At 68.5% G+C, this 56,735-nt stretch carries 52 protein-coding genes and 1 tRNA gene (2 of these 53 running past the window's edge); 31 read left to right on the top strand and 22 right to left on the bottom strand.

The window, feature by feature from the left end; genetic code table 11:
* The 8 genes from DBV35_RS21875 to DBV35_RS21840 form a co-directional block, all read right to left on the bottom strand.
* On the bottom strand, positions 1-605 hold the 5' portion of the coding sequence (locus DBV35_RS21875; protein WP_108662489.1) for an aspartate/glutamate racemase family protein. It extends 133 nt beyond the left edge of the window; only the first 605 of its 738 coding nucleotides appear in the window; its start codon is at positions 603-605; its stop codon lies beyond the left edge, outside the window.
* Positions 606-739: 134 nt separating this feature from the next.
* On the bottom strand, positions 740-1,654 hold the full coding sequence (locus tag DBV35_RS21870; protein WP_108662488.1) for an N-carbamoyl-D-amino-acid hydrolase: 915 nt from the start codon (positions 1,652-1,654) through the stop codon (positions 740-742).
* Positions 1,655-1,864: 210 nt separating this feature from the next.
* Positions 1,865-2,578, bottom strand: a complete 714-nt coding sequence (locus tag DBV35_RS21865) for an ABC transporter ATP-binding protein (protein WP_108662487.1) — start codon at positions 2,576-2,578, stop codon at positions 1,865-1,867.
* Positions 2,579-2,593: 15 nt separating this feature from the next.
* Entirely contained in the window at positions 2,594-3,370 is a 777-nt protein-coding gene (locus DBV35_RS21860) for an ABC transporter ATP-binding protein (RefSeq protein ID WP_108662486.1), read from the bottom strand.
* Positions 3,367-4,350 (bottom strand): branched-chain amino acid ABC transporter permease, encoded by a 984-nt coding sequence (locus tag DBV35_RS21855; protein WP_205648791.1) that lies wholly within the window; start codon positions 4,348-4,350, stop codon positions 3,367-3,369. Before DBV35_RS21855 ends, DBV35_RS21860 begins: the two co-directional genes overlap by 4 nt.
* 34 nt (positions 4,351-4,384) lie before the next feature.
* Positions 4,385-5,245 (bottom strand): branched-chain amino acid ABC transporter permease, encoded by an 861-nt coding sequence (locus DBV35_RS21850; RefSeq protein ID WP_108662485.1) that lies wholly within the window; start codon positions 5,243-5,245, stop codon positions 4,385-4,387.
* Positions 5,246-5,376: 131 nt separating this feature from the next.
* Positions 5,377-6,579, bottom strand: a complete 1,203-nt coding sequence (locus DBV35_RS21845; RefSeq protein WP_108662484.1) for an ABC transporter substrate-binding protein — start codon at positions 6,577-6,579, stop codon at positions 5,377-5,379.
* Positions 6,580-6,901: 322 nt separating this feature from the next.
* A complete protein-coding gene (locus DBV35_RS21840; RefSeq protein WP_108662483.1) occupies positions 6,902-7,819 on the bottom strand; it encodes an IclR family transcriptional regulator in 918 nt (305 codons plus the stop codon).
* A 269-nt stretch (positions 7,820-8,088) separates the two neighbouring features.
* Between DBV35_RS21840 and DBV35_RS21835 the strand changes: the two genes are divergently transcribed.
* Positions 8,089-9,333 carry a Zn-dependent hydrolase gene (locus DBV35_RS21835; protein WP_108662482.1) on the top strand — a complete coding sequence of 415 codons (1,245 nt, stop codon included), beginning with the start codon at positions 8,089-8,091 and terminating at the stop codon, positions 9,331-9,333.
* Positions 9,334-9,349: 16 nt separating this feature from the next.
* Positions 9,350-10,726, top strand: a complete 1,377-nt coding sequence (hydA, locus tag DBV35_RS21830) for a dihydropyrimidinase (RefSeq protein WP_108662481.1) — start codon at positions 9,350-9,352, stop codon at positions 10,724-10,726.
* Positions 10,727-10,761: 35 nt separating this feature from the next.
* On the opposite strand, the gene DBV35_RS21825 is transcribed toward hydA, so the two are convergent.
* The 3 genes from DBV35_RS21825 to DBV35_RS21815 all read right to left on the bottom strand — a co-directional run bounded on the left by DBV35_RS21825 (position 10,762) and on the right by DBV35_RS21815 (position 15,818).
* Complete coding sequence (locus DBV35_RS21825) at positions 10,762-13,770, bottom strand: transporter substrate-binding domain-containing diguanylate cyclase (RefSeq protein ID WP_108662480.1); 3,009 nt, start codon at positions 13,768-13,770, stop codon at positions 10,762-10,764.
* 286 nt (positions 13,771-14,056) lie between these two features.
* Positions 14,057-14,764, bottom strand: coding sequence for a GntR family transcriptional regulator (locus tag DBV35_RS21820; protein ID WP_108662479.1), 708 nt, complete (start codon positions 14,762-14,764; stop codon positions 14,057-14,059).
* A gap of 151 nt (positions 14,765-14,915) precedes the next feature.
* The gene (locus tag DBV35_RS21815; RefSeq protein WP_108662478.1) at positions 14,916-15,818 is read right to left on the bottom strand and encodes an allantoinase PuuE; all 903 of its coding nucleotides are present in this window, start codon (positions 15,816-15,818) and stop codon (positions 14,916-14,918) included.
* A gap of 308 nt (positions 15,819-16,126) precedes the next feature.
* Here DBV35_RS21815 and DBV35_RS21810 point away from each other — a divergent pair, with 308 nt between their 5' ends.
* The 9 genes from DBV35_RS21810 to DBV35_RS21770 all read left to right on the top strand — a co-directional run bounded on the left by DBV35_RS21810 (position 16,127) and on the right by DBV35_RS21770 (position 24,645).
* A complete protein-coding gene (locus tag DBV35_RS21810) occupies positions 16,127-17,317 on the top strand; it encodes an ABC transporter ATP-binding protein (protein WP_108662477.1) in 1,191 nt (396 codons plus the stop codon).
* Between the two features lie 70 nt (positions 17,318-17,387).
* Positions 17,388-18,425 (top strand): extracellular solute-binding protein, encoded by a 1,038-nt coding sequence (locus tag DBV35_RS21805; RefSeq protein WP_108662476.1) that lies wholly within the window; start codon positions 17,388-17,390, stop codon positions 18,423-18,425.
* Positions 18,422-19,294 carry an ABC transporter permease gene (locus DBV35_RS21800; RefSeq protein WP_211100024.1) on the top strand — a complete coding sequence of 291 codons (873 nt, stop codon included), beginning with the start codon at positions 18,422-18,424 and terminating at the stop codon, positions 19,292-19,294. Before DBV35_RS21805 ends, DBV35_RS21800 begins: the two co-directional genes overlap by 4 nt.
* 20 nt (positions 19,295-19,314) lie before the next feature.
* Entirely contained in the window at positions 19,315-20,130 is an 816-nt protein-coding gene (locus DBV35_RS21795; RefSeq protein WP_108662475.1) for an ABC transporter permease, read from the top strand.
* Between the two features lie 148 nt (positions 20,131-20,278).
* Positions 20,279-20,926, top strand: a complete 648-nt coding sequence (locus DBV35_RS21790) for an RraA family protein (protein WP_108662474.1) — start codon at positions 20,279-20,281, stop codon at positions 20,924-20,926.
* A complete protein-coding gene (locus DBV35_RS21785) occupies positions 20,926-21,660 on the top strand; it encodes a FadR/GntR family transcriptional regulator (protein ID WP_108662473.1) in 735 nt (244 codons plus the stop codon). The genes DBV35_RS21790 and DBV35_RS21785 overlap by 1 nt, the downstream gene beginning before the upstream one ends.
* A gap of 40 nt (positions 21,661-21,700) precedes the next feature.
* Entirely contained in the window at positions 21,701-22,675 is a 975-nt protein-coding gene (locus DBV35_RS21780; protein ID WP_108662472.1) for a tripartite tricarboxylate transporter substrate binding protein, read from the top strand.
* 3 nt (positions 22,676-22,678) lie between these two features.
* A complete protein-coding gene (locus tag DBV35_RS21775; RefSeq protein WP_108662471.1) occupies positions 22,679-23,155 on the top strand; it encodes a tripartite tricarboxylate transporter TctB family protein in 477 nt (158 codons plus the stop codon).
* A complete protein-coding gene (locus DBV35_RS21770) occupies positions 23,152-24,645 on the top strand; it encodes a tripartite tricarboxylate transporter permease (protein WP_245944026.1) in 1,494 nt (497 codons plus the stop codon). The genes DBV35_RS21775 and DBV35_RS21770 overlap by 4 nt, the downstream gene beginning before the upstream one ends.
* A 151-nt stretch (positions 24,646-24,796) precedes the next feature.
* Here DBV35_RS21770 and DBV35_RS21765 read toward each other — a convergent pair.
* Both DBV35_RS21765 and cpdR read right to left on the bottom strand, forming a co-directional pair.
* Positions 24,797-24,871: transfer RNA gene (locus tag DBV35_RS21765), tRNA-Val, on the bottom strand.
* A 67-nt stretch (positions 24,872-24,938) separates the two neighbouring features.
* A complete protein-coding gene (cpdR, locus tag DBV35_RS21760; RefSeq protein ID WP_108662470.1) occupies positions 24,939-25,298 on the bottom strand; it encodes a cell cycle two-component system response regulator CpdR in 360 nt (119 codons plus the stop codon).
* A 200-nt stretch (positions 25,299-25,498) separates the two neighbouring features.
* On the opposite strand from cpdR, the gene DBV35_RS21755 reads away from it, so the two are divergent.
* From DBV35_RS21755 to DBV35_RS21745, 3 genes are all read left to right on the top strand, one after another.
* Entirely contained in the window at positions 25,499-26,401 is a 903-nt protein-coding gene (locus DBV35_RS21755) for an N-formylglutamate amidohydrolase (protein WP_108662469.1), read from the top strand.
* Positions 26,402-26,696: 295 nt separating this feature from the next.
* A complete protein-coding gene (locus DBV35_RS21750) occupies positions 26,697-27,500 on the top strand; it encodes an inositol monophosphatase family protein (RefSeq protein ID WP_108662468.1) in 804 nt (267 codons plus the stop codon).
* A 71-nt stretch (positions 27,501-27,571) separates the two neighbouring features.
* A complete protein-coding gene (locus DBV35_RS21745) occupies positions 27,572-28,432 on the top strand; it encodes a DMT family transporter (protein ID WP_170135008.1) in 861 nt (286 codons plus the stop codon).
* Between the two features lie 18 nt (positions 28,433-28,450).
* Here the strand turns inward: DBV35_RS21745 and polA are convergent, their stop codons facing one another.
* Positions 28,451-31,399 carry a DNA polymerase I gene (gene polA, locus DBV35_RS21740; RefSeq protein ID WP_108662466.1) on the bottom strand — a complete coding sequence of 983 codons (2,949 nt, stop codon included), beginning with the start codon at positions 31,397-31,399 and terminating at the stop codon, positions 28,451-28,453.
* 239 nt (positions 31,400-31,638) lie between these two features.
* Here polA and DBV35_RS21735 point away from each other — a divergent pair, with 239 nt between their 5' ends.
* Positions 31,639-33,981: a transglycosylase domain-containing protein gene (locus DBV35_RS21735; protein ID WP_205648789.1), complete on the top strand. Its 2,343-nt coding sequence runs from the start codon at positions 31,639-31,641 to the stop codon at positions 33,979-33,981.
* Positions 33,982-33,995: 14 nt separating this feature from the next.
* Positions 33,996-34,466 (top strand): GNAT family acetyltransferase, encoded by a 471-nt coding sequence (locus DBV35_RS21730; RefSeq protein ID WP_108662465.1) that lies wholly within the window; start codon positions 33,996-33,998, stop codon positions 34,464-34,466.
* Positions 34,467-34,495: 29 nt separating this feature from the next.
* Here DBV35_RS21730 and DBV35_RS21725 read toward each other — a convergent pair whose 3' ends face one another.
* Complete coding sequence (locus DBV35_RS21725) at positions 34,496-35,530, bottom strand: Leu/Phe/Val dehydrogenase (protein WP_108662464.1); 1,035 nt, start codon at positions 35,528-35,530, stop codon at positions 34,496-34,498.
* A 193-nt stretch (positions 35,531-35,723) separates the two neighbouring features.
* Here DBV35_RS21725 and DBV35_RS21720 point away from each other — a divergent pair, with 193 nt between their 5' ends.
* From DBV35_RS21720 to DBV35_RS21685, 8 genes are all read left to right on the top strand, one after another.
* Complete coding sequence (locus DBV35_RS21720; RefSeq protein WP_245944025.1) at positions 35,724-36,335, top strand: TetR/AcrR family transcriptional regulator; 612 nt, start codon at positions 35,724-35,726, stop codon at positions 36,333-36,335.
* Positions 36,336-36,498: 163 nt separating this feature from the next.
* Positions 36,499-37,623, top strand: coding sequence for a Gfo/Idh/MocA family protein (locus DBV35_RS21715; RefSeq protein WP_108662462.1), 1,125 nt, complete (start codon positions 36,499-36,501; stop codon positions 37,621-37,623).
* Between the two features lie 73 nt (positions 37,624-37,696).
* Positions 37,697-38,869, top strand: a complete 1,173-nt coding sequence (locus DBV35_RS21710; RefSeq protein WP_108662461.1) for a dihydrodipicolinate synthase family protein — start codon at positions 37,697-37,699, stop codon at positions 38,867-38,869.
* 71 nt (positions 38,870-38,940) lie between these two features.
* Positions 38,941-39,951 (top strand): Bug family tripartite tricarboxylate transporter substrate binding protein, encoded by a 1,011-nt coding sequence (locus DBV35_RS21705; RefSeq protein WP_108662460.1) that lies wholly within the window; start codon positions 38,941-38,943, stop codon positions 39,949-39,951.
* Between the two features lie 70 nt (positions 39,952-40,021).
* Positions 40,022-40,555: a tripartite tricarboxylate transporter TctB family protein gene (locus DBV35_RS21700; RefSeq protein ID WP_108662459.1), complete on the top strand. Its 534-nt coding sequence runs from the start codon at positions 40,022-40,024 to the stop codon at positions 40,553-40,555.
* A gap of 7 nt (positions 40,556-40,562) precedes the next feature.
* On the top strand, positions 40,563-42,092 hold the full coding sequence (locus DBV35_RS21695; RefSeq protein WP_108662458.1) for a tripartite tricarboxylate transporter permease: 1,530 nt from the start codon (positions 40,563-40,565) through the stop codon (positions 42,090-42,092).
* Entirely contained in the window at positions 42,092-42,928 is an 837-nt protein-coding gene (locus tag DBV35_RS21690) for a sugar phosphate isomerase/epimerase family protein (protein ID WP_108662457.1), read from the top strand. Before DBV35_RS21695 ends, DBV35_RS21690 begins: the two co-directional genes overlap by 1 nt.
* A 46-nt stretch (positions 42,929-42,974) precedes the next feature.
* Entirely contained in the window at positions 42,975-43,802 is an 828-nt protein-coding gene (locus tag DBV35_RS21685) for a sugar phosphate isomerase/epimerase family protein (RefSeq protein WP_108662456.1), read from the top strand.
* Positions 43,803-43,835: 33 nt separating this feature from the next.
* Here the strand turns inward: DBV35_RS21685 and sorU are convergent, their stop codons facing one another.
* The 3 genes from sorU to DBV35_RS21670 all read right to left on the bottom strand — a co-directional run bounded on the left by sorU (position 43,836) and on the right by DBV35_RS21670 (position 45,876).
* Positions 43,836-44,153 carry a SorU family sulfite dehydrogenase c-type cytochrome subunit gene (gene sorU, locus DBV35_RS21680; protein ID WP_108662455.1) on the bottom strand — a complete coding sequence of 106 codons (318 nt, stop codon included), beginning with the start codon at positions 44,151-44,153 and terminating at the stop codon, positions 43,836-43,838.
* Positions 44,150-45,340, bottom strand: coding sequence for a SorT family sulfite dehydrogenase catalytic subunit (gene sorT, locus DBV35_RS21675; protein WP_108662454.1), 1,191 nt, complete (start codon positions 45,338-45,340; stop codon positions 44,150-44,152). Before sorT ends, sorU begins: the two co-directional genes overlap by 4 nt.
* A gap of 185 nt (positions 45,341-45,525) precedes the next feature.
* A complete protein-coding gene (locus DBV35_RS21670) occupies positions 45,526-45,876 on the bottom strand; it encodes a hypothetical protein (RefSeq protein ID WP_108662453.1) in 351 nt (116 codons plus the stop codon).
* 262 nt (positions 45,877-46,138) lie between these two features.
* On the opposite strand from DBV35_RS21670, the gene DBV35_RS21665 reads away from it, so the two are divergent.
* From DBV35_RS21665 to DBV35_RS21650, 4 genes are read left to right on the top strand one after another with little or no spacing between them, the layout of a single operon-like run.
* Positions 46,139-46,954, top strand: a complete 816-nt coding sequence (locus tag DBV35_RS21665; protein WP_108662452.1) for a putative hydro-lyase — start codon at positions 46,139-46,141, stop codon at positions 46,952-46,954.
* 27 nt (positions 46,955-46,981) lie between these two features.
* Positions 46,982-48,019 (top strand): TRAP transporter substrate-binding protein, encoded by a 1,038-nt coding sequence (locus DBV35_RS21660; RefSeq protein WP_108662451.1) that lies wholly within the window; start codon positions 46,982-46,984, stop codon positions 48,017-48,019.
* A 1-nt stretch (position 48,020) separates the two neighbouring features.
* Positions 48,021-48,557, top strand: a complete 537-nt coding sequence (locus tag DBV35_RS21655; RefSeq protein ID WP_108662450.1) for a TRAP transporter small permease subunit — start codon at positions 48,021-48,023, stop codon at positions 48,555-48,557.
* Positions 48,558-48,588: 31 nt separating this feature from the next.
* Entirely contained in the window at positions 48,589-49,869 is a 1,281-nt protein-coding gene (locus DBV35_RS21650) for a TRAP transporter large permease (protein WP_108662449.1), read from the top strand.
* Here DBV35_RS21650 and choV read toward each other — a convergent pair.
* Genes choV through DBV35_RS21635 form a run of 3 tightly spaced genes read right to left on the bottom strand, consistent with a single transcriptional unit; the run spans position 49,866 to position 52,695 of the window.
* Positions 49,866-50,909 (bottom strand): choline ABC transporter ATP-binding protein, encoded by a 1,044-nt coding sequence (gene choV / locus DBV35_RS21645; RefSeq protein ID WP_108662448.1) that lies wholly within the window; start codon positions 50,907-50,909, stop codon positions 49,866-49,868. The genes DBV35_RS21650 and choV overlap by 4 nt on opposite strands.
* The gene (gene choW, locus DBV35_RS21640) at positions 50,906-51,745 is read right to left on the bottom strand and encodes a choline ABC transporter permease subunit (RefSeq protein ID WP_108662447.1); all 840 of its coding nucleotides are present in this window, start codon (positions 51,743-51,745) and stop codon (positions 50,906-50,908) included. Before choW ends, choV begins: the two co-directional genes overlap by 4 nt.
* Before the next feature lie 23 nt (positions 51,746-51,768).
* Positions 51,769-52,695: a choline ABC transporter substrate-binding protein gene (locus DBV35_RS21635; protein ID WP_108662446.1), complete on the bottom strand. Its 927-nt coding sequence runs from the start codon at positions 52,693-52,695 to the stop codon at positions 51,769-51,771.
* A 135-nt stretch (positions 52,696-52,830) separates the two neighbouring features.
* Between DBV35_RS21635 and betI the strand changes: the two genes are divergently transcribed.
* Genes betI through betA form a run of 3 tightly spaced genes read left to right on the top strand, consistent with a single transcriptional unit; the run spans position 52,831 to position 56,599 of the window.
* Positions 52,831-53,445, top strand: a complete 615-nt coding sequence (gene betI / locus DBV35_RS21630) for a choline-binding transcriptional repressor BetI (RefSeq protein ID WP_157961898.1) — start codon at positions 52,831-52,833, stop codon at positions 53,443-53,445.
* A complete protein-coding gene (betB, locus tag DBV35_RS21625; protein WP_108662444.1) occupies positions 53,432-54,925 on the top strand; it encodes a betaine-aldehyde dehydrogenase in 1,494 nt (497 codons plus the stop codon). The genes betI and betB overlap by 14 nt, the downstream gene beginning before the upstream one ends.
* A gap of 60 nt (positions 54,926-54,985) precedes the next feature.
* Positions 54,986-56,599 carry a choline dehydrogenase gene (gene betA / locus DBV35_RS21620; protein WP_245944055.1) on the top strand — a complete coding sequence of 538 codons (1,614 nt, stop codon included), beginning with the start codon at positions 54,986-54,988 and terminating at the stop codon, positions 56,597-56,599.
* A 24-nt stretch (positions 56,600-56,623) separates the two neighbouring features.
* Here the strand turns inward: betA and DBV35_RS21615 are convergent, their stop codons facing one another.
* Positions 56,624-56,735, bottom strand: partial view of a xanthine dehydrogenase family protein molybdopterin-binding subunit gene (locus tag DBV35_RS21615; protein ID WP_108662442.1) — the end only. Its footprint extends 2,084 nt past the window's final position; only the last 112 of its 2,196 coding nucleotides appear in the window; the start codon falls outside the window, past its right edge; its stop codon occupies positions 56,624-56,626.

The following is a 56,735-nucleotide window of genomic DNA, read 5'->3' as shown; positions in this document are numbered from 1 at the left end:
CCGTCGATCGCCGGCGCGCCGATCTCCTTGCTGATGTGGGCCATGAGGTCCGACATGCCGCCGCAGCCGAGGAGCACGCAGTCCGCGCCGTCCTCCTCGATCGCGCGGCGGCACTCCTCCACGACGATCGCCTGGGCGTTGGACCCCTCCTCCTCGAGCTCCAGCACGGGCAGGTCCGTCATGCGGATCGAGCGGCACTGGTGGCGCATCCCGTAGGCGGTCACGAGGTGCTCCATCAGCGGGCGCGAACGGCCCAGCATCGACACGATGGAGAAGCCGCCGCCGATGAGGCTCGCCGTGTGCATCGCCGCCTCCGCGATGCCGACGACGGGGCCCTTTGCGATCTCGCGCGCGGCGCCGAGGCCGGGGTCGCCAAAGCAGGCGATGACGTAGCCGTCGCAGCCCTCAGCCTCCCCCTTCAGCACCTCGTCGATCACGCCGATGGCGGCGAACGCCTCGTCATAATGCCCCTCGATGGAGACCGGCCCCATCTGCGGGGAGACGGCGATGATCTCGGTGCCCGGCGCGGCGACCGCGCGCGCGGCGGCGCCGATCTTCTCGGTCATCGTGATCGTCGTGTTGGGATTGATCACCTTGATCTTCATGCCGTTCCTCTTCGGCCGGGTGCGGATGGCCCCGGAATGGTCGTGCGCGTCGCGAACGCGCGGGTCGTTCGGATCGGGTGCGCCCGGTCACGCGGCGGATGCAAGCCGGCGACCAGGCGCGGAGTGCGCGGGTCTCAGACCTCGGCGATCAGGCCGTAATTCTGCGGCTGGCGGTGGCGCTTGAAGTTGAAGATCTCGTTGCGGATGAAGGCGCACGCGTCGAGGTCGCAGGCGGCGGTGATCACCTCGTCCTCCAGCGTCACCGCCAGCGCGGCGATCTCGCCCGTCGGCGCGACGATGCAGGAATGGCCGAGCAGCATCGAGCCTTCCTCCATGCCCGCCTTCGCGGCCGCCGCCGCCCACGCGCCGTTCTGGTAGGCGCCCGCCTGCATCGACAGGAGGTGGTGAAAGGAGTTCAGGTGGTCGTGCTGCGGCACGGGCGGGTTGTGGGTCGGCGTGTTGAAGCCGCCGCAGATCAGCTCCGCGCCCTTCAGCCCCATGACGCGCCACGTCTCCGGCCAGCGCCGGTCGTTGCAGATGAACATCCCGATCTTCACCGCGTCGACGTCATAGACCGGGAAGCCGAGATTGCCGGGCTCGAAATAGCGCTTCTCGAGGTGCTGCCAGGGGCGATAGGCCTCGTACTCGGCATGGCCCGGCAGGTGCACCTTGCGGTACTTGCCGATGATGTTGCCCTTGGTGTCGACCACGATCGAGGTGTTGAAGCGGCGGACCCTGCCGTCCTCCTCGGTCAGCTCCGCGTAGCCGAGATTGAAGCCGACGCCGAGCGCCTTCGCCTTCTCGAAGAGGGGCATCGTCGCCGCGTTCGGCATCTCGGTCTCGAACCACGCATCGACCTCGGCCTGATCCTCCATGAACCAGCGCGGGAAGAAGGTGGTGAGGGCGATTTCGGGGAAGACGACGAAGGTCGCGCCGCGGCTCGCCGCCTCCTTCAGCATCTCGATGAGCCGCACGACCACCGCGTCGCGGCTTTCCGCGCGCGCGATCGGGCCGAGCTGGGCGACGGCGAGGTTCAGTTTTCTTGCCATTCTTCTGGTCCTTGGGAACAAGATCGAGGGGCGGCTCGCGCAGCCTCCGCACCGCCCGATCAGACAGGGCGGCCGGACGATGCGCAAGCCGTTCGGTGCGGCGCGCGCCCGGAGCCGGCCGCCACGGGCCGGCTTCGGCTCATATCGCCCGCCATCGTCGCGGGCGAGCCCTATCTGGCACGGCGCGCGGCGGGCGAGCGGGTGGCGACTCTAGCCGCCGAGATAGAGCGCCTTCACGTGGGCATCGTCGAGGAGCGCGGCGGACGGCCCTTCGAGGCCGACCTGTCCGGTCTCCAGCACATAGGCATACTGGCTGATGCGCAGCGCCATGCGCGAATTCTGCTCGACGAGGATGACGCTCACCCCCTCGTCGCGGTTGATCTCCAGAATGAGCCGGGCGATGTCGCGCACGATGAGCGGGGCGAGGCCGAGCGAGGGCTCGTCGAGGAGGAGGAGGCGCGGCTTCATCATCAGCGCGCGGCCGATCACGAGCATCTCCTGCTCGCCGCCCGACAGCGTTCCCGCATTCTGCCGCAGCCGCTCCTTGAGGCGCGGGAAGCGGGTGAGGATGCGGTCGAGATCGCGCGCGATCCCCGGCTTGTCGTGCCGCAGATAGGCGCCGATCATCAGGTTGTCGCGGATCGTCATGAAGGGGAAGACGCGCCGCCCCTCCGGCACCATGGCGATCCCCCGCTCGACCATCTGGGCCGGGCGCATCTGGTCGATCCGCTCATGGTCGAACCAGATCTCGCCGGCGGCGGGGCGCTTCAGCCCGGTGATCGCCTTCAGCGTGGTGCTCTTGCCCGCCCCGTTCGCCCCGATCAGCGAGATGATCTGGCCCTGGTCGAACGCGATCGAGACGTCGCGCAGCGCGCTCACCTTGTCGTAGGTGACGGTCAGGTTCTGGGCTTCGAAATAGCGCATGTGTCCCGTTTCCCGTCAGTGGCCGAGCGTCTCGTCGTCGTGGCCGAGATAGGCCTCGATCACCGCCTCGTCGGCGCGGATCTCGGCGGGCGTGCCCTCGGCGATCTTCTGGCCGAAGGAGATCACGACGATGCGGTCCGAGATGCGCATGACGGCGCGCATGTCGTGCTCGACGAGGAGGACCGTGATGCCGCGCCGGCGGATGCCCTCGACCATGTCGACGGCCCGGTCCGTCTCGTCGACATTCATGCCGGCGAACGGCTCGTCGAGGAGGAGGAGCTTCGGGCGCGCGGCCATCGCGATGGCGATGCCGAGGGCGCGCAGATAGCCGTGCGGCAGGTTGCGCGCCTCCTCGTGCATGACGTGGCCGAGGCCGAGATAGGTGAGGATCTCGGCCGCGCTCTCGCGGATACGGACCTCATCCTCGCGCGCCGTTCCGCTCGCGAGGAAGATCCCGAGCGGCCCCGCCTTCAGGCCGAGCTGGTGGGCGATCACCACGTTGTCGAACGCGGTCATCTCCTTGAAGACGGTCGTCTCCTGGAAGGTGCGCACGATGCCCATCTGCGCGACGCGGTGCGGGCTGAGGCCGCTGACGCGCTCGCCCTTGTAGAGGACGCGCCCCTTGGTCGGGGTGAGGAAGGAGGAGATCAGCTTGAAGAGGGTGGACTTGCCCGCCCCGTTCGGCCCGATCACCGAGAGGATCTGCCCCTCCTCCACCTCGAAGCTCACATCGTTGACGGCGGTGAGGCCGCCGAATTGCTTGGTGAGGTTCTGGATCTGGAGAAGGCTCACGACTTCCCTCCCGCGCGGCGGACGAAGATCGTCCCGAGGCTGAGGATGCCGTTCGGCAGGAACAGCATCACGATGATCATGAGGACGCCGTAGAGAAGCGCCTGATATTCCTGGATTTCCCGCAGCAGCTCGAAGGCGAGGACGAGGCCGAACGTGCCGACGATGGGGCCGAGCACGAATTCGAGGCCCCCGAGGAAGCAGTAGAGCATGAAGTTGATGGAATCGGAGACGGTGTAGCTCTGCGGGTAGATGTTCTGCTGGAGGCTGGCGAAGGCGCTCCCCGCCATCCCGCCCATGCCGCAGCACACCGCGAAGGCGAGCACGCGATAGCGCGCGATGTTGATGCCGATGGAGGAGGCGAGCTCCTCGTTCTGGCGCATGGAGCGGAAGACCCAGCCGAGCCGGCTGTTGCCGAGCCGCCAGACCACCGCGTAGCCGACGATGAGCATCGTCGCGCCGAAGAAATAGAAGGCGAGCGGGGTGTCGATGCCGGGCGGGTTCGGGATGTTGGTGACGCCGCCCGACCCCGCGACGTTGAGGAAGGCGAGGCGCACGGCTTCGGTGAGGCTCAGCGTCACCATCGCGAAATAGATGCCGCGCAGACGCAGCAGCGGCCAGCCGATCACGACCCCCACCGCCGCCGCGATGAGGCCCGAGAGCGGCAGGCAGATCCAGAAGGAGACGCCGAGATTGGTGGAGAGCAGTCCCGTCGTGTAGCCGCCGATCATCGCGAACGCGCCCTGGGCGATGTTCACCCGGCCGATCGAGAAGGTGAGCCACACGCCGAGCGAGGCGAAGGCGAGGAGGCTCGAATTGGTGAGCACGTTCAGCCAGTAGGCCTGGCCGCCGAAGACGAAGGGCAGGACACCGTAGAGGACCACCGCGAGCGGCACGAACGTCAAGAGGAAGCGACGCATGAGCGAGGTCTGCGCCGGAGCGGGGGCCGGCGCGTCGGCCGTCGCGTCGAGGGCTGCCGCCATCGTGGTGTCTCCGTTGTCGCGAGAGGGTCCCGGCTCAGCCCCAGGGCTTGCCCATGATCCCCTGGGGCCGGACCAGGAGGAACAGGATCAAGGCGATGAAGATGAGGAGGTAGGTGACGGAGCCGGGGAAGTAGACGTAGCCGAAGGCCTCGATGAAACCGAGGACGACGGCGCCGAGTAGCGCGCCCGACATGACCCCCGCCCCGCCGATCATGATCATGATGAAGGCCTTGGTGGAGATCGCCGTCCCGATGCCGGCATTGACGCCGGAGACGGAGATGAGGAGCCCGCCCGCGACGCCGGCGAGCGCCGCGCCGAGGCCGAAGCCCAGCGTCGAGATGCGCTGGGTGTCGATGCCCATGAGGAGGGTCGCGGTGCGGTCCTGCGCGAGCGCGCGCATCGCCCGGCCGGTACGGGTGTAGTTCACGAAGACGAGGACGGCGGCGATGAGGACCAGCGAGATCACGAGCACGAGCGCGCGGTTCGCCGGCAGGAAGGCGTCGCCGATCCGGTAGACGCCGGTGATGATGGGCGGCACGCCGCGCTGCTTCTCGCCGAAGAGGGAGAGGGCGATGTTCTCGAGGAGGAGCGCGGTGCCGACCGCGAGGAGCATCGAGTTCTCCTCGCGCGTCGCGATGCGGATGACGCGGCGGAAGAAGAAGACCTCCAGGATCATCCCGATCCCGCCGACGATCGCGGTCGCGACCACGAGGCCGAGCGCGTAGGGAAAGCCGAGCACGACGACGGCGTAGTAGACGAGCAGACCACCCAGCATGAAGAGCTGGCCGTGGGCGAAGTTCAAGACGCTCATGATCGAGAAGATGAGCGTGATGCCGAGGGCGATCAGAGCATAGTTCGCCGACAGGATGACGCCGTTGACGAGGATCTGTTCCATGCGCGGGTGAATGCCTCTCGTGTCGCCGCTTGCCCGGTCGCGCCGGGAGGGAGAGGCGGCCGGGGGCCGCCCCCGTGCCGCGCGTCAGGCCCGCGAGGGGGCGGCGCGCGGCGCTGAGCGCGAAGCGCCCGTCAGGCGACGGCGCCGACCGACAGCGTGGTGAGCTCGCCGTCCTTGGTCTCGGTGATGACCATCGGCACGCCGATCTGGCGCTTCTGGCCGAAATCGTCGGTGCCGACATAGGTCAGCTGCTGGTCGGCCTTGAGGAACGGGTTCTTGACCGAGAAATCGTCGATCGCCGCCTTGAAGAGGGAGATGTCGTCGATCGCCCCGGCGCCGGCCTTCTGCAGCGTCATGAGGATCATCTCGAGGGCGTAGGCCTTGGTGCCCGCCTCGTCGTTCCACTCGCCCGCCGCCTCGATATAGCGGTCGATGAATTCTTCCATGTACTCGCTGCGGATCTCCGGGGTGGAGGCGCCGCCGATCGAGATGAGGCCGTTGCCGTACTCGCCGGCGACCTCGTTGATGATCTTCATGTCCTGCGCCGCCTCGGAGGCGAAGAGGCCCTGGTAGCCCATCTCGCGCGCCGAGCGCATGATCTGCGGGCCGTGCGAGGGAGCGACCGCCGACATCACGATGAGGTCCGGCGCCTGGGAGACGATGTTGGCGACCACCGGGAAGAAGTCGGTGATCGACGCCTCGTAGGTGTTGTCGGAGGACAGGACCTCGAGGCCGAGCGCCTCGGCCACCTTCACGCCTTCATCGCGCTGGAGGAGGCCGTCGGAATCGTTGCGGGCGAGGAAGGCGACGGTCTTCACGTCGCGCTCGTCGCGCAGGATCTTGTACATGACCGGCGCCACCTGGTAGCTCGCGATCATGCCGAGGATCGCGTTCTCGGCCGGCGCGGAATAGAGCGAGCGGTCGAACGCGTAGGGGATGTACATCGCGTTGTTCTTCTCGGCGATCGGGCGGACCGACGTCGCGGTCGTGTCCATGTTCGGGCCGATGAAGTAGCGGATCCCCTCCTGCCCGGTGAGGCGCTCGGCGCCCGACACGGTGAGCTTCGGATCGTTGCGGTCGTCGACCGAGACGAGCTCGATCATGTACTTCTCGCCGTCGATCTCGACGCCGCCGCGCTCGTTGTACATCGCGGCGGTGGCCATCGCGGAGAACTTGTTGACGAGGCCCCACGAGGCCTCCGGGCCGCTCATGACGCCGAGCTGGCCGATCTTCAGCACCTTGCCCTGCGCGAATGCGCCCGTGGGGGCGGCTGCGGCGGCGAGGGCGAGGGCGCCGGTGCCCTTCAGCACGGTGCGGCGGGACGTTTTCATCATCGACAGTCTCCCATGAAGCGAGGTGCCCGACCCCCGGGACCGGGGCAATTCCATCGCACTGCAAAGCCCATCGTTCTCTTGAGAGAACAACGTACTCAGTACGGCACGGAATAGAGCGACCTCTTCAGGCGTCTGTCAACGGCCTTCGCGCACATTCGGCAGGCCCGCCTAAACTTTCTGCAACTGCCCTGAGACAACGCCCATCGCGTGTGCACGCACCCGCGGCGGCGTGAAGCGCCCGGAAATTGGGCACGTTTCAGCGCCCCGGCGCACGGCCAGGGTGTAGCGGATGAATGCCTGCCCGAATGCTCGGGCGGGCGGGTCAGGGCATGGTTGTGACGGCCATCGACATCGGGAAGTCGGGCGGCGTGCGCGCGAGGATGGCGCTGTTGATCGACACCGCGGTGCGGATGATCTCCCGCGCGAGCTTCTCCTCGCGCGGCGCCAGATTGCCGATATGGCCGGAGCAGGTGAAAACGTAGATCACCTCGCCGTTCCGGTCGAAGATCGGCATGCCGAGGGCCATCAGCCCGTCGGTCAATTCGCCGATGCTGCGGGCGTAGCCGCGGGCGCGGGTGGCGGCGAACTCGGCCCGCACCTCCTGCTCGGTGAGGAGGGTCGCGTTGGTGTAGCGCACCGGCTGCCAGTGGCGCATCCACTCGTCGATCCGCTCGGGCGGCTGCCAGGCGATGAAGGCGCGCGAGTTTGCCACCGAGTCGCGCGGCAGATGGTGGCCGATCGGGAAGGAGACCTCCATCGATTGCGGCCCGTTGAACTTGTCGACCACGATGAAGCTGTCGTCCGTCTGCGGCTGCGCAAGCACCGCCGGCACCTCGATCCGGTGGACGAGCTGCTCGAGCTCGGCGCGGATGCGGGCGAGCGTGTGCGAGCCGTGGAAGGACGACGCGGCGGCGATGATGCCGGAGCTCAGCTCATAGGTCTTGGCGCGGTTGTCGAACTTCAGCCAGCCGAAATGGACCAGCGTCTTCAGGATGTTGTGGCAGTGGCTCTTCGAGATGCCGAGCGTGCTCGAGATCTCGGCCAGCGAGGCGATGTGGGGCGGGGTGCGGTTGATGTAGTCGATCACCGCGATCGCGTTCTCGAGGGCGGGCACCAGGCCGGGCGCTTCCGCCTTCGGAAGCTCGCGATCCTGCGCCGTCAGCAGCCACCGATTGCCGTCCTGCCGCAATTGCGACGTGTACACACCCGGCTTCGCCGATGGTCCCGCCTCGTCCGCCATTCCGGCCCCTTCCCGCTCCCCTGGATCACCGATCGCGGCTCCATTCCCGAAACCGGCGCGGATATCCAGTCCTAAACATCAGACGCACACGACCACAGCGTCCTGTCCAGCCTGACCACACGCATAGATCACATCCGGCAGGCTTCCGCCTTTCGGCTTGACCGCGTCCACCAGCAGCGTCAATCTCTATGAGAGAACGATATTCTGCTAGTAGAATGATTGTTCATTCAGATATTTCCCCTCTCGCTGCAGCGCAATAGGAGCTCGCCTTGTCGTCTCCCCCACAGGTCGAAATCGATCCCGCCCTTGTCGAGCGGTACGTCATGGAGCTCGGCCGCTTCGGCGCCTATGCCGACACCGGCGTCTGGCGGACGGTCTACGATCCGACCTGGGTCGCCGCGACCGACCAGTACGAGACCTGGTGCAAGGAGGCCGGGCTCGCCGTCCATCGCGACGCGGTCGGCAATGTCTGGGGAACGCTGAAGGGCTCGCAGTCGGACAAGGCGATCGTCTCCGGCTCGCACATCGACAGCCAGCGGCCGGGCGGGCGCTATGACGGCGCGCTCGGCGCGCTCGCGGGCCTCATCGCGGTGCGGGCGCTGAAGGAGCAGTTCGGCCAGCCGAAGAAGACGCTCCAGGCCCTGTCCCTCTGCGAGGAGGAAGGGAGCCGCTTCCCGTCGACCAATTTCTGGGGATCGCGCGCCATCACCGGCCGCATCGCGCCCGGCGACGCGGAGGCGATGCAAGGCTACGCGGACGAGACGATGGCCGACGCGATGACGGCGATCGGCCTCGATCCGGGCCGGATTCCGGAAGCCCGGCGCGACGATATCGAGGCCTTCGTGGAACTCCATATCGAGCAGGGGCCGATCCTGGAGCACGCCGATCTCCCCGTCGCGGTCGTCGACGCGATCACGGGCATCCGCCACTACAACATCACCCTCACCGGCGAGCAGAACCACGCCGGCGCCTTCCCGATGGATCTGCGGCGCGACCCGATGGCGGGCTTCGCCGAGATCGCGAGCGGCGTCATCAACACCGCCCACCGCATGGGGCGGCCGGCGGTCACCACCGTCGGGCGCTGCGTGCCCTATCCGAACGGGCCCGCCGTCGTCCCCAAATCCATCAATTTCACCATCGATGCGCGCCACCCCGACCCCGCCCAGCGCAAGATCCTCTACGAGCGGCACGAGGGGCTGATGCGCGAGGTCGCCGCCCGCCGCGGCCTCGAGATCGAGTGGGACTATTACGTCAACCACGAGCCGTGCCTGTCGGACCCCGGCCTCGTGAAGACCTTTCAGGACGCCGCCCGCGCCCAGGGCATCCCCTTCATGACGATGCCGAGCGGCGCCGGCCATGACAGCCAGCAGATGGCCCTCATCACCAAGGTGGTGATGCTCTTCGTGCGCTCGAAGGACGGGCGCAGTCACACGCCGGAGGAGTTCTCCTCCGTCGAGGACATCGTCGCCGGCATCCGCACCCTCGCGGCCGGCCTTCACACACTCGCCTACTGATTTGACGGAGAGTTTCATGGATCTGATCGTCCGCAACGGCACGATCGTCACCGCGAGCGGCATCTCGAAGGCCGATCTCGGCATCAAGGACGGGGTCGTCGTCCAGATCGGCGGCGCGATGGAGGGGGCCCGCGAGATCGACGCGGCCGGCCGCTACGTGATGCCGGGCGGCGTCGACGTGCACACCCATCTCGACTCGGAGGATTTCTCGACGAAGTCGGCCGACGATTTCGGCTCCGGTTCGCGCGCCGCGGCCTGCGGCGGCACCACCACCGTGGTCGATTTCTGCGCCCAGAAGAGCGGCCAGACGCTCGCCGAGGCGATCGCCTTCTGGGACGAGAAGGCCGCCGGCAAGATGGCCATCGACTACGGCTATCACATGATCATCGTCGACATGAATGACGGCGTGTTCGAGGAACTGGCGACCCTCCCCGATCGCGGCATCACCTCGTTCAAGCTGTTCATGGCCTATCGCGGCATGAACATGATCGACGACGTGACGATGCTGAAGTCGCTGGAGCAGGCGAAGACATATGGCGCCCTCGTCATGGTCCACGCCGAGAATGGCGACGCGGCGGACTATCTGCGCGATAAGTTCGTCGCCGAGGGCAAGACCGAGCCCTACTATCACGCGCTGAGCCGGCCGCCGCGCATCGAGGCGGAGGCGACCGCGCGCGCGATCGCGCTCGCCGAGATCGTCGGCACCTCGATCTACATCGTCCACCTCACCTGCGGCGAGGCGCTCGACGAGCTGATCCGCGCCAAGCGCCGCGGCGTCGACGCGCTCGCCGAGACCTGCACGCAGTACCTGTATCTGACCAAGGAAGACCTCGCCCGGCCGGACTTCGAGGGGGCGAAGTTCGTCTTCACCCCGCCCGCCCGCACCGAGGCCGACCAGGAACTTCTCTGGGACGCGCTCCAGAACCGGATCCTGGAGACGGTCTCGTCCGACCATTGCTCCTGGCTCTTCAAGGGGCACAAGGACAAGGGGAAGGACGATTTCCGCAAGATCCCGAACGGCGCACCCGGCGTCGAGGAGCGCCTGATGATGGTCTATCAGGGCGTCAACGAGGGCCGCATCACGTTGACCGAGTTCGTGGATCTCGTCGCGACGCGCCCGGCCAAGACCTTCGGCATGTTCCCGAAGAAGGGCACCATCGCGGTCGGCTCCGACGCCGACATCGTGATCTGGGATCCGGAGACGTCGCTGACGATCACGCAATCCGAGATGCACAACAACATGGACTACTCGTCCTATGAGGGCCGCGCGGTGAAGGGCGTCCCGACGACGGTGCTCCTGCGTGGCAAGGTGATCGCGGAGGACCGGCAATATGTCGGCACGCCGGGCGAGGGCGAATTCCTCAAGCGCGACAAGTATGTGAAGCGCGCCTGACGAACCGATGCGCCGCCGCGCGGGCGGCGCATCCCTCAGGCCGGCAGGCCGAGCGTGCCGAGCGGGCCGCCCGGCTCCGGCGGCGGCGTCCCGGCGACGAGGCGGTTGCGGCCGCTCCGCTTCGCCTCGTAGAGGCGCTCGTCGGCGGCGCGGATGAAGTCGCGCAGCGTCTCGCCGACCTCCGGCACGGCGACATGGCAGCCGATGCTGACCGTGAGGTGGCGCGACCCGCCCGGCGCCTCGATCGGCATCCGCTCCACCGCGCGGCGCATCGCTTCGAGCCGCGCGACGAAATCGTCCCCCGACCCGCCCATGGTGAAGGCCACGAACTCCTCCCCGCCATAGCGGGCGAGCCCGTCCCCGGTCCGGCGGAAGTGCGCGCCGATGGTGGCGGTGATGAGCTGGAGGCAGCGGTCGCCGAAGACGTGGCCCATCTCGTCGTTCACCGGCTTGAAGTGATCGACGTCGATCATCGCGATCGAGAAGAGCCAGCCGTTGCGCTGGCACAGGCTGAACTCCTCCCCGGCCCGCGCATCGAAATGCATCCGGTTCGAGATGCCGGTGAGGCCGTCGGTGATGCTCACCTCCTGGAGCTTGCGGTTCGCCGCGTTCAGCGCCGCGTTGAGGCGCGAGAGCTTCCGGTTCCAGTAGATGACCATCAGGAGGACGAGGATCGCGACGAGGCCGAGCTGGATGAGGCGCGTGTAGTTCACCCGCTCCACGATCCGCATCGGCAGGTGCTGGATGATGATTTGGCGCAGCTCCCCCTCCTCCAGCACCGCCGCGAGCTTGGCGACGATGGAGCCGAGGAGCGCCTCGTCGTCGCGCGTCGCGATCACCACGCGCGCGCTTTCCGCGATCCGGCCCGAGATCTTCACCTCGGTCGCGCCCTCCGCTGCGAGGAGGTGGCCAAGGGTCGGCAGCATCCCGAGCACGGCGTCGACCGCCCCGTCCCGCAGCCGCCGCAAACCTTCCCGCTCGCTCGCGACCTCGATCAGCGTCACGTCGGGATAGCGCCGGGCGAGGATGTCGATGGGGCTGCGGTCGGGCACGATCGCGACGCGCATCCCGGCGAGCTCGGCCATCCCTTCAATGAAAGGCCGGTGGAGCGGCGTCGCGACGGCCATGACGAGGTCGAGATAAGGCGGCGTGACGGTCCACCCCGGCACCGGCGAGGACGGCTCCATCGTGAAGGGGACCATGTCGCAATCGCTGGTGCGGATGAAGGCGAGGTCGCCGCCGTGTGTCTTCACCGGCTTCACCTGCCAGTCGATCGCGCCGCGCTCCTCGAGGAGGGCGAGCACGTCGGCGACGACACCGTTGAGGCGGCCCTTCTCGTCGATGGTCGTGAAGGGCGGCGCCTTCGGGTCGACGCACACCTTGAGGACGCCCTTCTCGTCGAGATAGGCGCGCTCCTCGGTGGTGAGCGACACGCGATGGCGCGCGATGGCGGCGATCGCGGGGCCGAGCCAGCGCGTCTCGAGCTCGTTCCAGCGCGCGGGCGGCATCGCGTTCATCGCGCGGTCGATGACGCTCTTGACGTAAGGCAGGCGCGGGGAGACGCCGAAGCGCAAATCCTCCCGCTCGACCCCCTCCATCAGGAACTCGCCGCCGATCTCGATATTGATGAGGCCGAGGCGGCGGATGATCGCGTTGCCGTTGCTGAGGGCGAGGATCGCCGCGTCGACCTCCCCCTCGGCGAGCGCCTTCAGGATGTCGTCCTGCGTCGAGTAGGTGACGACGCCGTCGATCCGGTCCATCAGCGCGCGGGCATAGTAGATGCCCTCGCCGATGCCGACCGTCTTGCCCTCGAAGGATTCGAGGCCGCGATAGGGGCCGAAGCCGGAGCGTACGAACACCGCGTTCGGGATGCGGTGATATTCCTGCGAGAAATCGGTGTAGGCGGCGCGCTCGTCGGTGAAGGAGATGTTGGAGATGATGTCGAGCTCGCCGTCGCGGAAGGCGGGCAGGAGATTCGCCCAATTGTCGTAGACCGGCTTCAGGACGAGGCCGGTGCGCGCCGAGATCTCGTGCGCGAGCTCGACCGCGAAGCCCTGGCCGAGCCCGTCCGAGAGGTAGGAGAACGGCTCGTAGTCGCTGATGAAGCCGATCGTGAGCGGGCCCGCCTCCTCGATATAGGCCTGCTCCTCGGGAAGGAGGCGCAGCGGCGTCACCGACAGGTCGCGCCCGCTGCGATAGTTGAGCCAGCGCTCGGTGATGGTCGCGAGGTCGGCCGTCGGGATCGCGGCGACGGCCTTTTCGAGGATGCCGGCGAGCGGGCCAGCGGTCGCCGCGTCGTCCTTGAGGACGCCGAGGCGGAACTCCTCCATCGGCACGACGGTGATGGGGAGCGCCCCGGCGACGGCGACGTTGGAGAACCCGTTCTCGCGGGCGAAGAAATTGCCCGTCATCTCGGCCGCGAGCACCGCGTCGAGCCAGCCGAAGGCGAGCGCCGCCATCAGGTCGCGATAGGTGTCGTACTCGATCGGGGTGATGCCGGCCTCGGTCAGCGCGCCGGCATAGTAGATGTCCTTGATGACGCCGACCCGCTTGGCGCGGAGCGCCTCGACGTCCTCCGCATTGTCGAGCGGGTGGTCGACATTGTGGAAGAGCACCGTGCGGCGCAGGTGGTAGGCGTCGGTGAAGTCGACGAAGGCGCTGCGCTCGTCCGTGCGCGAAATGTCGGCGATGACGTCGAGCCCGCCGCGCCGGAAGGTGCCGTAGATGTCCGGCCAGGCGCCCATCCGCATGTTGAAGACGAGGCCGGTCTCAGCCTCCAGCCGGTGGAGGACGTCGACCGTCCAGCCGAGCGTGCGGCCGTTGCGGAAGAAGGAGTAAGGCTCGTTGTCGGAAACGATGCCGACGCTGACGGTCCGGTTCTGCGCGATCCAGGCGCGCTCGGCCTCGGTCAGCTCGACGGCCCCGGCGTGGGCGGCGAAAAGGCTCGCGAGGAAGGCAAAGATCCACGACAGGACGAGACCGGCGCCGAACCACGAACGGGTCCGTTCCGTGTCTGCCCCGATCGCGTCTTCGCCCTTCGCCATGCAGGCCCTCGATTCACTGCGGAGCCGCAAAAAGCCAAGCCTTCACTGCCGCGTCAACGATCGGTTTCGTAAGGTATGCTCAAACGCCTCGGAAAGTCCGGACCGTCCAGGCCCGACGCCCCAATAGTGGCTGTTGGAAATTTAGCGATCGCGAAACCAATCGCAGACTGCATCATCCCGGCATTGATGCAAGTCAATTGCTTCGCCATGTCAAACGAGCATTTGAGACGGTCTCGAAGCGCCCGCCGAGAGCTGCGCCGCGTGCGTGCCGCCTGAGGCTTTTTCCTCAGGAGGCGAGGCGGGTCGGGTCGGGCGCCTCGTAGATATCGACCTCGGAGCGGCGGTCGCGGGTGAGGTCGATCGAGGCGATGATGTGGTCGAAATGGTGGGCGAGCTCGGAGACGGCCGCCTCGGCGTTGCGCGCGGCGATGTGCTCGACGATGCGCACGTGCTCGTCGGTGAAGCAGAGCGCGCCGGTGGTGCGCTCGTAGACCGACTGGATCAGGACCCAGCGGTGGATGAGGCTCGCGAGCAGCTTCTCGAACACCGGGTTGCGCGCCATCCGGGCAAGCAGCGAGTGGAAGTCGCCGGAGATGCGGTTCACCGAGGGCTTGCGGTCCCGATAGGCCTTTTCTTCGCGCTCGAGGTGACGGCGCAGCACCGCGATGTCCTTCGCCGTCGCCCGCTCGCACACGAGGCGGACCACGACGAGCTCGATCTCGCGCCGCGCCTCGTAGACATGGCGCGCCTCCTCCACCGTCGGCCGGCTGACGAAGGCGCCGCGATTGAGCTCGAACGTGACGACGCTCTCGTCCCTCAGCCGCTCCAGGACGCGGCGCACGCGCGAGCGCGGTACGCCGTGAACCTCGGCGAGCTTCGCCTCGTTCAGGTGCTCGCCGGGCCGAAGGTGCTTGTCGACGATCGCCCCGACGAGGCGGTCGTACATGACGTCCTCGGTCGGATGCTTGCCGCGGACCTGTTTCTCTGATGCCATTCGTTCTTCCAGCCCGCGCCGTCCCGCCGTCCGCTCGCGGAGCGGGCGACACGAAGCCGGCGGGCAGCGCTCGCGCCGGCTTCGCCCCGGATGTGCAACAGCACCGGCCGAAGATCAATCGGCGCGGCACGGTCCGCACGCAGGTCCGGCCCTATCCCTGATATGGATGCTCGGCCTGCCAGTGGCGCGCGATGTCGAGGCGGCGGGTGATCCAGACCCCCTCGTGACCCGACACATAGTCGAGGAAGCGCTCGAGCCCGGCGGCGCGGCCCGGATGGCCGACGAGGCGCATGTGGAGGCCGACCGACATCATCTTCGGCGTCTTCGCGCCCTCGCGATAAAGCATGTCGAACCCCTCCTTGAGGAACTCGAAGAACTGCCCGCCGGTCGCGATCCCGCCGCGGCCGAACTTGCCGTCATTGTGGGTCAGCGAATAGGGCACGACGAGGTGCGGCTTGCCGTCGACGGTCGTCCAGTAGGGCAGTTCGTCGTCATAGGCGTCCGAATCGTAGAGAAAGCCGCCCTCCTCGACCACGAGGCGGCGCGTGTTGACGCTCGGCCCGTAGCGGCAGTACCAGCCGAGCGGGCGGTCGCCGACGGTCTCGCGCAGCGAGGCGATGGCCTTGCGGATGTGCTCGCGCTCCTCCTCCTCGGAGAGGTGGTAGTGCGGCACCCAGCGCCAGCCGTGGCAGCACACGTCGAACCCCGAGGCCTTGATGGCGGCCGCCGCACGCGGGTTGCGCTCGATGGCGAGGGCGCAGCCGAAGACGGTGAGCGGCAGGTCGCGCTCCTGGAAAAGGCGCATCAGGCGCCAGAAGCCGACGCGCGAGCCGTAGGCGAACATGCCCTCGCCCGCGAGGTCGCGCCCGTTGACGCCGGGGTCGAGCGGCGCCTCGGTGAGCGCGGTCTCGGTGTAGCCCTCGCCGTCCTGCACGGAGGGCTCGGAGCCTTCCTCGTAGTTCATCACGAAATTGATCGCGATGCGGGCACCGCCCGGCCAACGCGGATCGGGGGGCGTGTCGGCGTAGCCGATGAGGTCGCGATCGTAGCTCATGCGCGCCCTCCCTGGATCGTGCCGCGCCGGGGGGCGTCGGCGGGGTTCGGTCGTTGATTGAAGATGTTCGTCACACGTCTCTCGCGGTCATGACGGTGTGGCGCGGCCGGCATCCGGCGTCGCGCCGCGAGCGGTCGGACGGCCGCTCCTCACACCCAAGGCGAGCCTATCATGTCACCAAACGCACGCACGATTGCGTGCAAAATTTAGGCTCAAATGCCCCAATTTTCCTCACGCTTTTGAATTGGGCGTCAGTATCATGACCGTCAACGAGACCGCCGCGAGCGCCGCGGCGAGGACGGAGTGACATGAACGCCCACGCCCAGACGGCTCCCCCCGGCGCCACGCCCCAGGACCGCAACCGCGCGGCAATGTCCGGCGCGCGCGCGACGGCCGGCGGCGTCACGCTCGACGTCGAGGGGCTGACCCAGGACTATGGCGGCTTCCGCGCCCTCGACGACGTGTCGCTGAATGTCGACGCGGGCGAGGTGGTCGCGCTCCTCGGCCCGTCGGGTTGCGGCAAGACCACGCTGCTGCGCGTCATCGCGGGCTTCCTGCGCCAGACGACCGGCACCGTCCGTGTCGACGGGCGGCCGGTCGACCGGGTGCCGCCCGGCCGCCGCGGCATCGGCATCGTCTTCCAGAATTACGCGCTCTTCCCGCACATGAGCGTCGCCGAGAATGTCGGCTACGGCCTCGCCGCGCGCGGCCGGCCGCGCCGCGAGGTCCGCGCCGCGGTGGAGCGCTTCCTGGAGGTCGTGCAGATGACCCCCTACGCCGCGCGCAAGCCCCGCGCGCTGTCGGGCGGCCAGCAGCAGCGCGTCGCCCTCGCCCGCGCGCTCGCCATTGAGCCCGGCATCCTCCTCCTCGACGAGCCGTTCGCCGCGCTCGACAAGAATCTGCGCCTCGACATGCAGCTCGAGGTGAAGCGCCTCCAGCGCGAGTTCGGCCTCACCGCGATCCTCGTCACCCACGACCAGGAGGAGGCGATGAGCATCGCCGACCGCGTCGCGGTGATGAATCGCGGCAAGATCGAGCAGCTCGGCGCCCCGGCCGAGATCTACGACCGGCCGCAGACGCTGTTCGTGAACTCATTCGTGGGCTCGGCCAATCTCCTGCCCGGCACCGTCGCCCTCGCAGGGGCCGACCACGCCGCCATCGACCTCGATGCCGGGGCGCGGATCGTGGTGCCGGAGACGACGGCCCTGCCGGTCGGCACCCGCGTCCTCCTCTCGGTCCGCCCCGAGCAGCTCGTCATCGCGACCGAGCCCGCCGAGGACCGTTTCCCCGTCACCTGCCGCCTCGACCTTCCCGTCGGCGGCACCACGGTGCTCGACCTCCAGACGGACGACGGCACCGCGCTGAAACTCGTGCGCATGCGCGCCGGCGCACCGCCCCTCCCGGCCGGCGGCCCGCTCTTTTGCGGCCTCGGCCCCGACGCGCGCCCCAACCTCTTCCGCGCCGACAGCGGCGCGGACCCGTCCTCGGGCCGTCTCTGACGCCCCGACCCGCCTTCCTATCCGCCCGGACCGAATACGTCCGACACGCAAGGTGCAAAAGGAGACCTCGATGACGAAATTCACCCTCGACCGCCGCGCCTTCCTGGCCGCGACCGGCGGCCTCACCGCGACCGCGGCCCTCTGGGGCACGCCGGCCTACGCCGCCGGGTCCGTCATCGCGGCGGTCTATCCGGGCACCTGGGAAGAGGCCTTCCGCAGCATCGTCGCCCCGGCGCTCCTCGAAAGCGCGGACGTCGAGGTCGAGTTCGACCCGGCCTACGCCGTCGACCAGATCGCCAAGGTACGCGCGGCGCGCGGCCTGCCGCCCTTCGACGTCTTCGTCCTCGATCCGGGCCCGGCCGCGACCGGCCTCGAGATGGGCCTCTACCAGCCGATCGACGCCTCCAAGCTCACCAACGCGTCGAAGCTGCCGCAGGTCTTCGTGTCCGAGACCGGCATCCCCGTCGCCGCGCAGGTCGTGGGCATCGCCTACAACCCGACGAAGTTCGACACCCCGCCGACCTCCTGGGCCCAGCTCCTGGAAGAGCCCTATGTGAACCGTCTCGGCCTCACCGGCTTCCAGACGACCTTCGGCACGACCTCCCTCATCGAGATCGCCAAGGCGTTCGGCGGCTCCGTCACGAACATCGATCCCGCGATGGAGAAGATCAAAGCGGTCCTGCCGAAGATCGCTGCGGTGGCGCAGCCGTCCGCGATGGCCGGCCTCTTCCAGCAGGGTCAGATCGACCTGATGTACGCCAACACGCAGACGGTCGCGAACCTCAAGGCCCGCGGCGTCGACATCGAGTTCGCCGTTCCCGACACCGGCGCGATCGCGTTCGTCACGACGATGCACATCACCGACGGCGCCGAGAATGTCGAGAACGCCTACAAATATATCGACACGGTCATCTCCGCCGGCGTGCAGGAGAAGCTGATGGCCGAGCCGTTCAACTTCATCCCGGTGAATTCGGACGTGCCGCTGATCGACAGCCTGCCGATGGCCTCGCTCGACGAGATGTCCACCTTCGTCCGGCACGACTGGAGCGAGATCAACCCGCTGCGTCCGGGCTGGATCGAGCGCTTCAACCGGGAAGTGGCGGCTTGAGCGCCATCACCATCCACGAAGAAGGCGCCCCCAGGCGCCTTCTCTCCGCCCTCGGAGACATGCCCCTCGTCCTCCCGATGGGGCTGCTCTTCGTCGGCTTCTTCTGCGGTCCGCTCGCCCTCCTCGTCTGGGTTTCGTTCCACAACGACCAGGACATGACGATCACGGGCACCGCCATGTGGACCCGCTTCCTCGGCGACCCGTTCTACTGGAAGGTCGTCACCGACACGATGATGCTCGGCTTCAAGACCGTGGCGCTCACCCTCGTGCTCGGCTTCGCGACCGGCCTCATCTACCTGTCCTCGGGGCCGCGCGCGCGCTCCGCCCTCCTCTTCGTCATCATCCTGCCGCTGCTCCTGTCGGTGGTGGTGCGCACCTTCGCGTGGATCGTCATCCTCGGCACCGAGGGGCTCGTGAACACGGCCGCCCTCTCGCTCGGCCTCACCGCGACGCCGCTGCGCCTCCTCCAGACCGAGCTCGGCCTCGTCATCTCGCTCGCCCAGATCGAGCTGCCGCTGATGCTCCTGCCGCTCCTGTCGGTCATGGGCCGGATCGACCCCAATCTCGTCGACGCCTCGACCTCGCTCGGCGCCTCGCGCTGGCGCACCATGGCGCGGGTGATCCTGCCGCTCTCGGTGCCCGGCCTCATCGCGGGCAGCCTCCTCGTCTTCGCGAGTTCCACCGCCGCCTTCATCTCGCAGAGCGTCATCGGCGGCGGGCGGCTGATCTACATGCCGCTCGTGATCTGGCAGCAGTCGCTGGTGGTGTTCGACTGGCCGTTCGCGGCGGTCGTCTCGATCGCGCTCCTCGTCACCGTCCTCGGCGTCCTCGCCCTCATCGGCTCGCTCGGCCACCTCGCCCGAACCTGACGCGCCCGGAGGATCCCCGCATGAAGACCACCCGCACCCTCTCGGACGTCTCCTATCACCTCGTCGTGTGGCTTCTCGGCGGGCTCGCGATCCTGATCCTCGTCGTCCCGGTGCTCGTGGTCCTCGCGATCTCGCTGACGGCTGAGGCGAGCCTCAAATTCCCGCCCCAGGGGCTGTCGCTGCGCTGGTACGCGGCGCTCCTCGACCCGGCCCAGTCGGGCCACATCCACGAGGCCGCCTTCAACAGTCTGACGGTGGCGGCCTGGGCGGCGGGCTTCGCGATGATCATCGGCACGCTCGCCGCGCTCTGGCTCGACCGGCACAAGGGGCCGGGCGGACGCGCGCTCGACACGGCCTTCATGTCCCCGCTCGTCCTGCCGATGCTCTCCTTCGGCCTCGCCGCGCTCATCCTCGTCACGATGCTGCGCCAGCGCCCATCCCTCTCCTGGCTCGCGGCCGGCCATCTCGTCGTCGTCGTGCCCTTCGTGATCCGCACGGTCACGGCGAGCCTCTCGCAGGTCGACCGGGCGCAGATCGATTCCTCGCGCAGCCTCGGCGCCTCGACCCTCTACACCTTCCGCCGCGTGACGCTCCCGGTGATCGCGCCCGGCATCGCTGCCGGCGCCTTCCTCGCCTTCGTCGCCTCGATGGACAACGTGCCGATCTCCCTCTTCCTCAGCAACGCGCGCACCGACATGCTGCCGATCCGCCTCTGGGGCATGATGGAATCGACGCTCGACGTGCGCGTCGCGGCCGCCTCGGGCGTCCTCATCATCGTGACGAGCGTGCTCCTTTTCATCATGAACCGCCTCGTCGGCCTCAACCGGCGCATGTGACGCCGCCCCTCCCGCTGGCCCGCCACATCGCGGCAGGCACGGGCCCGAAACACGACCGCTCATTCATCAGATGAATGGTTGATCGTGGAATGGGTTCGTGCAATATGGCGCCAACGACCTCCAAGATGGGGGCTATGGGGAGGGATGAATGACCACGCTCACTGAGCGTCTTTCCGCGTGTTATTCCGGCATCATCTACGATGTCATGCGCGACATGGGCCTGAAAGCGGCCGTACTTCCGCGCGACATCAAAGCACTCGATCCGGGAATGCGGGTCGCTGGCCCCGTCTTTACCGTGCGTGGCCGCCCCGACAACACGATCGAGCCGCATCAATCCCTGCTGGAATGGACCGGTCTTCTGTCGAAAGCTGAACCCGGCCACGTGGTGGTCTGCCAGCCGCAGGACTCGGTCCGCGCGCTGATGGGCGAGCTTTCGGCGGAGACGCTCAAGCATCGCGGCATCCTCGGCTACATCGTCGACGGCGGCTCGCGGGACGTGAGCTTCATCAAAGAGATCGGTTTTCCGGTCTTCTGCCGCTACACGACCCCGGTCGACATCGTCGGCAGCTGGCGTCCGGAGGCCTATGGCGACCCGGTGACGATCGGCAACATCGTCATCAATGCCGGCGACTACATCCTCGGCGACCAGGACGGGATCGTCGTGATCCCGAAGGATCAGGTCGAGGCGGTGATGACCCGCGCCGAGACCGCGATCAAGGCCGAGAACCACGTCCGCTCCGCGATCCTCCAGGGCGAGGACCCGCAGCAGGCGTACCTGAAATACGGCAAGTTCTGATGGCCTCCGCGCCGGTCGACGCGCCCTCGTCCAGCAATCTTGGCAAGGGCAAGATCGCCCAGGCCGTGGCCATCCTGGGCGAGCGGATCGTGACCGGCGACTACCCGGCGGATCGCCCGCTGCCGGTCGAGGCGGACCTTGCGAACGCGCTCAATGTGGGGCGCAGCGTCGTGCGCGAGGCCGTGAAGGTCCTCGCGAGCAAGGGCCTCGTCTCGGCGCGCCCGCGCCTCGGCACGGTGATCCTGCCGCGCAACCAGTGGAACCTCTTCGACCGGGACGTCCTCCACTGGCTGCTGCGACCCCAGGAGGTGGACCCCGCTCTGGTGCGCGACATCCTCGTCGCGCGCCGGATCATCGAACCGGAGGCCGCCATGCTCGCGGCCAGCAACGCCAGCGAGGCCGACAAGGCGGAGATCCGCGCGGCCTACGAGGCGATGGTGGCCTCGGTCGGAGACCCAGCAGCCTCGGTCCGCGCCGACATCCGGTTCCACACCGCCGTCCTCATCGCGTCGCACAACGCGATCCTGACGGCCTTCTCGCCGGCCCTGTCGGCGATCCTTTCGGCCTTTTTCGAGATCAGCATCCAGAACGCGGAAGTCTTCCCGAACAACCTCCCCGCCCACGGCCGTGTCTCAGACCAGATCATCGCCGGGGACCCGGAGGCGGCGCGGGAGGCCATGCTCGGCGTCCTCAGATTCACCGAAGACGACATCTCACAGCGCCTCGGCTGCTGACGAAAAACCAGAAACGACGACACTTTTGGAGGAATTGAAGATGCACACCACCAAGATGATGGCGCTCGCCTCGGCTCTGGTCGGCCTCGCCGCCGGCCCGGCCCTCGCCGACTATCCCGAGCGCCCGATCACCATGCTCGTCAGCTGGGCCCCCGGCGGCGGCACCGACGCCGTGGCGCGCGCCCTCGCCGCCCAGCTCGAGAAGGAGCTCGGCACGCCGGTCAACGTCGTGAACCGCACCGGCGGCGCCGGCGTCGTCGGCCACACCCAGATGGTGAACTCGCGCCCCGACGGCTACACGATCGGCCTCGCGAGCGCCGAGCTCACCACCTACTACTGGTCCGGCACCGCCCAGTTCACCGGCAACGACGTGACGCCGATCGCGCTCGTGAACCTCGACGCGTCCGCCTTCAATGTCGGTGCCGACAGCGAGTGGGCCGACCTCCAGGCCGCGCTCGACGCGATCGCCGAGGCGCCCGCCGGCACCTACAAGCTCTCCGGCATGGCGCCGGGCGCGGGCTATCACCTCGCCTTCTCCGGCCTCCTCAACTCCGAGGGGATCGACCCGAACAAGGTGACGGTCGTGCCGAGCCAGGGCGCCGCCCCCGGCTTCCAGGAGCTCGCGTCCGGCGGCGTCGAGATCGTCCCCTCCTCGCTGCCCGAAGCGAAGGCGATGATCGACGCCGGCAAGGTGAAGACGCTCGCCGTCCTGTCCGACGACCGCCTGCCCGCCTTCCCGGACGTTCCCACCGTCAATGAGGCGATCGGCAAGGACTTCTCCGGCGGCACCTGGCGCGGCATCGTCGCTCCGGCGGGCCTGCCGGACGACATCACCGCGACGCTCGTCGAGGCGGTCGAGAAGGCGTGGAACTCGGAGGAATTCCAGAGCTTCATGTCCGAGCGCGGCTTCGGCATCAAATATCTCGGCGGCGAGGAGTTCGGCGCCTATCTCGCGCAGCAGCACGAGAGCAACGGCGAAGTGATGGGCCTTCTCGGCCTTCGCCACCGGGACTGATCGATGCTGCGCGTCAGTGATCTGGGGTCGGGGCTGGCAATTGCCGGCCTCGGTCTCGCCATCTTCATCCACGCGCAGACCTTCCCCTCCGTCGGCGGGGTGGCGATCGGGCCCTCCTTCTATCCGGGCCTGATCGGCGTGGTCCTCATGATCTGCGGGCTGGCGCTCGCCGGCCAGAGCATCCGGCAACGCAAGGCCTTCCCGCTCGCACAGGTCTTTCCCTGGATCCGCAAGACCGAGAACGTCCTCGCGGTGATCTCGATCCCGGTCGCGATCCTCGTCTACGGGCTCGCGAGCCCGTCGCTCGGCTTCATCGCGACCTGCCTCGTCGTGAGCCTCGGCCTCCTCCTCGTCTTCCGCGTGAAGTGGTGGATGTCGATCCTCGTCGCATCCGGCCTCACGGCGATGCTCTATGTCACCTTCGTGATCTTCATGCGCGTGCCGCTCCCTTACGGAATCGTCGAGAGGTGGCTGTCGTGAACTATATCGACGCCCTCGGGCTCGTCTTTCAGCCCTTCACGCTCATGGTGATCCTCGCCTCGGCGGCGTTCGGCCTCTTCGTCGGCTCCGTCCCCGGCCTCACCGCGACGATGGCGGCGGCGCTCCTCGTGCCGCTGACCTTCTACATGGACCCGGTCCCGGCGGTCGGCGCGATCGTCACCTGCTCGGCGATGTCGATCTTCGCCGGCGACATTCCGGGCGCGCTTCTGCGCATTCCGGGAACGCCCGCCTCGGCCGCCTATGTGAGCGAGAGCTACCTTCTCGGCCGCAAGGGGCACCTGTCACAGGTGCTGAGCGTCAACCTCCTCGCGGCCGTCTTCGGCGGCATCTTCGGCACGCTGGTGCTGATGCTCCTCGCCCCGCAGCTCGCCGCCGTCGCGCTCAACTTCTCGAGCTTCGAATATTTCTGGCTCGCCCTCATCGGCCTCTCGGCCGCGACCCTCGTCAGCACGTCAAGCGCGCTGAAGGGGCTGATCTCGCTCTTTCTCGGCCTCTTCCTCGCCACCGTGGGGCTCGACGTCGTGACCGGCTCGCCGCGCTTCACGCTCGATATCGTCGACCTCATGGGCGGGGTCTCGCTGATCGCGGCGCTCATCGGCCTCTTCGCGATCGCCGAGCTCTTCCGCAAGGCCTCCACGATCGACGAGAACCTGCCGCCGCCGCAGCAGGTGTCCGGCCCGGTGCTGACGCAGGGCGTGCGCACGATGGTGCAGTACCGCTTCAACGCGCTGCGCGGGAGCGCCATCGGCACCTTCCTCGGCATCCTGCCGGGCGCGGGGGCCGACATCGCGGGGTGGATCTCCTACGCGGTCAGCAAGCAATTCTCGAAGTCACCGGAGAAGTTCGGCACCGGCTATATCGAGGGCGTGGTGGACGCGAGCGCCTCCAACAACGCCTCGCTCGGCGGGGCCTATGTCCCGGCGCTGGTCTTCGGCATTCCGGGCGACTCGATCACCGCGATCGTCATCGGCGTCCTCCTCCTCAAGGGGATGACGCCGGGGCCGACGGTGTTCACCCAGAGCGGCGACATCGTGTCGGCGATCTTCATCGTCTTCATCCTGGCGAATCTCCTCCTCATCCCGTTCGGGCTGATGGCGATCCGCGCCGCGCGCTCGGTCCTGTCGGTGAACCAGCGGATCCTCTTCCCTGTGATCCTGATGTTCTCGATCGTCGGCGCGTTCGCGGTGAACAACGCGGTGTTCGACCTCTGGATCATCCTCGGGCTCGGCATCGCCGGCTGGTTCATGGAGGAGAACGGCTTCCCGATCGCGCCGATGGTGCTCGGCCTGGTGCTCGGCAAGATCGTGGAGGAGAGCTTCGTGAACTCGATGATCAAGGCGTCGGGCAATCTCGTCGCCTTCGTCGACCGCCCGATCGCGGGCAGCCTCGCCGCCCTCTTCTTCGGGATCTGGATCCTGTCGCTGGCCGTACGCGCCCGGCGCCGCTTCGCCCGCCCCGCCTCGGCGTAGGCGGGCCTCGCTCCGCAACGCAGAAAGCGCCGGGAGACCGGCGCTTTTTTTTGCGCCCGCGCGACGCGCGCGCGGCTATGCGATCAGCCGAAACTGGTCACGATTTTGCAGCGTGCGTGGAGTGAACTGACGCCTGGATCGATGATTTGAATGGTGGGCGGTACAGGGATTGAACCTGTGACCTCTGCCGTGTCAAGGCAGCGCTCTCCCGCTGAGCTAACCGCCCAAAGGTCCGTCAGCGAGGGCTCCGTATAGCCGCCTCGATCGCGCTCGGCAAGCGGGGCGAAGCCGGTTTATGCATATTCCAGCATTCGCCCCACCTGGCGCACCAATTCGCGCAGATGGAAGGGCTTCGAGAGCACCTTCGCGCCCCGCGGCGTGCCGTTCTCGCCGTCGAGCGCGACGGCCGCGAAGCCGGTGATGAACATGACCGCAAGGTCCGGGTCGAGCCGCATCGCCTTGCGCGCCAGCTCGATCCCGTTCATCTCCGGCATCACGATATCGGTCAGAAGCAGGGAATAAGGTTCCTCGCGGAGCCGCTCATAGGCGGCCTGACCATCCGAGACCGACGTCACCTCGTAGCCCGCCCGTTCGAGGGCACGCTCGAGAAAGCGTCTCATGTCCTCATCGTCTTCAGCCAGCAGGATACGCACAGCATCTTACGCGAGGGTTTCGCCTCGCGCCCCTTGTCTACCGCATCAACGAGGACGATTGTGGCGGTTGGCTGTAAAACTGCGGTCAAGGGGCAGGCTTTCGGAGCTCTTACCCAATCGAACAAAATCGACGAGACCCTGATGCGTGATGCCCTATCTATGATGCCTCCAGCCGCAGCCGCCCTGGCCGAGGGGAGCCGATGAAGATCGTTGAGGACTTCACGGGCACGCCGCCCTTCGACGTGCTCGCGCCGGAGCATCGGACGGCGCCCTTCGTCTTCAACGCCCCCCACAGCGGCACGACCTATCCCAAAGACCTGTTGCATCGCACAAAGCTCGACCGCCTGACCCTGCGGCGCTCGGAGGACACGTTCGTCGACGAGCTGTTCACCGGCGTCGTCGATCTCGGCGCGCCGCTGATGCGCGCGAACTTCCCCCGCGCCTATGTCGACCTCAATCGCGAGGAGGCCGAGCTCGACCCCACGATGTTCGACGGCCCGCTCGCGCGCGATGGGCTGATCGACTCGCCCCGCGTCGCCGGCGGCCTCGGCGTCATCGCCCGCATCGTCGGCGAGCGTCAGGAGATCTACGCCGATCCCCTCCCCGCCGCGGAGGCCGAGCATCGCCTCGCCGCCTTCTACCGCCCCTATCACGCGACGCTGACGCGGCAGATCGAGGAGACGGTCGCCCGGTTCGGGACCTGCGTCCTCGTCGACTGCCACTCGATGCCCTCCGGCGCCGTGCGCGCCGTGGAGGACAAGTTCGCCGCCAAGCCCGACCTCATCCTCGGCGACCGGTTCGGGACGAGCTGCTCGCCGCACCTCAGCAACGAGCTCACGCGCCTCCTGCGCAAGCGTGGGTTCGTGGTGGGGCGCAACCGCCCCTATGCGGGCGGCTTCATCACCGAGGCCTACGGGCGGCCTCCTGTGGTCCATGCGATCCAGCTCGAGATCAACCGCGCCCTCTACATGGACGAGGCGAGCTACATGCGCACCCGCGGCTTCGACACGCTGCGCGCCGAACTCCTCGCCGTCTGCGGCCAGCTCATCACGTGGTTCAACGCGATCCACCTCGACCCGCCCTGGGCGGTGGCGGCCGAATAAAAAAAAGGCCGCTCCGAGGAGCGGCCTGAAGTCTAGGGAGGAAACGCCCAAGGAGGGCAGCAGGACGACAACCGCCGTCCCGCGCTGCAACAAATGCGTCCGCGGTGCACAATCGTCAAGATGCCGATTCTGCAATCAGCGGTCCAAAATGCCTCATGGTGCGGCAAATGTGGCCATTCCGAGAGCGCCCCTTTCGAACGCCGGTTTCGTTCGCAAGGAATTCCGCGGCGTTTTTTTCCGGGGTTGCCGAACCGCCACGCCCAACAATTGACGTATCTCATTCGACATGCCTCCTATGCACATGGCCAAAAACGACATCGACCTGCTTCATCGCCTCGCCGACGCGGCTGCGGAGGCCATCCTGCCGCACTTTCGGATGCTGCCTTCGATCGAAAACAAAGCGAAAGCAGGATTCGACCCGGTCACTATCGCCGACAAGGCGGCCGAGAGCGCGATGCGCGCCGTCCTCTCCGCGGAGCGTCCCGGCGACGGCATTCTGGGCGAGGAGGAGGACGACCTTCCGAGCACCACCGGGCGCACCTGGATCATCGATCCGATCGACGGGACTCGCGGCTTCATGACGGGGCTGCCGACATGGGGCGTCCTCGTCGCGATCGCGGACGCCGAGGGCGGGCCGCACACCGGCATGATGAGCCAGCCCTTCGTGGGTGACCGCTTCTTCGCCTCCGAGGAGGGCGCCTTCCACGCCGACCGGAGCGGCGCGGTGCGCCCGCTCGCGACGCGGCGCTGCGCCAGCGTCGCCGAGGCGATCGTCGCGACGACGAGCCCCTACGGGTTCGGGACCGCCCGCCCGCAATTCGAGCGTCTCGCCGATGCGTCCAGGATGGTCCGATTTGGTACGGACTGTTATGCTTACGCCATGCTCGCAGCCGGACACATCGACATCGTCATCGAACGAGACCTGAAGCCGTTCGACATCGCGCCCTTCGTGCCGATCGTCGAACGGGCGGGCGGGGCGCTGACGGACTGGTCCGGCAACCGAATCGGACCGACGCTCCCGCACGCCTACAAGGGCGAAGCCATCGCAGTGGGTGATCCGGCCCTTCTCGGCCCCGTCCTCGAAATCCTGAACGGATAGCCCGCACCTCGATGTCCATACATTCGGTCCAACCGGCGCCGGCCGGCTCCTACGGCCGGTCCGAGCCGCTCGTGGCCCTCATACTCGGCCTCATCGGCATGGTGATGTTCGCCGGGACGCTGCCCGCGACGCGCATGTCGCTCGACGGCTTCAGCCCCACCTTAATCGCGGTCGGCCGCGCCTTCGTCGGCGGCATCCTGTCGATCGTCCTCCTCGCCGTGACGCGCCAGCCGATCCCGGCCTGGCGCGACGTGCCGACCATCGCGCTGATCGCGGCGTGCGTGATCATCGGCTTTCCACTCTTCACCGGCCTTGCGATGGTTCACGTGCCGGCGAGCCACGGGAGCGTGGTGCTCGCGATCCTGCCGCTCGCAACGGCGGTGGCCGCCGCCCTCGTCGGCGGCGAGCGGCCGGGGCGCTCCTTCTGGATGCTGAGCGTCCTCGGTGGGGCGATCGTCCTCTATTTCTCGCTGTCGGACGCGGGCTGGGCGCTCCAGTGGGGGGACGCGTTCCTCCTCGTCGGCTCGGCGGTCGCCGCGCTCGGCTATGCGCTCGCCGGCCGCCTATCGCGCCGCGTTCCGGGATGGACGATCATCTCCTGGGCGCTGATCCTGATGCTGCCGATCACGACGGTCGCGACCTTCCTGTCGCTGCCGGAGACGCTCCCGACCTCGGGCGTCGTGTGGGGCGCCTTCCTCTATCTCGGCGTCTTCTCGATGTTCCTCGGCTTCCTGTTCTGGAACTGGGCGATGTCGCTCGGCGGAATCGCGAAGATCGGCCAGCTCCAGCTCATCCAGCCGTTCCTGACGATCCTCATCGCCGCCGTCATCGGCGGGGAGGCGCTGGAGCCGCACCTCATCCTGTTCGCGACGCTCGTCGTCGCGGTCGTGGGTGCGGCGCAGCGGGTGAAGGTCGCGCGCGGCCGCGGCTGAGGCCGGCCGGCCGGGGCGTCAGTGCGCCTCGGCCCAGCTCCCGCCCGCCCGCGCATCCACTTCCAGCGGAACGGCGAGCTTCACCGCCGGCTCCGCCGCCCCCTGCATCACATTGCGGATGATGCCGATCGCCTTCTCCGCCTCCTCCTGCGGCGCCTCGAAGAGGAGCTCGTCGTGGACCTGGAGGAGCATCCTGGTGGAGAGCCCGGCCTCGGCGAGCGCCGGCTCGATCCGCACCATCGCGCGGCGGATGATGTCGGCGGCCGAGCCCTGGATCGGCGCGTTGATGGCGGCGCGCTCGTAGAAGGCGCGCAGCGACGGGTTGTTGGTGCCGATCTCGGGATAGTGCGCCCGCCGCCCGAACAGCGTCTCCACGTAGCCGTGGGTGCGCACGAAGGTCTTCGTCGCCTCCATGTAGTCGCGGATGCCGGGGAAGCGCTCGAAATAGCGCTTGATGTAGGCGCTCGCCTCGCTGTTCGGGATCGACAGCTGGTTCGCGAGGCCGAATGCGGAGATGCCGTAGATGATGCCGAAATTGATCGCCTTGGCGCGGCGGCGCACGGAGGGGTCCATCCCCTCCACCGGCACGCCGAACATCTCCGAGGCGGTCATCGCGTGGATGTCGAGCCCGTCGGCGAAGGCCTGGCGCAGCTGCGGGATGTCGGCGATGTGGGCGAGCACGCGCAATTCGATCTGGCCGTAGTCGGCGGCGATGAGGCGCGTGCCGGGCGCGGCCACGAAGGCGGTGCGGATCTTGCGCCCCTCCTCCGTGCGGATCGGGATGTTCTGCAGGTTCGGGTCGGTCGATGAGAGGCGGCCCGTGGTGGTCGAGGCCATCGCGAAGGTGGTGTGGACACGGCCGGTGTCGGGGTTGATCTCCTCCTGGAGCGCGTCGGTGTAGGTCGACTTCAGCTTGGAGATCTGCCGCCATTCGAGGAGCTTCACCGGGAGGGGATGCCCCTCGCCCGCGAGATCCTCGAGCACCTGCGCGCCGGTCGACCAGGCGCCGGTCTTCGTCTTCTTGCCGCCCGGCAGGCCGAGCTTGCCGAAGAGGATGTCGGAGAGCTGCTTGGTCGAGCCGATATTGAACTGTTCCCCGGCAAGCTCGTAGATCTCCGTCTCGATCCGGGCGAGCGTCTGGCTGAAATCGCCCGACATGCGCGACAGGACGTTCCGGTCGACGACGATCCCCGCCTCCTCCATGCGCGCGAGCACCGGCAGGAGCGGCCGTTCGAGGGTCTGATAGACGCGCGACACCTTCTTCGCGATCGCCCGCTGGCGCAGCACCGGCGCAAGGCGCACCGCGATGTCCGCCTCCTCCGCCGCGTGGCGGGTCGCCGAATCCAGCGGCACCTCGGCGAACGTCACCTTGTTGCGCCCGGTGCCGAGCACGTCGCGATCGTCGATCGGTGTGTGGCCGAGGAAGCGCTTGGCGAGGCCCGGGAGGTCGTGAAGGCTCGCCCCGGCATCGGCCGCGTAGGAGAGGAGGCCGGTGTCGTCGATCGGCGCGATGTCGAGCCCGATGCGGCGCAGCGCCAGATAGTCCCGCTTCATGGCCGCCGAGACCTTGATGATGCCCCGGTCCGTCAGCGGCCCCTTCAGGAGGGCGGCGACCTTGTCCGGATCCATCACCGTGTTCGCGGTCATGAGGTCGGTCGCCGAATGGGACAGCGGGATGTAGGCAGCGTGGCCGGGTCCCGTGGCGATCGCGATGCCGGCGACGTCGTCGCGCATCACGGCGGGGCCGGTGAGACGCACGGCGAGGCCGAGGACGCCCGACTGCGCGGCCGCGCCGAGCCACTCTTCAAGGCGTTCGAGGGTCGTGATCGTCTCGTACTTGTCGAGATCGAAGGACGCGCCGAGCGCCTCGTGCTCCATCTTCGCGGCGAGCGTCTCGGGGCTCGCCGGGCCGCTGTCCTCCGCCTCCACGGCCGGATCGTCGAGGAGCGCGGCCTCGCCCGTCGGCGCCATGCGCAGATAGCGGGGGTCCGGCTCGACCGCGCTGTGGTCGCAGCCCGTGTCCTCGGCGACGCGCCGGGTCAGGGTGCCGAAATCGAGCGCCTTGAAGAAGGCGATGAGCGGCTCGGGCGTGATCGGCTGGAGGACGAGATTGTCGAGCGGATCCTCGACCTCGACCTGATCGTCGAGCGTGACGAGGGTGCGCGAGAGGCGCGCCTGGTCGGCGAACTCGATGAGATTCTCGCGCCGCTTGTTCTGCTTGATCGATTCGGCGTTGGCGAGGAGCGTGTCGAGATCACCGAACTCGGCGATGAGCTGGGCCGCCGTCTTCTTGCCGATGCCGGGGACGCCGGGGACATTGTCGGTGGAATCGCCGACGAGCGCCTGCACGTCGATCACCTTGTCCGGCGTCACGCCGAAATATTCGACCACCTCCTCGATGCCGATGCGCCGCTCCGGCCGCACGCCCATGCGCCCCTGCCCGGCGCGGCGGCCCTCGCCGGAGGCCGGGTCGTACATCGAGACGCGGTCGTCGATGAGCTGCATCAGGTCCTTGTCGGCGGACACGATGAGGACATCCGCCCCAGCCGCGCTCGCCTGGCGGGCGTAGGTGGCGATGATGTCGTCCGCCTCGAAGCCGGATTTCTCGATCGGCACGAGGCCGAACGCCTCCACCGCGGCGCGCATCAGCGGGAACTGGGGGACGAGGTCGTCGGGCGGGGCGGAGCGATTCGCCTTGTAGTCGGCGTAGAGCTCGTTGCGGAACGAGTGCTCCGACTTGTCGAAAATAATCGCGAGATGCGTGGGCCGCACATCCGCGGCCCCGTCTTTAATGAATTGATAGACTTTGTTGCAGAACAGTCGCACTGCGCCGGTCGGAAGACCGTCGGCACGAAAATTGTACTTCCGATCCTGGTTCATGGACTGGAAGTAGGCGCGAAATACGAACGAGGAGCCGTCAACGAGGAAAACGGTGTCACCCGGTCCGGGTGCGCGCGGTTCGGTCATCGAGGGGTCTCCTGCTGTCGGACCGGACCATGCGGACACCGCCGTCGGTGATCAAGGTCCACTTCATGCGTTGTCCGTGTTAACGGATGCGCATCCGGGCGCGTAGTGGCCCATGGAGGTGCGTTTTGGCCCCAACGAAGCGAGATGGCGGACGGCTGGACATGACGCCGGACCGCGACGGCCGGTCCCGCCGCGAGCCGTCTTTCAACAGCCGGCCCCGGCCGGCCGAAGAACCTCCCGTGCGCAAGGCGCCGCGCCAGGCCCGTCCGGCCGCGCCGCGCGAGGAGGAGCCCGTCGCGCGCGCCCCCCGTCCCCGCAGCGAGCCTCCCCGCGAGGAAGCGGCCGCCCCCCGCAAGCGTGCGCCGAGACCGCGCCCGCCTGCCGAGGGCGCACCGCCCGAGCAGCCCCGCGCGAAGGCCCCGCCGAAAGCCGCACCGCAGACCGCCACGAAGAAGCCCGCTCGCCCCGCCGCGCGCGCCGAAAGCGAGGCGCCCCAGCGCGCCCCCGCCCGCAAGCGCCCGCCGAGCCAGGGTGGCGGTGGGGGCAGCAGAAGCGGCGGCAGCGGGAGCCGCAGCGCGGCACCGCGCCGCGCGGCCCGCCGCCCGCGCCGCCGCTTCAGCCTTCTGCGCTTCGCCTTCAAGATGACGCTGACGCTCTCCATCCTCGGCCTCATCGCCGTCGGCGGCGTCATCGCCTATTTCGCCGCCACGCTGCCGCCGCGCGCCGAATGGGCGGTGCCGGAGCGTCCACCCAACGTCGCGATCCTGTCGGAAGGGGGCGATCTCATCGCCAATCGCGGCGACACCGGCGGCCGCGCGGTCGTCATCAAGGATCTGCCGGCCTACGTGCCGCAAGCCGTGATCGCGATCGAAGACCGGCGCTTCTACTACCATCCGGGTCTCGATCCCATCGGCCTCACCCGCGCGATGGCGACGAACCTCATGTCCGGCCGCCTGCAGCAGGGCGGCTCGACGCTGACCCAGCAGCTCGCCAAGAACCTCTTCCTCGACCCCTCGCGCACCATGGAGCGCAAGATCCAGGAGGCGATCTTCTCGGTCTGGCTCGAGATGCAGTACTCGAAGGACGAGATCCTCGATATGTATCTCAACCGCGTCTATCTCGGCGCCGGCGCGACCGGCATCGACGGCGCGGCGCGGCGCTATTTCAGCAAGGGCGCCGAGGAGCTGACGCTCGCCGAGGCGGCGATGATCGCCGGCCTCCTGAAGGCCCCGTCCTATTACGCGCCGACGACCGACATCCAGCGCGCCCGCGCCCGCGCGGCGACCGTCCTCAACGCGATGAACGAGGCCGGCTTCATCACCGATGAAGAAGAGCAGTACGCCCGCGAGCATCCGGCCGAGCTGCGCGCGCCCGACGTCGCGACCTCGGGCGGCTACGTCGCCGACTGGGTGAACGAGGTGCTGCCGGAATTCGTCGGCTCGATCCAGCAGGACATCGTGGTCGAGACGACCATCAACCTCGAGCTCCAGGACCTCGCCCAGGCCGCCCTCCAGGACATGCTGAACAAGGAGGGCGACGCGAAGAAGGTGAGCCAGGGCGCGGTCGTCGTCCTCGACGGCGGCGGCGCGGTGAAGGCCCTCGTCGGCGGCCGCCAATATGGCGACAGCCAGTACAACCGCGCGGTCGCGGCGGCGCGCCAGCCGGGCTCCTCCTTCAAGCCGTTCGTCTATCTCGCGGCGCTGGAGCACGGCCTCAACCCGCAGACTATGCGGATCGATCAGCCGACCCAGATCGGCAACTGGCAGCCGGAGAATTACAGCCGGAACTATAAGGGCCCGGTCTCGCTGACTTACGCCCTCTCCCACTCGCTGAACACGATCGCGGCCCAGCTCACCAACGAGGTCGGGCCGCGCGCGGTCGCGAATGTCGCCCACCGGCTCGGTATCCGCTCCCCGATGGACGCCAACGCCTCGATCGCACTCGGCACCTCCGAGGTGACGCTCCTGGAGCTGACCACCGCCTACGTGCCGTTCTCGAACGGCGGGGTCGGCGTGGTGCCGCACATCGTGCGCCGCATCAAGACCATCGACGGTCAGCTCCTCTACGAGCGCCATGGCGGCGGCGCGCAGGAAGTGGTCACGCTCGAGAATGTCGGCGCGATGAACTCGATGCTGTCGCAGGTGCTCACCTCCGGCACCGGCCAGCGGGCGCAATTCGGCTGGCCGGCCGCCGGAAAGACCGGCACCAGCCAGAACTGGCGCGATGCATGGTTTGTGGGTTACACGGCCTTCTTCACGGCGGGCGTCTGGCTCGGCAACGACGACAATTCACCGACCAACAAGGTCACCGGCGGCAACCTGCCCGCCGAGCTCTGGAAGCAGCTCATGACCAAGGTTCACGAGGGAATGATCCCCGCGGACCTTCCAGGTCTCGACGCAATTCCGGAGCCGATCGTGACGGATGGTGAGATGCCCGTCGACGAGCCCTGGATGCTGCCGCAGGGCAACCAGCAGATGGTCCAGAGCCCGCCGCAGACAACGGCGCGCGACGGACGCGACTGGATCCGCCCTGCCCCGCCGCGAAGCAACGAAGGCTTCTTCCGCCGTCTCTTCGGCGGTTGACGGGACGAACGACGATGACGGAACCCTCACAGCCGGAAACGGCTCTCAGAATTGCGCCCATCTCCCCGGAGCCGGGCGCACCGGTCGACGAGACCCTGGTGCGCGCGGTGATCACCCTGTGGGAGCGCTGCGGCCTCACGCGGCCGTGGAACGATCCGCGCGCGGACCTGCGCTTCGCCCTCGCGAGCCCGGTCTCGACGGTGCTTCTCGGCTTCCGCGGCGACAGGCTCGTCGCCTCGGTGATGGTCGGCCATGACGGCCACCGCGGCGTCGTCTACTACGTGTCGGTCGACCCCGAGTTCGGCCGCCACGGCTATGGGCGCGAGATCATGGTCGCGGCCGAGGCCTGGCTCGCCGAACGGGGCGTGCCGAAGCTCAACCTCATGATCCGCACCGAGAACGCGGCCGTCGCCGCCTTCTACGAGGCGCTCGGCTATCAGGTGGAAGAGCGCCTCGTCATGGCGAAGTGGCTGAAGGCCTCCTGACCCGCCCGGCCTGAGGCCGCCCGCCGGCCTCAGACCCGCTGAAACTTGCTCTCCGCGAGACGGTCCGCGACGACGTTCGTCGGCGCGTCGCTGGCGGCCGCCTCGGCGAAGATCGCCTCCATCTGCGGGCCGATCCGCTCGACGCGGCGCGTGACGTCGCGCCCCGTCCAGCCGAAATATTCGCCGCACATTTTGATGAGGCCGCCCGCGTTGCCGACATAGTCGGGCGCGTAGAGGATGCCCCGCGCCTTGAGCGCCGCGCCGTCCGCCTCGGTCGCGAGCTGGTTGTTGGCGCAGCCCGCGACGGCGGCGACCTTGAGGCGCGGGATCGATGTTCCGTTCAGCACCGCCCCCAGCGCATTCGGCGAGAAGATGTCGGCCTCTACGGCGACGATCTCGTCCGGCGCGACGATCGCGGCGCCGAACTCGGCACGCGCGCGGTGGGTCGCGTCGGTGTCGAGATCGGCGACGGTGAGGCGGGCGCCGGCCTCCGCGAGCTGACGCGCCATCGTGTATCCGACGTGGCCGAGCCCCTGGACCGCGACGTGGACGCCGGAGAGGCTGTCGCGCCCGAGCGCCACCTTCGCCGTCGCCCGCAGCGCGATGAAGCCGCCATAGGCGGTGGTGGGAGACGGGTCGCCGACGCCGCCATCGCGCATCAGGACGCCCGTCACGTGCCGGGTCCCGCGGCGCACGCACGACATGTCCGCCGGCGTCGAGCCGACATCCTCGGCGACGATATAGCGCCCGTCGAGCGAATCGACGGCACGGCCGAGCGCCTCGAACATGGCGGGGGTCTTCGCGCCGGGGGCGGGGAGCAGCATCACGCTCTTGCCGCCGCCGAGCGGCAGGTCCGCGATCGCCGCCTTGTAGGTCATGCCGCGCGAGAGGCGCAGGACATCCGTCACCGCCGCGTCCGCGCTCTCATAGGCCCAGACGCGGCAGCCGCCGAGCGCCGGGCCGCGATTGGTGTTGTGGATCGCGATGATCAGCTTCAGCCCGCTCGCCGCGTCGGTGGTGAAGACGACTTCCTCGTGTCCATCAAAGGAGGGGTGATCGAACATCGCGCCTTGCCTCCGTCGGGGTACGCTCAAAAGATGGGCCGGTTTGCCTTCGCGTGCGAGCCCCGCCATCGTGCCGCAGGCGGTCCCGATCGCCGCACGGTCCCGCATGCGCGGCCCGACAACCTAACGATGCTGAAAGGGCCCGACCTTGCACGCACCCGCCCGCCCCGCGAGACCCAAGGCACGGCCCGCCGTGCGCGACGCCGAGCGCTCCCGCGCCGCGATCCTCGCCGCTGCGACGGCCGAGTTCACCGCGCACGGCTTCGGCGGGGCGAGCGTCAACGAGGTCGCTGCCCGCGCGGGTATCAACAAGCGGATGATCTACCATTATTACGGCAACAAGGAGGGGCTCTTCCTCGCGGTCTTGGAGGAGACCTACGCCCGCATCCGCACCGCCGAGAACGAGCTGCGCCTTGCCCATCTGGAACCGCCCGAGGCGGTGCGGCGGCTCGTCGTCTTCACCTTCGACTACTTCGTGAAGAACCCGGAATTCCTGAGCCTTCTCAACACCGAGAACATGCACCAGGCGCGCCATCTGAAGCGCTCCGAGCGGATACGGGAAATGCATTCGCCGCTCGTCGGCACCCTCGCCGAACTCTTGAAGCGCGGCGCCGAGACCGGGGCCTTCCGCACCGATGTCGACCCCATCCAACTGTATATTTCCATCGCGGCGCTCGGCTTCTTCTACATCTCCAACAACCCGACCCTCTCCACGATCTTCGGCCGCGACCTCGCCGCGCCGGAGGCGCTGGACGTCCGCCGCGAGCACGTTGCAACGGTCATCATGGACTACCTGCGGCCGTAATCCGGCTTGACACACCCGCCTTTCTTTGTTTGGAGTAACCGCGTGGTTACTTAGGCCAACACAGAGTGGCCGGCTTCAATCTGGGAGGGTGGCTTTGACCGAGCAACCGCGCGTCGCCGGCGGGTCGCAGACAGCACCGCAAACAAAACGGCTTGGCATCATCATGCACGGCGTCACGGGACGCATGGGCATGAACCAGCACCTCATCCGCTCGATCGCCGCGATCCGCGCCGACGGCGGCGTCGTGCTCTCCGACGGTTCGCGCGTCATGCCGGACCCGATCCTCGTCGGCCGCAACGCCGACAAGATCGCCCGCCTCGCGGCCGATCATGGCGTGGAGCGCTGGTCGACCGACCTCGACGCCGCGCTCGCCAACAGCGACGACACCGTCTTCTTCGACGCCGGCACCACGCTGATGCGGTGCAGCCTCCTCGAGAAGGCGATCCACGCCGGCAAGCACGTCTATTGCGAGAAGCCGATCTCGGACGACATCGAGACCGCGCTCGCCGTCGCCCGCCTCGCACGCGAGAAGGGCGTCAAGAACGGCGTCGTGCAGGACAAGCTCTTCCTGCCGGGCCTGCGCAAGCTGAAGCGGCTCATCGATGCCGGCTTCTTCGGCCGCATCCTCTCGGTGCGCGGCGAGTTCGGCTACTGGGTGTTCGAGGGTGACTGGATCCCCGCCCAGCGCCCGTCCTGGAACTATCGCGACGCCGATGGCGGCGGCATCATCCTCGATATGCTGTGCCACTGGCGCTACGTGCTCGACAATCTGTTCGGCGACGTGAAGTCCGTCTCCTGCCTCGGCGCGACGCACATCCCGACCCGGTGGGACGAGAACGGCGAGCCCTACAAGGCCGACGCGGACGACGCCGCCTACGCGACCTTCGAGCTCGAAGGCGGCATCATCGCCCACATCAACTCGTCCTGGGCCGTGCGCGTGCGGCGCGACGATCTCGTCACCTTCCAGGTCGACGGGACGGAGGGATCGGCGGTCGCCGGCCTCACCAAGTGCGTCACCCAGCACCGCGCGAACACACCGAAGCCGGTGTGGAACCCCGACATTCCGCAGACCATCAACTTCTTCAACACCTGGGCCGAGGTGCCGGACACCGAGGCCTACCCGAACGGCTTCCGCGTCCAGTGGGAGGATTTCATCCGCCACGTGGTCGAGGACGCGCCCTGGAAGTACGACCTCATGGAGGGCGTTAAGGGCGTGCAGCTCGCCAAGCTCGGCCTGCAGAGCTGGCGCGAGCGGCGCTGGCTCGACGTGCCGAAAATCTCGGCCTGACGGTCGCCATCAGGCGATCAGCGCGGGCGGCGTCACGCCGCCCTTCCCGAGCACAGACACCCTGGTGTGACCGATGGCAACGCTGAACCTTCCGACCAAAGACCGCACGCTCGAACCCTATGTGACGGGCGAGCCGCTCGACTTCGCCGCGCTGATGAACGGCGGCGGCCACCACTTCAACCGCGTCGCCTACGCCGCGGCGCACGTGGTCGCCGACCCCTTCAAGGAGCACGATCCCTGGCTTGAGCCGGCGATCGACTGGGACCGCACGATCGCCTTCCGCGAATATCTGTGGGACCTCGGGCTCGGCGTCGCCGAGGCGATGGACACCGCGCAGCGCGGCATGGGCCTCGCCTGGCCCGAGGCGCAGGAGCTGATCCGCCGCGCCCAGGCCGCCGCCAAGGCGCGCGGGCACGTCCGCATCGCCTATGGCGCGGGCACCGACCACCTCGCCCCCGCCCCCGACGTCACGATCGACGACGTGATCCGCGCCTATGAGGAGCAGGTCTCCTTCGTGGAAGGCGAAGGCGGTCGCATCATCCTGATGGCCTCCCGCGCGCTCGCGAAGGCGGCAAAGGGGCCCGGCGACTACGTCACCGTCTACGACCGCATCCTCAGCCAGGTGAAGGAGCCGGTGATCATCCACTGGCTCGGCGAGATGTTCGACCCGGCGCTCGAAGGCTATTGGGGCTCGGCCGACCACTACGAGGCGATGATGACCTGCCTCGACGTCCTCTCCGCCCACGCGGAGAAGATCGACGGCATCAAGATCTCGCTCCTGTCGAAGGAGAAGGAGGTGAAGATGCGCCGGCAACTCCCCGCCAACGTGCGCATGTTCACCGGCGACGACTTCAACTATGCCGAGCTGATCGCCGGCGACGAGGAAGGCTATTCGGACGCCCTCCTCGGCATCTTCGACGCGATCGCCCCCGCGGCCTCGGCCGCCCTCGGTGCGCTCGCCGAAGGGTCCGACAACCGCTTCTTCGACATCCTCGCCCCGACCGTGCCGCTGTCGCGGCACATCTTCGCGGCGCCGACCCGCTTCTACAAGACCGGCGTCGTCTTCCTCGCCTATCTCAACGGCCTGCAGGACCACTTCACCATGGTCGGCGGCCAGGAGAGCGCGCGCTCGGCCCTGCACCTCGCCGAGCTCTTCCGCCTCGCCGACAAGGCGCGCGTCCTGCGCGACCCCGACGTGGCGGCGTCCCGGATGAACAAGGTGATGGCCGTCTACGGCATGGCCTGACCGAACGGAACCCTGCGGAGGTCCGCGCCAAGACGGACCCCGCTTCAACCCATGGGAAGGAGAGACCAAGGATGAAGACTGTTGCCCTTACGGCGCTCGCCGGCGCGATCCTGTTCGCCCCCGCCGCGTTCGCTGACGACACCTGGAAGCCGGACCGGCCGATCAACATCATCGTGCCGTGGTCCGCTGGCGGTTCGACCGACCAGGTCACCCGCGTCGTCGCCCCGCTCATCGAGGAGGCGCTCGGCACCCCCATCGTGGTGGTGAACCAGCCCGGCGCCTCGGGCTCGATCGGCACCCGCGCCGCGCTAGACGCGCCCCGCGACGGCTACACCTGGACGGCGAACGCCATCGCCAACAACGCCACCTACGCCGTCACCGGCCTCGTCGAGAACACCGACATCGACGACTATCGCGTCTATCTGCACATCGCCAACGTGCCGGTGGTCAGCGTCAACGCCGATTCCAAGTTCAAGACCTTCGAGGACCTCGTCAGCGCGATGAAGTCGGGCGAGAATGTCACGGTCGCGACGGCGGGCGTGAACTCCTCCGGCGGCATGGCGCTCGCCGCCATCAAGGAGGCGCTCGGCGACGGGGCCGACGCGCGCATGATCGCCTATGACGGCGGCAACCCGGCCGTCCTCGCCGCCGCCTCGGGCGAGGCGATGGTGACGACGCAGCTCGCATCCGAGCAGGCCGAGCTGATCCGCGCCGGCAAGCTGCGTCCGCTGGTCGCCCTCGCCGCCGCCCCGCTCGAGATCGAGGGGATCGACCCGATCCCGGCGATCACGGCGACCGTCGACATGCACGTCGCGCCTGACTATTTCGGCGTCTTCATCCCGACCGGCGCGCCGCAGGAAGTCTACGACACGATGGACCGCGTCTGGCAGGAGGCGGTGATGAACGCCCCCGAGCTGAAGGACTACGCCAAGAATCGCGGCGCGACCTTCGACCCGGCCTTCGGCGACGCGGCGCGCGAGAAGGCGATGCCCGTGGTGATCTCCGAGGCGTGCTCGCGCGTCACCCGCGGCGAAGCGGTGATCGACCCGTCCGAGATCGGCATCACCTGCCCGGCCGACTGAGTCGCATCTGCGCCACTGCGCGAGGGGGCGCGCCCCCTCGCCCTTCTCTCCCCACGTGGTCGCGAGGCATATGACGAGCGAACTTCACGAGAGCGAACCGCGCCGCCTCACCATGGCGCACGCGGACGTCGTCACCGGCGTGGTCCTCCTCGCCATCGGCCTCGCGATGCTGTGGGGCGGCTTCACGATGGACCGGCTCGAGGTCCGCCGGATCCACCCGGCGAGCATCCCCGGCCTCGTCCCGATGGGGCTCGGCGCGGCCCTCGCGGTGTGCGCCATCATTCTTCTCGCAGGCGCGGCGAAGGCCGGCGGGATGCGCTTCGCCGGCGCGCGCCTCGGCGAGAGCGAGGCGCCGGGCGGCATCGCCCGCCTCCTCCTCTGCCTCGCCCTCACCCTCGCCTACCCGCTCGGCCTCATCGGCGCGATGCCCTTCTGGCTCGCGACGTCGATCTTCGTGACCGTGTTCATCGCCCTCTTCGAATGGCGCAGGCGCCCGCCCGCGCGCCACGCCATCGCGCTCGGAACCGCCCTCCTCCAGGGCGTCCTCGTCGGCATCGTCACCGCATACGTGTTCCAGGAATTCTTCCTGGTCCGTCTCCCGTAGAGGCGCCATGCAGGGACTTCAGTATCTCTTCGAGGGTCTCTTCGGCCTCCTCACGTTCACCTCGCTCTTCAACGTGGCGTGGGCGACCGTGCTCGGCATCATCGTCGGCATGCTGCCGGGGCTCACCGCGACGATGGGCGTCGCGCTGCTGACGACGCTCACCTACAAGCTCCCGCCCGAGCAGGCGATCCTCATCCTGCTCTGCATGTATGTCGGCGCGATCTATGGCGGCTCGCGCTCGGCGATCCTCCTCAACATCCCCGGCACGCCCGCCAACGCCGCGACCTCGCTCGACGGCTTCCCGCTCGCCCGCCAGGGCCGCGCGGGTTACGCGATGGCGATCGCGACCACGAGCTCGGCCATCGGCACCTTCATCGGCGTCGTCTGCCTCGCCGTCATCGCGCCGCTCCTCGCCAATGTCGCGCTCGATTTCGGTTCCTACGAGTTCTTCTGGCTCGCCCTCTTCGGCATCGTCATCTCCGGCCAGCTCACCGCCCAGGGCACCCCGATCAAGGGCATCATCGCCGGCATTCTCGGGCTGATGGTCGCCATGATCGGCATGGAGGGCATCCACGCCCACATGCGCTTCACCTTCGGCATCGCCGAGCTGAATGGCGGCATCGGCCTCATCCCGGCGATGGTCGGCGCGTTCGGCTTCGCCGAGGTGCTGACGGTGATGGCCGACAAGAAGGCCGTGCTCGTCTCGAACAAGGTCGACCGCATCCTGCCGCGCCTCGGCGACCTCTGGCGCACCAAGTGGACCGCGATCCGCTCCGGCATCGTCGGCACCTTCGTCGGCGTCATTCCGGGCGTCGGCGAGGATATCGGCGCCTGGGCCTCCTATGCCCTCGCCCGCCGCACCTCGCGCGAGCGCGACCAGTTCGGCAACGGCTCGATCGACGGCCTCACCGCGGCCGAGACCGGCAACAGCGCCGTCGTCCCCGGCGCGCTGATCCCGGCCCTCACCCTCGCGGTGCCGGGCAGCGCGCCCGCCGCCGTCCTCATCGCCGCCCTCTTCATCCACGGCGTGCGCCCCGGCCCGATGATCATGATCGAGCAGCCGACCTTCGTGTACGAGGTCGTCGCGATGCTGCTCCTCGCGACCATCGCGATCACCGTCTTCGGCCTCCTGATGGCGCGCCCGCTCCTCTTCGTCCTCAAGATCCCGCGCGAGCGGCTGATGCCGGTCGTCTTCGTCCTGTGCGTCATCGGCCCCTACGCCATCACGCAGCGCATGTTCGACGTCGTGATCATGCTCGTCTTCGGTGTTATCGGCTTCCTGATGCGGCGGATGAACTACCCGATGGCACCCCTCGTCCTCGGCATCATCCTCGGCGACCTGCTCGACAAGAATCTGCGCCGCGGCCTCACGCTGTCCGATGGCGACATTTCGCCTTTCATCACGCGTCCGATCAGCGTCACATTCGCGATCCTCATCGTGCTGACGATTCTCGCCAGCATCCCCTTCGTGCGCCGCTCGATCGCCCGCCTCTTCGCGCGCGACAAGAGCGGACGCACCGCCGCGGAGCCGAATTGATGCGTCTATCCCTGTGCAACGAAGTGATCTGCGAGCTGGACCTCGCCGAGCAGTGCGCCTTCGCGGCCGAGCTCGGCTATGACGGACTCGAGATCGCCCCGTTCACGCTGTCCGAGGCGCCCCACCTCATGTCGAGCGCCGAACGGCGCGCGGTGCGGCGGCAGGTGGAGGATGCCGGGCTCGTCATCACCTCGCTCCACTGGCTCCTCGTCGCGCCCGAAGGGCTCTCGATCACGAGCGCGGACCCTGCCGTGCGCCACCACACCCATGCGGTGATGCGCGAATTGTGCATGCTCGCGGGCGAACTCGACGCGCGGGTCCTCGTCCACGGCTCGCCGCACCAGCGCATGCTCACCGCCGGCGCCGAGAATGAGGGGATGGGCTGGACGATGGAGGCCTTCGCCCACGCCGCCCGTGCGGCGGAGGAGGCGGACGTCATCTATTGCGTGGAGCCGCTCGCCGCGCGCGAGACCAACAACATCAACACCCTCGCCGAGGCCGTGACCCTCGTCGACGAGATCGGCAGCAAGTACCTCAGGACAATGCTCGACACCTCCGCCGCCGGCATCACCGAGACCGAGCCGCTCGAGGCGCTGATCGCCGAATATGTGCCGTCGGGCCGGATCGTCCATTGCCAGTTCAACGACCCCAACCGCCGCGGCCCCGGCGAGGGCGACATGCAGTTCGGCCCGATCCTCGCGGCGCTGGAGGCGGCCGGCTATCGCGGCGACATCGCGGTCGAGCCCTTCGTCTACAAGCCGAACGGCCAGGCGACCGCGGCGCGCGCCATCGGCTATCTGCGCGGCCTCATGGAACGCGCCGCCACGCCCGCATGATCGACGACGGCTCCGCCAGAAGGGCCGCAGCCAGGAGAACACCGCAATGATCGAAGGCCTGTCCATCAACCTCGCCACGATCCGCGAGCAGTGCGACATGGAGGAGGCGGTGGAGGCGTGCCTGCGCCACGGCATCACCGCGATCGCCCCCTGGCGCGACCAGATCGCCAAGATCGGGCTCGACCGCGCCGCCAAGCTCGTCGAGATGCACGACCTCACCGTTACGGGCGTCTGCCGTGGCGGCATGTTCCCCGCCGCCGACGCCGCCGGCCGCGCCGCCGCGCTGGAGGACAATCGCCGCGCGGTCGACGAGGCGGTGGCGCTGAAGGCGGACTGTCTCGTCCTCGTCGTCGGCGGCCTGCCGCCGGGCTCGAAGGACATCGCCGGCGCCCGCCAGATGGTGGAGGACGGGATCGCCGCGCTCGCCGAATACGCGCTCGCCCAGAATGTCGCGCTCGCGATCGAGCCGCTCCACCCGATGTACGCGGCGGACCGGGCGTGCGTGAACACGCTCTCCCACGCGCTCGACATCTGCGACCGCGTCGGCGAAGGCGTCGGCGTCGCGGTCGACGTCTACCATGTGTGGTGGGATCCCGATCTCGCGGCGCAGGTGGCGCGGGCGGGCCATCGCATCTTCGCCCACCATATCTGCGACTGGCTGGTGCCGACGCACGACCTCCTCCTCGATCGCGGCATGATGGGGGACGGGGTGATCGACCTTCCCGGCATCCGCCGCATGATCGAGGGCGCGGGCTTCCACGGCCACCAGGAGGTGGAGATCTTCTCGCGCGACAATTGGTGGAAGCGCCCAGCGGACGAGGTGCTGTCCACCTGCGTCGAGCGCTATCAGGCGATCAAGGCCGCCACGGCCTGAGGCGTCGGCCCCCGCGAACGGGGGCCGCCCTTCTCATTTGGTGCCCACCGCCGTCGCGACATAGGCGGCGACCGCGTCGATATCGGCCGCGCTCAGCGACTCGCCATAGGCGGGCATGACGCCGACGCCTTGGGTGACCGCCTTCTTCACGCGCGCCTCGTCGGGCTTCAGATCGTCGAGCACGGGGCCGATCATCCCGTTCGCCCCTGCGTCGGAGAGAGTGTGGCAGATCGCGCAGCTCGGCGCCGCCTTCGTCAGGAACACGGCCTTGCCGTCGGCGAGTTCGTCGGCATGGCCGGCGGAGGCGGCCGCCATCGCGGCGACCACCCCGAATACGAAGGCGAACCTCATGCGAGCGTCACGCTCACGCCATGGGCGCGCCAGCCATTGTTGCCGTAGCCCCGCTCGTTCTCGGGGAAGTCTTCCGGCTGCGCGTCGCCGGCCGCGTTGGTCGCCCGGCTCACGAGCTCGTGCGTGCCGGCGGCAAGGTCGGTGATCAGCGCGAAGGGCCGCCACGCGTAGGGGCCGAGGTCCGGCCCGGTGAAGGCGGCCTTCTCCCAGTTCGCCCCGCCATCGGTCGAGACCTCGACGCCCGTCACCTCGCTGTCGCCACCGAAGGCGACACCCTCGATCACGACGCGCCCGCTCGACGCGCTCTCGAGCGGCGACGTGATCCACGACTTCACCGGCATCTGCCACATGGAGGGCTGGGACGGGCCGCCGGATTCGCCGACCGGCCGCACGCGATAGCCGCTCTGCTGGATCTTCGCCTGGCTCTCATCCGGGCTCAGCGTGATCGCCTTCACATATTTCACGTTGTTGACGCCGAAATAGCCGGGCACCACCAGGCGGGCCGGGCCGCCATGGGCGACGGGCAGCGCCTCGCCGTTGATCTCGTAGGCGATCAGCGCGTTCTCCAGCGCCTCGATCGGGACCGAGCGCTCCACCATGAGCGACAGCGGATCGAGCCCGGCCGGAAGCTCCTCCCCGCCGGTCGCGGTGAGGTAGACCGCCCCGCTCGCGGGACCGCCGAGCGCGGCGACGACCGCCTTCAGCGGCACGCCCGTCCAGAACACGTTGCCCGCGGCGCCGACGCTCCATTTCGTGCCGCTCGCCTCATGGGTGAAGAAGGCGCGGCCGTTGCCGGAGCATTGGAGCACGCACGCGACGGTCTCCACGCCAAAACCCTTCAGTTCGCCGAGCGTCATCGACCGCTCCTGCCCGACGCCCGAGAAGGCGATCTCCCACGCGTCCGGGTCGGCGGCGATGTCGCCACCGGGGGCCGGGAGGTTGTTGCGGACATAGAGGATGTTGGTCGGCGTGATGGAGGACGCGCCGATCGCCTCACGCGTCGTCTCGATCGTCTGCTCGGAGTGGACGATCACCGCGTCTGGATTTTTCCAGGCGACATATTCCGGAAGCTGGGACTTGTCCTGCGCCAGCGCGACGCTTGGCAGTACACCTGCCGAAAGTCCCGCGGCGGCTGTGCCGGATGTCATCAAGAATCCACGACGACTGACCGAAAATCGATCGCCCATGGCAGGCCCTCCCTATCTTGTTCTTTGCCTTGTTTGCACGGCTCTTTTGGAACCGTTCTACCATTGTCGCACCATCGCGCGAATTCACCAACGGAACAGAAGCGCGCGGGGGGCGCGGGGAGGCCGGAACGAAGAAAGCCGCCCGGTGGGGGCGGCTCGCTTTCACTTCGTGTGCGGGGTCCGGCTCAGTAGCAGACCTTTTCCTTGCGGACGACATAGTGGCCGCGGCGCGGGTTCCAGACGCGGACCTTCTCGATGTAGCAGTCGCGCTGACGGACCCGGCGGTGGCCGTGATAGCCGTGGTTGTTGCCCGAGGCGATCGCCGCGCCCAGCGCGAACGCGCCGAGGCCGATGATGGCGGCGCCCGCCGCGTTCCGTCCGCGATTGCCGACGGTCTCGATGCCGGTCGCATCGGTCTGGATCTCGGCCTTCGCGAGGCCGTTGAAGGGGGCCGCGGAGGCGGCGTTCGGGACGATGGCGGCCATCGCGATGGTGACGGCGGTGGCGGCTCCGATGATCGAATTCTTGATGGTCATGGTCGTCTCTCCTGCTCTGGTGTTTGCTGCGGCTCTCCTGCCGACACACCGAAGATGGCGACGCCCTCCGGACCCGCACGTGACCCCCATCACAACGCGCGTATTTCGGAATTCTCTCGTTCTTTCATTGCCTTATACGACGAAAAGCGTGACGCCGGTCACACCCGAGTACGCAGCCGCCCCGTGCGCCTCCGCCCGGCGGCCGCGCCAATTTGACTGGACCGCGGACATGGTCGAGGCTGGCGCGCCAAGGGAGGATCCGATGGACGCCACGCCGGTCGCAGCGCCGCGCAATCTTTCATCCGTGGAAGTCCGCGCCGCGATCCGCGCCGGGGAGCACCGCCGCCACACCGCCGGCCTCGCGCCCGGAAAATTGCAGGCGAATCTCGCCATCATCCCGGTGCGCTACGCGCTCGATTTCCTCCGCTTCTGCCAGCGCAACCCGAAGCCCTGCCCAGTCGTCGGCATCACCGACACGGGCGATCCGGTCTTCCGCACGCTCGGCACCGACATCGACGTGCGCACCGACGTGCCGCGCTATCGCGTCTTCCGCGACGGCGAGCTTGCGGGCGAGGTCGACGATCTCACGACGCTCTGGCGCGACGATCTCGTCGCCGTGGCGCTCGGCTGCTCCTTCACCTTCGAGCGCGCGCTCGCCGAGGCGGGCATCGCCGTGCGCCATATCGACGAGGACGTCACCGTCCCGATGTTCCGCACCACGATCGACTGCATCCCGGCCGGCCCCTTCAACGGGACGATGGTCGTCTCGATGCGGCCGATCCCGCAGAACCGGGTCGAGGAGACGATCGAGATCTGCCGCCGCTATCCCCTCGCCCACGGCGCGCCGGTGCATGTCGGCGACCCTGAGGCGATCGGCATCGATGACATCGCGATGCCCGATTTCGGCGAGCCTGTGGCGGTGCACGCGGGTGAGGTGCCGGTCTTCTGGGCCTGCGGCGTCACCCCGCAGATCGCGATCCTCAACGCGGCCCCGGACCTCGCGATCACCCACGCGCCGGGGCACATGCTGATCACCGATGTCGACGAGGATTCGGAGACCCCGATCGCCATCATCTAAAAAAAGAACGATAGGGAGAGAGTAAGGATGACGCGTCTCATCACGGCCGCGGCGCTCGCGGCACTCATCACGGCGCCGGCCGCCGCGGAAGAGCTGGCGGTGGTCGGAAGCTGGTCGGGCCTGCCGCTTCACAAGCAGTACGAAGCGCCGTTCTGGACCGAGGCCCTGCCCGCGGCGACCAACGGCGCCCTCACCGCCCAGCTCACCACGCACGACCAGATGGGCCTCGGCCTCGGCGACGTCTATCGCCTCCTCGGTGACGGGGTGTACGACGTCGCGATGACCGTCGCCGACTATGCCGTCGCCGACGCGCCCGAGCTCGAAGGGCTCGACGTGCCCCTCGTCGCGACCACCGCGGACGAGGCTCGCGCCATGGTCGACGCCGCCCGCCCGATGGTGGAGGACATCTTCCGCGACCGCTTCAACTCCAAGGTCCTCGCGATCGCGCCCTACCCGCCGCAGGTCGTCTTCTGCAACGCCGACATTGGCGGGCTCGACGATCTCGCCGGCAAGAAGATCCGCGGCTCGGGCCGCATGACCACGAAATTCCTCGAGGCGCTCGGCGCGGAGGGCGTGAACGTCGCCTTCTCAGAGGTGCCGGGCGCGCTCCAGCGCGGCGTCGTGGACTGCGCGGTGACGGGCGCGGGCTCCGGCTACTCGGCCGGCTGGTGGGAGGTCTCCACCCATCTCCTGCCGATCCCGCTCGGCGGCTGGGACCCGGTCGTCACCGCGATCAATCTCGACCGCTGGAACAGCCTCGACGCGGCGACGCAGACCGCGCTCCAGACCGCGATCAAGGAGAAGTTCGAGGATCCGGCCTGGGCGAGCGCGCAGGACGCCCTCACCAATGACATCGCCTGCCTCACCGGCAACGGCGCGTGCGCGGCGGGCGAGGCGCGCTCCATGACCCTCGTCGAGGCGACCGACGCGGACACGGCGAAGGCGCGCGAGATCCTGGAGACCGAGGTGCTCCCGGCCTGGGCCGAGCGCGCCGGGGCGGACTGGGCCAAGCGCTGGAACGACACGGTGGGCGCCGCGGTCGGCGTCTCCATCGCCGCGCAATGATGTGAGCCGCGCGCTCACCCTCCTGCGCGCGCTGAACCGCGCCGCCGCGCTTCTCGCGGGCGGCGCGGTGCTCCTGTGCGCCGTGTTCATCCTCGTCGAGATCGCGCTGCGGCGCGCCGGCCACTCGATCGGCGGCTCGGACGAGATCTCGGGCTACGTGATGGCCGGCATCACCACGTGGGGCTTCTCCTACGCCCTCATCGAGCGGGCGCACGTGCGCATCGACATGATCCGCGGCCGCCTTCCGGCCCCGCTGCGCTCCACGCTCGACCTCATCGCGATCACCGCGCTCGCCGGGGTCGCGGTCCTCGTCGCGGTGCGCGGCTGGCCCGTCCTCGGGCGCAGCATCCAGAACGCCTCGCGCGCGAACACTCCGCTCGAGACCCCGCTCTGGATCCCGCAGCTCGTCTGGTGGAGCGGCCTCGTCTGGTTCGCCGCGATGGCGTGCCTCCTTGCCCTCATCGGGGCGGGCCTCATCCTGCGCCGCGCCTTCGCCGAGGCGGACGCCGCGATCGGCCCGCCGACGGAGGCGACCTGACCATGGCCGCGCTTGCGCAAGGCGGGCGACCATGATCGGCGCGGTCGCGGCCGGGCTCCTCGGCCTCCTCGCCTTGTCGATCCCGGTCGGGATCGTCCTCTTCCTGCTCGGCATCGGCGTGTCGGAATTCTACAGTGCCTTCCCGCTCCTGCGCGGGCTCGGCCAGATGGTCTGGTCGGCGATGAATTCCTCGACCCTGATCGCGATCCCCCTCTTCGTGCTCCTCGGCGAGATCCTCGTGCGCGGCGGGATCGCGGCGCGTACCTATGCCGCGCTCGACCGCTGGGTCTCGTGGCTGCCCGGCGGCCTCGTCCACGCCAACATCGCGACGGCGACGATGTTCTCGGCGACCTCCGGCTCCTCCGTCGCGACGGCGGCGACGGTTGCCACCGTCGCGATGCCCCAGGCCGAGCGGCTCGGCTACGACCCGCGCCTCTTCTCCGGCGCGATCGCCGCCGGCGGCACGCTCGGCATCATGATCCCGCCCTCGATCAACCTCATCGTCTACGGCTTCCTCACCGAGACCTCGATCCCGCAGCTCTTCCTCGCCGGCCTCGTGCCGGGGCTGCTCCTCGCGCTCGCCTTCAGCCTCGTCACGGCGGGGATCTGCATGGTGCGCCCCGCGCTCGGCGGCGAGCGGCGCTCCTACTCGACGGCCGAGCGGATCGCCTCGCTCGCCCATCTCCTGCCGATCATCGCCCTCTTCGCCGTCATCGTCGGCTCGATCTATACGGGCCTTGCGACGCCGACCGAGGCGGCGGCCGTGGGCGTCGCGATGGCCTTCGTGATCGCGGGGGCGTTCGGCGGGCTCGGCCTCACCATGCTGACCGACTCGCTCCTCGGCACGATCCGCATCACCGCGATGATCATGCTGGTGGTCACCGGCGCGGCGTTCCTGAACTTCACGCTCGCCGCCGCCGGGCTCGGCAACGAGCTGCGCGCCTTCATGGAAGGGCTCGGACTCGACGCGCTCTCCACCCTCCTCGTGATCGTCGCGATCTACATCGTCCTCGGCTTCTTCATCGAGACGCTGTCGCTGATGGTGGTGACGATCCCCATCATGGTGCCGATCATCGTCGAGCTCGGCTACGACAAGGTCTGGTTCGGCATCGTCATGATCGTGCTGATCGAGATGGCGCTGATCACCCCGCCCGTCGGGCTGAACCTCTATGTCGTGCAGGGGGCGCGACGGTCCGGCTCGCTGCGCGAGGTGATGGTTGGCTGCATCCCCTACGTGCTGGTGATGCTCGCGATGGTGGGCGTGCTGATCGCGGTGCCCGACCTCGCCCTCTTCCTGTCGCGCGCCCTCTAGGCCCCGTTCGCACGCCCCCCGCCGGACAGCGCGGCGAGGATGTCCTGCGCCGAGATCGTGCCGACGATCGCCCCGTCCTCCTCCACCGCGATGATGCCGCCATCGGCGAGCTGCTCGCTCATGACGAGCTGGACGGGCGTGTCGTGCTCGACGCGGCGGGCATTGTCGGGCGCGGCGGTCCCGCGCCGCATCACGTCCGCCGCGCGCAGGACGCGCAGCGGGTTCATGTTGGCGACGAAGTCGGCGACATAGGGGGTCGAGGGGTTGGCGATGATCTCCTGCGGCGTGCCGGCCTGCACGATCCGCCCCGCCTCCATGATCGCGATGCGGTTGCCGATGTGGAAGGCCTCGTCGAGATCGTGGCTAACGAAGAGGATGGTCCGCTTCAGCCGGGCCTGGAGGTCGAGAAGCTCGTCCTGCAGGCGCTGGCGGATCAGGGGGTCGAGCGCGGAGAAGGGCTCGTCCATCAGGAGGATCGGCGCATCCGTCGCGAAGGCGCGGGCGAGGCCGACGCGCTGCTGCATCCCGCCCGACAGTTCGCCGACGCGCCGCTCGCCCCATTCGGAGAGGCCGACGAGGGCGAGCTGCTCGCGCACCTTCTCATCGCGCGCCGCGCGGGAGAGGCCGGACAGCTCCAGCCCGAAGCCGACATTCTCCATGACATTGCGCCACGGCATCAGGCCGAATTGCTGGAACACCATCGCGATGCGCGTGCGCCGCATCCGCCGCAGCGTCGCCGCGTCCGCGCGCGCCATGTCGACGAGCCCGTCGCCGTCATCGACCCGCACCGCGCCGCGCGTGACCTTGTTGAGCGCGTTGACGGCCCGCAGGAGCGTCGACTTGCCGGAGCCCGAAAGGCCCATCAGCACCACGATCTCGCCCGTGTTGACGGTGAGCGAGCAGTCGTGGACGCCGAGGACGTCGCCCGTCTCGGCCTGGATCTCGCCGCGCGTCTGGCCCGAATCGGCGAGCGCGAGCGAGCGCGCCTCGCTATCGCCGAACACGATCGACACGTTGTCGAAGACGATGGCCTCGCTCATGAGCGGCGCCGTTCGACGCGCAGGAGCCGGTCGAGCACGATCGCGACCACGACGATCACGATCCCGCTCTCGAAGCCGAGCCCGGTGTCGACGCGGTTGAGCGCGCGCACCACCGGCACGCCGAGCCCGTCGGCCCCGACGAGCGCGGCGATCACCACCATCGAGAGGGACAGCATGATCGTCTGGTTGAGCCCGGCCATGATCTGCGGCCCGGCCCAGGGCAGCTCCACCTTCACGAGGCGCTGCCAGGAGGTCGCGCCGAACGCCTCCGCCGCCTCGATCAGCGCCTGCGGCGTCGAGGCGACGCCGATCTGGGTCAGGCGGATCGGCGCCGGGAGGACGAAGATCACCGTCGCGATGAGGCCCGGCACCATGCCGATGCCGAAGAAGACGATCGCCGGGATGAGATAGACGAAGGGCGGCAGTGTCTGCATGAGGTCGAGGATCGGGCGGAGCGCCGCGTAGAAGCGCGGGCGGCGCGCGCCGAGGATCCCGACCGGCACGCCGAGCCCCATGCACACGAGGCAGGCCGACAGCACGAGTGTCAGGCTCTCCATCGTCTCGGACCAGTAGCCCTGGTTGAGGATGAAGAGGAGGCCGGCGCCCGCGAGCGCCGGGACCTTCCAGTTGCGATGGATCGCGAAGGCGAGGCCGACCACCAGCGCGATGACGATGACCGGCGGCACAAGCTCGAACACCCACAGGATGCCGTCGATCATCCCGCCGAGCCCGTCGGAGAGCGCGTCGAAGACCACGCGCCCGTGGGTTTTCGCCCAGTCGAACACGGCCTCGGCCGCATCGTCGATCGGGATCTTTGTGTCCTTCGGAAAGGCCAATGGTGTGCCCCGGCCCGCCGGACTCAGAGGCCGAGTGCGGCGCGCACGGCCGGAAGGGCCGGCTGGCCGTCGAGCGTGGTGACGCCGTTCAGCCAGGTGTCCAGGAGGTCGGGATTGGCCTTCAGGTAGGCCTCGGCCGCCTCGTCCGGATCCTCGCCGTCATTGAGGATCGCGCCCATGATCTCGTTCTCCAGCGCCAGCGAGAAGACGAGATTGTTGAGGAGCGCGCCGACATTGCTGCACTCCTCCATGAAGCCCTTGCGCACGTTGGTGTAGACCGTCGCGCCGCCGAGATCCGGGCCGAACACGTCGTCGCCGCCGGTGAGGTAGGTGAGGTCGAAATTCGCGTTCATCGGGTGGGGTTCCCAGCCGAGGAACACGATCGGCTCGTCCCGCTCGCTCGCGCGGGCGACCTGGGCGAGCATCCCCTGCTCGGAGGATTCGCGCAGGTCGAACTCGCCGAGATCGAACGTGTTCGCCTCGATCATGTCGAGGATCAGGCGGTTGCCGTCATTGCCGGGCTCGATGCCGTAGATCTCGCCGTCGAGCTCACCGGCGAACTTCGCGATGTCGGCGAAATCCTTGATGCCGAGCGCCGCGCCCGCCGCGTTGGTCGCGAGCGTGTATTTCGCGCCCTCGAGGTTGGCGCGGACCGTCTCGACCGTGCCGCGCTCGCGGTAGGGGGCGATGTCCCCCTCCATCGTCGGCATCCAGTTGCCGAGGAAAACGTCGACGTCGCCATTCTCGAGCGAGGCGTAGGTGACGGGGACCGACAGCACCTTGATGTCGACATCGTAGCCGAGCGGATCGAGGAGAGTTTCGGCCACCGCCGTCGTCGCCGTGATGTCCGTCCAGCCCACGTCGGAGAAGGTGATGTCCTCGCATTGGGCGAAGGCGGTCGCCGGCAGGGCGGCGATCACAAGGGCGACGGCGGCGGTGCGAAGTGGCATTACGAATCTCCTCGAGGGTGGGAAGCTCTTATGCGGGACAATGAGTTGATTGGCCCGTCAAATGAGTTGATTGACCCGTCAATTAAAACCCATATGGTCCGTAAAAGGCAACCGCCTCGCGAAGTGGAACAACCGATGGCCCGCCCCAGTGTGCAGCATTTGCGCCGCGCCTCTCTCATCGAGGCGGCGATCACCGAGATCGGCAACACCGGATCGCTCGACGTGACGGTCAGCCAGGTCGCGCGCCGGGCAAGCGTCTCCTCCGCCCTCGCCCACCACTATTTCGGCTCCAAGGAGCAGCTCTTTCTCGCGGCGATGCGCGAGATCCTCACGCGCTACCGGCGCGACGTCGTGGCCCGCCTCACCCGCGCGGAAACCCCGCTCGCCCGCCTCAACGCGATCATCGATGCAAGCTTTGACGAGGACCAATATTCCAAGGAGATCGTCGCCGCCTGGCTCGCCTTCTACGTGAAGGCGCAGACCTCGGACGGGGCGGCGCGGCTCCTGCGCGTCTATATGCGCCGCCTCCACTCCAACCTCATCGACAATCTGCGCCGTCTCGCTCCGCCGCGCGAGGCGCAGCGCATCGCCGAGGAGATCGCCGCGCTGATCGACGGGGTCTATATCCGCCAGGCGCTCGGTCCCGGCCGCGCCAACCGGATCCAGTCGAAGGCGATGGTGGAGCACTGCCTCTCCTGCCTGCTCGCCGGCATCACCGATGCCAAGGAGGTCCGCCATGCATCACGCTGAGGCCGCCACCATCATCGTCGAGACTCAGCCGAAGGCAAGCCACTATGTCGGCGGCGCGCCGATGGAGGACGATGCGGGCACGCCCTTCGAGAGCACGAACCCCGCGACCGGCGAGCCCATCGCCCGCATCCACGCGGCGACGAAGTCCGTCATCGACCACGCGGTGAAGACGGCGTCGGGCGCATGGCGCGAGTGGGCCGCGCGGCCGGGGGTCGAGCGGGGCCGCGTCTTGCGCCGGGCAGCCGACATCCTGCGCGCGCGCAACCGCGAGCTCTCGGTCCTGGAATCGCTCGACACCGGCAAGGCGCTGCAGGAGACGCTCGTCGCCGACGCCGCGTCCGCGGCCGACGCGCTCGAATGGTTCGGCGGGATCGCGGCCTCGATCTCGGGCGACATGATCCCGCTCGGGGCGGACTTCGCCTACACCCGCCGCGAGCCGCTCGGCATCTGCGTCGGCATCGGGGCGTGGAACTATCCGATCCAGGTCGCGGCCTGGAAGGCTGCCCCGGCGCTCGCCTGCGGCAACGCGATGATCTTCAAGCCGTCCGAGGTGACGCCCCTCTCCACGCTGAAGCTCGCCGAGATCTTCACCGAGGCCGGACTTCCGGACGGGCTCTTCAACGTCGTGCAGGGCGGCCGGTCGGTCGGCGCGCAGCTCGCGATCCACCCGTCGGTCGCGAAGGTCTCCATGACCGGTTCGGTCGAGACCGGGCGCAAGGTCTACGCCGCCGCCGCCGAGGGGCTGCGCCACGTCACGCTGGAGCTCGGCGGCAAGTCGCCCCTCATCGTATTCGACGATGCGAGCCTCACCGACGCCGTCTCCGGCGCGATGCTCGGCAATTTCTATTCGACCGGCCAGGTCTGCACGAACGGCACCCGCGTGTTCGTCCACCGCAGCGTGCGCGACGCTTTCGTCGATGAGCTCGTGCGGCGCACGCGGGCGATCCGCATCGGCGATCCGCTCGACGAGGCGACGCAGATGGGGCCGCTCATCTCCCTCGTGCAGCGCGAGAAGGTGCTCAACTATATCGCGGCGGGGCAGGAGGAGGGCGCGACGCTCCTTTGCGGCGGCGACATCCCCATCGTCCCCGGGTTCGAGGGCGGGGCGTGGATCGAGCCCACCATCTTCGCCGACGTGACCGACGACATGACGATCGCGCGCGACGAGATCTTCGGCCCCGTCCTCTCCCTCCTCACCTTCGACGACGAGGAGGAGGTGATCGCCCGCGCGAACGGCACCGGGTTCGGCCTCGCGGCCGGCCTCTTCACGCGCGACCTCGCCCGCGCCCACCGCGTCGCGGCGCGCCTCGAAGCCGGGACGCTGTGGGTGAACAGCTACAATCTCACCCCGGTCGAGATCCCCTTCGGGGGCGTCAAGGCGTCCGGCTTCGGGCGCGAGAATGGCTGGGCCGCCATCGAGCACTACAGCCAGGTGAAGAGCGTCCACGTCACGACGGGCGCGGTCGCCTCGCCCTACTGATCGGATCGCGTCGTGGAGGCTGATTTCGTCATCGTCGGCGCCGGGTCAGCGGGTTCGGCCATGGCCTACCGCCTGTCCGAGGACGGGCGGCACAGCGTGCTCGTGCTGGAGTTCGGCGGCACCGATCGCGGTCCGCTGATCCAGATGCCGGCGGCGCTGTCGATCCCCATGAACATGGCGCGCTATGATTGGGGCTACCGCTCCGAGCCGGAGCCGCATCTCGGCGGGCGCAGCCTCGCCTGCCCGCGCGGCAAGGTGATCGGCGGCTCCTCGTCCATCAACGGCATGGTCTATGTGCGCGGCCATGCGATGGATTTCGAGCACTGGGCCGAGGCCGGCGCGAACGGCTGGGCCTATGCCGACGTCCTTCCCTATTTTCGCCGGATGGAGACCTGGCACGATGGCGGCCATGGCGGCGACCCCGCCTGGCGCGGCACCGACGGCCCGCTCCACGTCACGCGCGGCCCGCGCACCAACCCGCTCTTCAAGGCCTTCGTCGAGGCCGGCGCCGAGGCCGGGTACGAGCGGACGGACGACTATAATGGCGAGAAGCAGGAGGGCTTCGGACCGATGGACGCGACGATCTGGAAGGGTCGCCGCTGGTCCACCGCCAACGCCTATCTGCGCCCGGCCCTTGCCCGGCCGAATGTCGAACTGGTGCGCGGCCTCGTGCAGCGCGTCGTCTTCGAGGGGAGCCGCGCCGTCGGCGTCGAGATCCTGCGCGGCGGCACCGTCACGCGCGTCACCGCCCGGCGCGAGGTGATCCTCGCCGCCTCCTCGATCAACTCGCCGAAGCTCCTGATGCTCTCCGGCATCGGCCCCGCCGCGCATCTGGCCGCGCTCGGCATCGATGTGCGCGCCGACCGGCCGGGCGTCGGCAGCAACCTCCAGGACCATCTGGAGATCTACGTGCAGCAGGCGGCCTCGCAGCCGATCACGCTCTACAAGCATTGGAATCCGATCAGCAAAGGCGCGATCGGGCTCCAATGGCTCCTCACCGGCAAGGGGCTCGGCGCGTCGAACCAGTTCGAGAGCGCCGCCTTCGTACGCTCGCGCGCGGGCGTCCCCTACCCCGACGTGCAGTTCCACTTCCTCCCCTTCGCCGTGCGCTATGACGGGAAGTTCACGGCGGACGGGCACGGCTATCAGGTCCATGTCGGCCCGATGCGCGCCGAGTCGCGCGGCACGGTCCGCCTTGCGAGCGCGGCCCCGGAGGACGCGCCGACGATCCGGTTCAATTATCTCAGCACAGAGGTGGACCGGGCGGACTTCCGCCGCACGATCCGGATCGCGCGCGAGATCTTCGCCCAGCCCGCATTCGCCCCGTTCCGTGGCCGCGAGATCCAGCCGGGCGAGGGCGTCGACAGCGACGAGGCGCTCGACGCGGTGATCCGCGCCCACGCCGAGAGCGCCTATCACCCGTGCGGCACATGCCGAATGGGGCGGGCGGACGATCCGGGCGCGGTCGTCGACCCCGCGTGCCGTGTCATCGGGGTGGAGGGCCTGCGCGTCGCCGATTCCTCGATCTTCCCGCGCATCCCGAACGGCAACCTCAACGCACCGTCGATCATGGTGGGCGAGAAGGCGTCCGACCACATCCTCGGCAGGCCGCCCCTCCCCCGCGACAACCGCGCGCCGTGGATCAATCCGCGCTGGGAGACTTCGGACCGCTGACGGCCCGGCGGCTCCCCTACAGGCTCAGGGGAGCCCGGCGAGGATCTTGTCGAGCGTCGCCGGATAGTCGCGCACCCTGACGCCGCACGCATTGTAGATGGCGTTGGTGACGGAGGCCGCCGCGCCGCAGATGCCG

It is taken from the genome of Acuticoccus kandeliae (assembly GCF_003073115.1).
The sequence above is the reverse complement of the archived record's forward strand: the minus strand, read 5'-3'. Positions and strand labels throughout refer to the sequence as shown.

Excerpts from the sequence above, each read along its gene's own strand:
- DBV35_RS21870 (WP_108662488.1), bottom strand. The coding sequence starts at position 1,654 with ATGGCAAGAAAACTGAACCTCGCCGTCGCCCAGCTCGGCCCGATCGCG.
- DBV35_RS21865 (WP_108662487.1), bottom strand. The coding sequence starts at position 2,578 with ATGCGCTATTTCGAAGCCCAGAACCTGACCGTCACCTACGACAAGGTG.
- DBV35_RS21855 (WP_205648791.1), bottom strand. The coding sequence starts at position 4,350 with ATGGCGGCAGCCCTCGACGCGACGGCCGACGCGCCGGCCCCCGCTCCG.
- DBV35_RS21850 (WP_108662485.1), bottom strand. The coding sequence starts at position 5,245 with ATGGAACAGATCCTCGTCAACGGCGTCATCCTGTCGGCGAACTATGCT.
- DBV35_RS21845 (WP_108662484.1), bottom strand. The coding sequence starts at position 6,579 with ATGATGAAAACGTCCCGCCGCACCGTGCTGAAGGGCACCGGCGCCCTC.
- DBV35_RS21840 (WP_108662483.1), bottom strand. The coding sequence starts at position 7,819 with ATGGCGGACGAGGCGGGACCATCGGCGAAGCCGGGTGTGTACACGTCG.
- hydA (WP_108662481.1), top strand. The coding sequence starts at position 9,350 with ATGGATCTGATCGTCCGCAACGGCACGATCGTCACCGCGAGCGGCATC.
- DBV35_RS21825 (WP_108662480.1), bottom strand. The coding sequence starts at position 13,770 with ATGGCGAAGGGCGAAGACGCGATCGGGGCAGACACGGAACGGACCCGT.
- DBV35_RS21820 (WP_108662479.1), bottom strand. The coding sequence starts at position 14,764 with ATGGCATCAGAGAAACAGGTCCGCGGCAAGCATCCGACCGAGGACGTC.
- DBV35_RS21815 (WP_108662478.1), bottom strand. The coding sequence starts at position 15,818 with ATGAGCTACGATCGCGACCTCATCGGCTACGCCGACACGCCCCCCGAT.
- DBV35_RS21810 (WP_108662477.1), top strand. The coding sequence starts at position 16,127 with ATGAACGCCCACGCCCAGACGGCTCCCCCCGGCGCCACGCCCCAGGAC.
- DBV35_RS21805 (WP_108662476.1), top strand. The coding sequence starts at position 17,388 with ATGACGAAATTCACCCTCGACCGCCGCGCCTTCCTGGCCGCGACCGGC.
- DBV35_RS21795 (WP_108662475.1), top strand. The coding sequence starts at position 19,315 with ATGAAGACCACCCGCACCCTCTCGGACGTCTCCTATCACCTCGTCGTG.
- DBV35_RS21790 (WP_108662474.1), top strand. The coding sequence starts at position 20,279 with ATGACCACGCTCACTGAGCGTCTTTCCGCGTGTTATTCCGGCATCATC.
- DBV35_RS21785 (WP_108662473.1), top strand. The coding sequence starts at position 20,926 with ATGGCCTCCGCGCCGGTCGACGCGCCCTCGTCCAGCAATCTTGGCAAG.
- DBV35_RS21780 (WP_108662472.1), top strand. The coding sequence starts at position 21,701 with ATGCACACCACCAAGATGATGGCGCTCGCCTCGGCTCTGGTCGGCCTC.
- DBV35_RS21775 (WP_108662471.1), top strand. The coding sequence starts at position 22,679 with ATGCTGCGCGTCAGTGATCTGGGGTCGGGGCTGGCAATTGCCGGCCTC.
- DBV35_RS21755 (WP_108662469.1), top strand. The coding sequence starts at position 25,499 with ATGAAGATCGTTGAGGACTTCACGGGCACGCCGCCCTTCGACGTGCTC.
- DBV35_RS21750 (WP_108662468.1), top strand. The coding sequence starts at position 26,697 with ATGCACATGGCCAAAAACGACATCGACCTGCTTCATCGCCTCGCCGAC.
- polA (WP_108662466.1), bottom strand. The coding sequence starts at position 31,399 with ATGACCGAACCGCGCGCACCCGGACCGGGTGACACCGTTTTCCTCGTT.
- DBV35_RS21730 (WP_108662465.1), top strand. The coding sequence starts at position 33,996 with ATGACGGAACCCTCACAGCCGGAAACGGCTCTCAGAATTGCGCCCATC.
- DBV35_RS21725 (WP_108662464.1), bottom strand. The coding sequence starts at position 35,530 with ATGTTCGATCACCCCTCCTTTGATGGACACGAGGAAGTCGTCTTCACC.
- DBV35_RS21715 (WP_108662462.1), top strand. The coding sequence starts at position 36,499 with ATGCACGGCGTCACGGGACGCATGGGCATGAACCAGCACCTCATCCGC.
- DBV35_RS21710 (WP_108662461.1), top strand. The coding sequence starts at position 37,697 with ATGGCAACGCTGAACCTTCCGACCAAAGACCGCACGCTCGAACCCTAT.
- DBV35_RS21705 (WP_108662460.1), top strand. The coding sequence starts at position 38,941 with ATGAAGACTGTTGCCCTTACGGCGCTCGCCGGCGCGATCCTGTTCGCC.
- DBV35_RS21700 (WP_108662459.1), top strand. The coding sequence starts at position 40,022 with ATGACGAGCGAACTTCACGAGAGCGAACCGCGCCGCCTCACCATGGCG.
- DBV35_RS21695 (WP_108662458.1), top strand. The coding sequence starts at position 40,563 with ATGCAGGGACTTCAGTATCTCTTCGAGGGTCTCTTCGGCCTCCTCACG.
- DBV35_RS21690 (WP_108662457.1), top strand. The coding sequence starts at position 42,092 with ATGCGTCTATCCCTGTGCAACGAAGTGATCTGCGAGCTGGACCTCGCC.
- DBV35_RS21685 (WP_108662456.1), top strand. The coding sequence starts at position 42,975 with ATGATCGAAGGCCTGTCCATCAACCTCGCCACGATCCGCGAGCAGTGC.
- sorU (WP_108662455.1), bottom strand. The coding sequence starts at position 44,153 with ATGAGGTTCGCCTTCGTATTCGGGGTGGTCGCCGCGATGGCGGCCGCC.
- sorT (WP_108662454.1), bottom strand. The coding sequence starts at position 45,340 with ATGGGCGATCGATTTTCGGTCAGTCGTCGTGGATTCTTGATGACATCC.
- DBV35_RS21670 (WP_108662453.1), bottom strand. The coding sequence starts at position 45,876 with ATGACCATCAAGAATTCGATCATCGGAGCCGCCACCGCCGTCACCATC.
- DBV35_RS21665 (WP_108662452.1), top strand. The coding sequence starts at position 46,139 with ATGGACGCCACGCCGGTCGCAGCGCCGCGCAATCTTTCATCCGTGGAA.
- DBV35_RS21660 (WP_108662451.1), top strand. The coding sequence starts at position 46,982 with ATGACGCGTCTCATCACGGCCGCGGCGCTCGCGGCACTCATCACGGCG.
- DBV35_RS21650 (WP_108662449.1), top strand. The coding sequence starts at position 48,589 with ATGATCGGCGCGGTCGCGGCCGGGCTCCTCGGCCTCCTCGCCTTGTCG.
- choV (WP_108662448.1), bottom strand. The coding sequence starts at position 50,909 with ATGAGCGAGGCCATCGTCTTCGACAACGTGTCGATCGTGTTCGGCGAT.
- DBV35_RS21635 (WP_108662446.1), bottom strand. The coding sequence starts at position 52,695 with ATGCCACTTCGCACCGCCGCCGTCGCCCTTGTGATCGCCGCCCTGCCG.
- betI (WP_157961898.1), top strand. The coding sequence starts at position 52,831 with ATGGCCCGCCCCAGTGTGCAGCATTTGCGCCGCGCCTCTCTCATCGAG.
- betB (WP_108662444.1), top strand. The coding sequence starts at position 53,432 with ATGCATCACGCTGAGGCCGCCACCATCATCGTCGAGACTCAGCCGAAG.
- betA (WP_245944055.1), top strand. The coding sequence starts at position 54,986 with ATGGCCTACCGCCTGTCCGAGGACGGGCGGCACAGCGTGCTCGTGCTG.